At 66.7% G+C, this 55617-nt stretch carries 57 protein-coding genes (2 of these 57 cut by a window edge); 30 read left to right on the top strand and 27 right to left on the bottom strand.

The genetic code is table 11. The annotated features are described in order from the left end of the window. Positions 1-6: the end of an outer membrane protein assembly factor BamE gene (locus FHT98_RS21485; RefSeq protein ID WP_170843276.1), read on the top strand. It extends 489 nt beyond the left edge of the window; only the last 6 of its 495 coding nucleotides appear in the window; the start codon falls outside the window, past its left edge; it ends in the stop codon at positions 4-6. A gap of 84 nt (positions 7-90) precedes the next feature. Here FHT98_RS21485 and FHT98_RS21480 read toward each other — a convergent pair whose 3' ends face one another. The 12 genes from FHT98_RS21480 to FHT98_RS21425 all read right to left on the bottom strand — a co-directional run bounded on the left by FHT98_RS21480 (position 91) and on the right by FHT98_RS21425 (position 11941). Beyond that, a complete protein-coding gene (locus tag FHT98_RS21480) occupies positions 91-1017 on the bottom strand; it encodes a DMT family transporter (protein WP_142115246.1) in 927 nt (308 codons plus the stop codon). Between the two features lie 226 nt (positions 1018-1243). After that, complete coding sequence (locus FHT98_RS21475) at positions 1244-3400, bottom strand: sodium-translocating pyrophosphatase (protein WP_113585602.1); 2157 nt, start codon at positions 3398-3400, stop codon at positions 1244-1246. 214 nt (positions 3401-3614) lie between these two features. After that, positions 3615-4415 (bottom strand): (S)-ureidoglycine aminohydrolase, encoded by an 801-nt coding sequence (gene allE / locus FHT98_RS21470; RefSeq protein ID WP_142115245.1) that lies wholly within the window; start codon positions 4413-4415, stop codon positions 3615-3617. Positions 4416-4448: 33 nt separating this feature from the next. Further along, on the bottom strand, positions 4449-5651 hold the full coding sequence (locus FHT98_RS21465; protein WP_113585600.1) for an MFS transporter: 1203 nt from the start codon (positions 5649-5651) through the stop codon (positions 4449-4451). 36 nt (positions 5652-5687) lie between these two features. Continuing rightward, positions 5688-6683 carry a thiamine-phosphate kinase gene (gene thiL, locus FHT98_RS21460; protein WP_142115244.1) on the bottom strand — a complete coding sequence of 332 codons (996 nt, stop codon included), beginning with the start codon at positions 6681-6683 and terminating at the stop codon, positions 5688-5690. Next, positions 6683-7150: a transcription antitermination factor NusB gene (nusB, locus tag FHT98_RS21455; protein WP_061964031.1), complete on the bottom strand. Its 468-nt coding sequence runs from the start codon at positions 7148-7150 to the stop codon at positions 6683-6685. The genes thiL and nusB overlap by 1 nt, the downstream gene beginning before the upstream one ends. Then, on the bottom strand, positions 7147-7656 hold the full coding sequence (gene ribH / locus FHT98_RS21450) for a 6,7-dimethyl-8-ribityllumazine synthase (RefSeq protein ID WP_061964033.1): 510 nt from the start codon (positions 7654-7656) through the stop codon (positions 7147-7149). The genes nusB and ribH overlap by 4 nt, the downstream gene beginning before the upstream one ends. 34 nt (positions 7657-7690) lie before the next feature. Beyond that, positions 7691-8338 (bottom strand): riboflavin synthase, encoded by a 648-nt coding sequence (locus tag FHT98_RS21445; RefSeq protein ID WP_142115243.1) that lies wholly within the window; start codon positions 8336-8338, stop codon positions 7691-7693. After that, on the bottom strand, positions 8338-9435 hold the full coding sequence (gene ribD, locus FHT98_RS21440; protein WP_185745238.1) for a bifunctional diaminohydroxyphosphoribosylaminopyrimidine deaminase/5-amino-6-(5-phosphoribosylamino)uracil reductase RibD: 1098 nt from the start codon (positions 9433-9435) through the stop codon (positions 8338-8340). The genes FHT98_RS21445 and ribD overlap by 1 nt, the downstream gene beginning before the upstream one ends. A gap of 85 nt (positions 9436-9520) precedes the next feature. Next, complete coding sequence (gene nrdR, locus FHT98_RS21435; protein WP_061964039.1) at positions 9521-10015, bottom strand: transcriptional regulator NrdR; 495 nt, start codon at positions 10013-10015, stop codon at positions 9521-9523. Positions 10016-10056: 41 nt separating this feature from the next. Beyond that, positions 10057-11355, bottom strand: coding sequence for a serine hydroxymethyltransferase (gene glyA, locus FHT98_RS21430; RefSeq protein WP_142115241.1), 1299 nt, complete (start codon positions 11353-11355; stop codon positions 10057-10059). A 121-nt stretch (positions 11356-11476) separates the two neighbouring features. Beyond that, positions 11477-11941, bottom strand: a complete 465-nt coding sequence (locus tag FHT98_RS21425) for a helix-turn-helix domain-containing protein (RefSeq protein ID WP_142115240.1) — start codon at positions 11939-11941, stop codon at positions 11477-11479. 68 nt (positions 11942-12009) lie between these two features. Here FHT98_RS21425 and FHT98_RS21420 point away from each other — a divergent pair, with 68 nt between their 5' ends. The 3 genes from FHT98_RS21420 to FHT98_RS21410 all read left to right on the top strand — a co-directional run bounded on the left by FHT98_RS21420 (position 12010) and on the right by FHT98_RS21410 (position 14397). Further along, a complete protein-coding gene (locus FHT98_RS21420; protein ID WP_142115239.1) occupies positions 12010-13221 on the top strand; it encodes an MFS transporter in 1212 nt (403 codons plus the stop codon). 246 nt (positions 13222-13467) lie between these two features. After that, a complete protein-coding gene (locus FHT98_RS21415; protein WP_091855547.1) occupies positions 13468-13740 on the top strand; it encodes a hypothetical protein in 273 nt (90 codons plus the stop codon). Between the two features lie 273 nt (positions 13741-14013). Continuing rightward, positions 14014-14397: an Ig-like domain-containing protein gene (locus tag FHT98_RS21410; protein ID WP_142115238.1), complete on the top strand. Its 384-nt coding sequence runs from the start codon at positions 14014-14016 to the stop codon at positions 14395-14397. 76 nt (positions 14398-14473) lie between these two features. Here FHT98_RS21410 and FHT98_RS21405 read toward each other — a convergent pair whose 3' ends face one another. The 4 genes from FHT98_RS21405 to FHT98_RS21390 form a co-directional block, all read right to left on the bottom strand. Next, the gene (locus FHT98_RS21405; protein WP_142115237.1) at positions 14474-15718 is read right to left on the bottom strand and encodes a L,D-transpeptidase family protein; all 1245 of its coding nucleotides are present in this window, start codon (positions 15716-15718) and stop codon (positions 14474-14476) included. A gap of 304 nt (positions 15719-16022) precedes the next feature. Further along, positions 16023-16535 carry a transcriptional regulator LdtR gene (gene ldtR / locus FHT98_RS21400; RefSeq protein ID WP_061964053.1) on the bottom strand — a complete coding sequence of 171 codons (513 nt, stop codon included), beginning with the start codon at positions 16533-16535 and terminating at the stop codon, positions 16023-16025. A gap of 230 nt (positions 16536-16765) precedes the next feature. Next, positions 16766-17206: a DUF6163 family protein gene (locus tag FHT98_RS21395; protein ID WP_061964055.1), complete on the bottom strand. Its 441-nt coding sequence runs from the start codon at positions 17204-17206 to the stop codon at positions 16766-16768. Between the two features lie 2 nt (positions 17207-17208). Then, positions 17209-18264, bottom strand: a complete 1056-nt coding sequence (locus tag FHT98_RS21390; RefSeq protein WP_142115236.1) for an enoyl-CoA hydratase/isomerase family protein — start codon at positions 18262-18264, stop codon at positions 17209-17211. Positions 18265-18488: 224 nt separating this feature from the next. On the opposite strand from FHT98_RS21390, the gene hemB reads away from it, so the two are divergent. From hemB to FHT98_RS21325, 13 genes are all read left to right on the top strand, one after another. Beyond that, positions 18489-19538, top strand: coding sequence for a porphobilinogen synthase (gene hemB / locus FHT98_RS21385; RefSeq protein ID WP_142115235.1), 1050 nt, complete (start codon positions 18489-18491; stop codon positions 19536-19538). A gap of 193 nt (positions 19539-19731) precedes the next feature. Continuing rightward, positions 19732-20070, top strand: coding sequence for a GatB/YqeY domain-containing protein (locus FHT98_RS21380; protein WP_185745237.1), 339 nt, complete (start codon positions 19732-19734; stop codon positions 20068-20070). A 171-nt stretch (positions 20071-20241) separates the two neighbouring features. Next, positions 20242-21582 carry a branched-chain amino acid ABC transporter permease gene (locus FHT98_RS21375; protein WP_185745236.1) on the top strand — a complete coding sequence of 447 codons (1341 nt, stop codon included), beginning with the start codon at positions 20242-20244 and terminating at the stop codon, positions 21580-21582. A 44-nt stretch (positions 21583-21626) separates the two neighbouring features. Continuing rightward, on the top strand, positions 21627-22871 hold the full coding sequence (locus FHT98_RS21370; protein WP_061964063.1) for a threonine ammonia-lyase: 1245 nt from the start codon (positions 21627-21629) through the stop codon (positions 22869-22871). A 58-nt stretch (positions 22872-22929) separates the two neighbouring features. Beyond that, complete coding sequence (locus FHT98_RS21365) at positions 22930-23403, top strand: RDD family protein (RefSeq protein WP_185745235.1); 474 nt, start codon at positions 22930-22932, stop codon at positions 23401-23403. A 114-nt stretch (positions 23404-23517) separates the two neighbouring features. Further along, positions 23518-24282, top strand: coding sequence for an arginyltransferase (locus tag FHT98_RS21360; RefSeq protein WP_091855553.1), 765 nt, complete (start codon positions 23518-23520; stop codon positions 24280-24282). Between the two features lie 112 nt (positions 24283-24394). After that, positions 24395-25042, top strand: coding sequence for an RraA family protein (locus tag FHT98_RS21355; RefSeq protein WP_061965481.1), 648 nt, complete (start codon positions 24395-24397; stop codon positions 25040-25042). Between the two features lie 30 nt (positions 25043-25072). Next, positions 25073-25387: a UxaA family hydrolase gene (locus tag FHT98_RS21350; protein WP_142115231.1), complete on the top strand. Its 315-nt coding sequence runs from the start codon at positions 25073-25075 to the stop codon at positions 25385-25387. Then, on the top strand, positions 25384-26580 hold the full coding sequence (locus FHT98_RS21345; protein WP_248309270.1) for a UxaA family hydrolase: 1197 nt from the start codon (positions 25384-25386) through the stop codon (positions 26578-26580). Before FHT98_RS21350 ends, FHT98_RS21345 begins: the two co-directional genes overlap by 4 nt. A 60-nt stretch (positions 26581-26640) precedes the next feature. Continuing rightward, the gene (locus tag FHT98_RS21340) at positions 26641-27030 is read left to right on the top strand and encodes a hypothetical protein (protein WP_142115230.1); all 390 of its coding nucleotides are present in this window, start codon (positions 26641-26643) and stop codon (positions 27028-27030) included. A 35-nt stretch (positions 27031-27065) separates the two neighbouring features. Next, positions 27066-28427, top strand: coding sequence for a PepSY-associated TM helix domain-containing protein (locus tag FHT98_RS21335; RefSeq protein ID WP_142115229.1), 1362 nt, complete (start codon positions 27066-27068; stop codon positions 28425-28427). Positions 28428-28581: 154 nt separating this feature from the next. Beyond that, entirely contained in the window at positions 28582-29604 is a 1023-nt protein-coding gene (locus FHT98_RS21330) for a DUF2336 domain-containing protein (RefSeq protein WP_142115228.1), read from the top strand. Positions 29605-29695: 91 nt separating this feature from the next. After that, on the top strand, positions 29696-30295 hold the full coding sequence (locus FHT98_RS21325; RefSeq protein ID WP_061964086.1) for an outer membrane protein: 600 nt from the start codon (positions 29696-29698) through the stop codon (positions 30293-30295). Between the two features lie 158 nt (positions 30296-30453). Here the strand turns inward: FHT98_RS21325 and parC are convergent, their stop codons facing one another. The 3 genes from parC to FHT98_RS21310 form a co-directional block, all read right to left on the bottom strand. Continuing rightward, a complete protein-coding gene (gene parC / locus FHT98_RS21320; protein WP_061964088.1) occupies positions 30454-32700 on the bottom strand; it encodes a DNA topoisomerase IV subunit A in 2247 nt (748 codons plus the stop codon). Positions 32701-32821: 121 nt separating this feature from the next. Next, positions 32822-33583 carry a DNA repair protein RecO gene (gene recO, locus FHT98_RS21315; protein WP_142115227.1) on the bottom strand — a complete coding sequence of 254 codons (762 nt, stop codon included), beginning with the start codon at positions 33581-33583 and terminating at the stop codon, positions 32822-32824. 54 nt (positions 33584-33637) lie between these two features. Beyond that, positions 33638-34021: a tautomerase family protein gene (locus FHT98_RS21310; protein WP_091855561.1), complete on the bottom strand. Its 384-nt coding sequence runs from the start codon at positions 34019-34021 to the stop codon at positions 33638-33640. Between the two features lie 112 nt (positions 34022-34133). Here FHT98_RS21310 and FHT98_RS21305 point away from each other — a divergent pair, with 112 nt between their 5' ends. Then, complete coding sequence (locus FHT98_RS21305) at positions 34134-34973, top strand: LysR family transcriptional regulator (protein ID WP_142115226.1); 840 nt, start codon at positions 34134-34136, stop codon at positions 34971-34973. 110 nt (positions 34974-35083) lie between these two features. On the opposite strand, the gene FHT98_RS21300 is transcribed toward FHT98_RS21305, so the two are convergent. The 3 genes from FHT98_RS21300 to FHT98_RS21290 all read right to left on the bottom strand — a co-directional run bounded on the left by FHT98_RS21300 (position 35084) and on the right by FHT98_RS21290 (position 39784). Beyond that, positions 35084-37294, bottom strand: coding sequence for a RelA/SpoT family protein (locus FHT98_RS21300; protein WP_091856134.1), 2211 nt, complete (start codon positions 37292-37294; stop codon positions 35084-35086). Positions 37295-37582: 288 nt separating this feature from the next. Then, entirely contained in the window at positions 37583-37972 is a 390-nt protein-coding gene (rpoZ, locus tag FHT98_RS21295; RefSeq protein ID WP_061964096.1) for a DNA-directed RNA polymerase subunit omega, read from the bottom strand. 102 nt (positions 37973-38074) lie between these two features. After that, positions 38075-39784 (bottom strand): ATP-binding protein, encoded by a 1710-nt coding sequence (locus FHT98_RS21290; protein WP_142115225.1) that lies wholly within the window; start codon positions 39782-39784, stop codon positions 38075-38077. 212 nt (positions 39785-39996) lie between these two features. On the opposite strand from FHT98_RS21290, the gene FHT98_RS21285 reads away from it, so the two are divergent. Together FHT98_RS21285 and acpS are read left to right on the top strand one after the other, a co-directional pair. Next, positions 39997-40746, top strand: a complete 750-nt coding sequence (locus FHT98_RS21285; RefSeq protein ID WP_091855564.1) for a pyridoxine 5'-phosphate synthase — start codon at positions 39997-39999, stop codon at positions 40744-40746. A gap of 70 nt (positions 40747-40816) precedes the next feature. Next, the gene (gene acpS, locus FHT98_RS21280; protein ID WP_061964102.1) at positions 40817-41218 is read left to right on the top strand and encodes a holo-ACP synthase; all 402 of its coding nucleotides are present in this window, start codon (positions 40817-40819) and stop codon (positions 41216-41218) included. Between the two features lie 107 nt (positions 41219-41325). Here the strand turns inward: acpS and aqpZ are convergent, their stop codons facing one another. Continuing rightward, positions 41326-42039: an aquaporin Z gene (gene aqpZ / locus FHT98_RS21275; RefSeq protein WP_142115224.1), complete on the bottom strand. Its 714-nt coding sequence runs from the start codon at positions 42037-42039 to the stop codon at positions 41326-41328. Positions 42040-42257: 218 nt separating this feature from the next. Here aqpZ and lepB point away from each other — a divergent pair, with 218 nt between their 5' ends. The 5 genes from lepB to FHT98_RS21250 all read left to right on the top strand — a co-directional run bounded on the left by lepB (position 42258) and on the right by FHT98_RS21250 (position 45998). After that, positions 42258-43025, top strand: a complete 768-nt coding sequence (lepB, locus tag FHT98_RS21270; RefSeq protein WP_061964106.1) for a signal peptidase I — start codon at positions 42258-42260, stop codon at positions 43023-43025. A 5-nt stretch (positions 43026-43030) separates the two neighbouring features. Then, positions 43031-43753 carry a ribonuclease III gene (gene rnc / locus FHT98_RS21265; RefSeq protein WP_061965485.1) on the top strand — a complete coding sequence of 241 codons (723 nt, stop codon included), beginning with the start codon at positions 43031-43033 and terminating at the stop codon, positions 43751-43753. After that, positions 43746-44663, top strand: a complete 918-nt coding sequence (era, locus tag FHT98_RS21260) for a GTPase Era (RefSeq protein ID WP_061964108.1) — start codon at positions 43746-43748, stop codon at positions 44661-44663. Before rnc ends, era begins: the two co-directional genes overlap by 8 nt. A gap of 17 nt (positions 44664-44680) precedes the next feature. Further along, complete coding sequence (locus tag FHT98_RS21255; protein ID WP_142115222.1) at positions 44681-45226, top strand: sugar O-acetyltransferase; 546 nt, start codon at positions 44681-44683, stop codon at positions 45224-45226. Positions 45227-45365: 139 nt separating this feature from the next. Beyond that, positions 45366-45998, top strand: a complete 633-nt coding sequence (locus FHT98_RS21250) for a LabA-like NYN domain-containing protein (RefSeq protein WP_061964112.1) — start codon at positions 45366-45368, stop codon at positions 45996-45998. Positions 45999-46010: 12 nt separating this feature from the next. On the opposite strand, the gene smpB is transcribed toward FHT98_RS21250, so the two are convergent. Both smpB and dapA read right to left on the bottom strand, forming a co-directional pair. Then, a complete protein-coding gene (gene smpB / locus FHT98_RS21245) occupies positions 46011-46484 on the bottom strand; it encodes an SsrA-binding protein SmpB (protein WP_061964114.1) in 474 nt (157 codons plus the stop codon). Positions 46485-46646: 162 nt separating this feature from the next. Next, positions 46647-47540, bottom strand: a complete 894-nt coding sequence (dapA, locus tag FHT98_RS21240) for a 4-hydroxy-tetrahydrodipicolinate synthase (RefSeq protein WP_061964116.1) — start codon at positions 47538-47540, stop codon at positions 46647-46649. Positions 47541-47707: 167 nt separating this feature from the next. Here dapA and FHT98_RS21235 point away from each other — a divergent pair, with 167 nt between their 5' ends. From FHT98_RS21235 to FHT98_RS21215, 5 genes are all read left to right on the top strand, one after another. Further along, complete coding sequence (locus FHT98_RS21235; protein WP_142115221.1) at positions 47708-49786, top strand: lytic transglycosylase domain-containing protein; 2079 nt, start codon at positions 47708-47710, stop codon at positions 49784-49786. Positions 49787-50014: 228 nt separating this feature from the next. Then, positions 50015-51169 carry an amidohydrolase gene (locus FHT98_RS21230; RefSeq protein ID WP_142115220.1) on the top strand — a complete coding sequence of 385 codons (1155 nt, stop codon included), beginning with the start codon at positions 50015-50017 and terminating at the stop codon, positions 51167-51169. After that, on the top strand, positions 51166-52461 hold the full coding sequence (locus tag FHT98_RS21225; RefSeq protein WP_142115219.1) for an MFS transporter: 1296 nt from the start codon (positions 51166-51168) through the stop codon (positions 52459-52461). The genes FHT98_RS21230 and FHT98_RS21225 overlap by 4 nt, the downstream gene beginning before the upstream one ends. A 13-nt stretch (positions 52462-52474) precedes the next feature. Continuing rightward, positions 52475-52900 (top strand): MarR family winged helix-turn-helix transcriptional regulator, encoded by a 426-nt coding sequence (locus tag FHT98_RS21220; RefSeq protein ID WP_142115218.1) that lies wholly within the window; start codon positions 52475-52477, stop codon positions 52898-52900. Positions 52901-52971: 71 nt separating this feature from the next. Continuing rightward, on the top strand, positions 52972-53862 hold the full coding sequence (locus tag FHT98_RS21215) for an alpha/beta fold hydrolase (RefSeq protein WP_142115217.1): 891 nt from the start codon (positions 52972-52974) through the stop codon (positions 53860-53862). 6 nt (positions 53863-53868) lie between these two features. Here the strand turns inward: FHT98_RS21215 and FHT98_RS26815 are convergent, their stop codons facing one another. Continuing rightward, positions 53869-54612, bottom strand: a complete 744-nt coding sequence (locus FHT98_RS26815; RefSeq protein WP_142115216.1) for a hypothetical protein — start codon at positions 54610-54612, stop codon at positions 53869-53871. Positions 54613-54621: 9 nt separating this feature from the next. After that, positions 54622-55617, bottom strand: partial view of an OmpA family protein gene (locus tag FHT98_RS21205; protein ID WP_142115215.1) — the 3' portion only. 1365 nt of this gene lie beyond the right edge of the window; 996 of the gene's 2361 nt are visible here — the last part of the coding sequence; the start codon falls outside the window, past its right edge; the stop codon is at positions 54622-54624.

The following is a 55617-nucleotide window of genomic DNA, read 5'->3' as shown; positions in this document are numbered from 1 at the left end:
TCGTAAGCGGGCGCCTTCAGGTCACCGGACATCAAAAGCCCGCGGTGCGAACCGCGGGCTTTTTTGCGCCTTCGCAGCACTGAGGGTCGATCAGGCTGCCGGCGAGCGACTGCGCAGCGGCAACGTCATCGCCAACACGCCGGCGATGACGAGGACGAGCCCGGCCCAGGCGGTCGGCACCAGCGCCTCGCCGAGGAAGACCATGCCGATCAGCACGCCAGTGGGCACCCGCAGATAGGCGACCGATGTCGTCGCGACCGAGCCCAGCCGCGCGATCAGCCGGAAATAGATCACGAAGGCCAGAGCGGTCGAGACCAGCGACAGCGCGACCAGCGCCTGGATCGATTGCACCGAGGGCGACAGCGTCCAGGGTCGGTCCAGCACCAGGCTGAGCGGCAGCAGGACGAACGCGCCGCAGAGCAGCGAGCCCGCAGCCGGCATGATCGGATCGAGCCCCTTGAAGCTGCGTCCGAACAAGGCCGCCCCGCCATAGCAGATGCTGGCGGCGACCAGGGCGAGCTGGGCCCAGAGCTGCTCGCCGAAACCCGACATCGCCTGCCTGCCGACGATCAGGACGGTGCCGGCGAGACCGGCCGCGATTCCGGCCAGGCGCAGGCGCGGCAGGCGTTCCGCCGAAGCCGACAGACAGGAGAGCAGGACAACGAAGATCGGGCTGGTCGAGCTCAGGATCGTCGCCAGCCCGGCATCGACGCTGCGCTCTGCCCAGGCGATCAGGGTGAAGGGGACGACGCTGTTGAGGCAGGCCTGGACGATGAATAGTCGCCACGTCGCGAGGTCGCGCGGCAAACGCAGGCCGCGCCAGCGGATGACCATGAGCAGAACGAGGCCAGCGATGAGGGTCCGGGCCGCGATCAGGGTCAGCGGCGGGATCGTCTCCACGCCGAGTTTGATGAAGGTGTAGGAGCCGCCCCAGAGCACGGCCAGCACCAGCAGGAGGGCAAGCTCCACAGCGCGGTTGGGGGCAGCGGCGGGGCGGTCGAGCGTTTGCGTGGACATGGGTCCTCCTGGGGTTGGCGGGACCATGCCAGCGGGGCGATGCCGGCGCATGCGGGAACGCTACGGACCCGGCCGTAGCTTCGGAGCTTGATTCAAGAGGTTGTCGAACCGATTCAAGTCAGGTCCGCAAGCTATTGCCTTCAAACATTTTCCGCTCTCCGGCGAGCCCAAAGAAAAACCCGCGGCTTTCGCCGCGGGTTCGCGATCGTCTCGATGCTGCCTGCGATCAGGAATGCGCCAGGATCGCCAGCAGCAGGAGCGCGATGATGTTGGTGATCTTGATCGCGGGGTTCACGGCGGGGCCCGCCGTGTCCTTGTAGGGGTCGCCGACGGTGTCGCCGGTCACCGAAGCCTTATGCGCCTCGGAGCCCTTGAGATGGCGCACGCCATCCTTGTCGACGAAGCCGTCCTCGAAGCTCTTCTTGGCGTTGTCCCAGGCGCCGCCGCCCGAGGTCATCGAGATCGCGACGAAGATGCCGGTGACGATCACGCCCATCAGCATGGCGCCGACGGCTGCGAAGGCGTTGTTCTTGCCGGCGATCCAGTAGATCACGAAATAGGTCACGATCGGCGCCAGCACCGGCAGGAGCGAGGGCACCACCATTTCCTTGATCGCGGCGCGCGTCAGCATGTCGACGGCGCGGCCGTAATCGGGCCGGTCCGTGCCTTGCATGATGCCGGGCTTCTCCTTGAACTGCCGGCGGACCTCCTCGACGACGGAGCCCGCAGCGCGTCCGACCGCCGTCATGCCCATGCCGGCGAAGAGGAAGGGGATCAGGCCGCCGAGCAGCAGGCCGACGACGACATAAGGGTTCGACAGGGTGAAATCGACCGTGACGCCCTTGAAGTACTGGAAGGTCGTCGATCCCGCCTTGTTGGCTTCCCCGATGAAGAAGTTCAGGTCCGAGGTATAGGCCGCGAAGAGCACCAATGCGCCGAGGCCGGCCGAGCCGATGGCATAGCCCTTGGTGATCGCCTTGGTGGTGTTGCCGACCGCGTCGAGCGCGTCGGTGGAGTGGCGGACCTCCTTGGGCAGGCCCGCCATCTCGGCGATGCCGCCGGCATTGTCCGTGACCGGGCCGAAGGCGTCGAGCGCCACGACGACACCGGCCAGCGCCAGCATGGCCGTCGTCGCGATGGCGATGCCGAACAGGCCGGCGAAGCTGTAGGAGACGATGATGCCGGCGATGATGACGATCGTCGGCAGGGCGGTCGATTCCAGCGAGACCGCGAGGCCCTGGATGACGTTGGTGCCGTGGCCGGTCACCGAGGCCTGGGCGATCGAGACCACCGGGCGCTTGCCAGTGCCGGTGTAGTATTCGGTGATGACGACGATGAGCAGCGTCACCGCGAGGCCGACCAGCGCGCAGGCGAAGAGACTGCCCGAGGTAAAGGTGACGTTCTGCGTCGTGGTGAAGGAGGCCGAGAAGCCGCCGAACATGGCATAGTTCACCGCCGCGATCGCACCGACCGAAAGCACGCCGGCGGCGATGAAGCCCTTGTAGAGCGCGCCCATGATCGACTGGTTGGCGCCGAGCTTCACGAAGAAGGTGCCGATGATCGAGGTGACGATGCAGGCCGCGCCGATCGCCATCGGGTAGAGCATCATCGTGCCGAGAGCAGGCTGGCCGGCGAAGAAGATCGCGGCGAGAACCATGGTCGCGACCAGCGTCACCGCATAGGTCTCGAACAGGTCGGCGGCCATGCCGGCGCAGTCGCCGACATTGTCGCCGACGTTGTCGGCGATGGTCGCGGGGTTGCGCGGATCGTCTTCGGGGATGCCAGCCTCGACCTTGCCGACGAGGTCGGCGCCGACGTCAGCACCCTTGGTGAAGATACCGCCGCCGAGACGGGCGAAGATCGAGATCAGCGACGCACCGAAGCCCAGTGCCACCAGTGAATCGATCACCGTGCGGCTGGAAGGCTCAAAGCCGAGATAGGAGGTCAGGACGCCGTAGTAGACCGCGACGCCAAGGAGCGCGAGGCCGGCGACAAGCATGCCGGTCACGGCGCCCGCCTTGAAGGCGACGTCGAGGCCCTCGCCCAGCGACTGCATCGCGGCCTGGGCGGTGCGGACATTGGCGCGCACCGAGACGTTCATGCCGATGAAGCCGGCGACGCCCGAGAGCACCGCGCCGATCAGGAAGCCGATCGCCACCCATTTGCCGAGCAGCCAGGCGAGCGCGATGAAGAGCACGACGCCGACCATGGAAATCGTGAGATACTGGCGCTTGAGATAGGCCTGCGCGCCTTCGGCGACCGCACCGGAAATCTCCTGCATGCGCTGGTTGCCGGCATCGCGCTTCATCACATCGCCATAGGCCCAGACGCCGTAGGCTATGGAAAGCGCACTCAATATGATGATGAGAAGCAGAGCTGACATTCGATTTCCTGACCCTAGAGCTTGCAGTCGGCGGGAGCGCTGTCGCTCCTCATTTTTTGCAGCATTGGACGTCAGGCAGCGAAAAAACGGGCCCTCAAGACTCAGGGCCCGCTCCGCGTCGCCAGTGTCAGGCGAATTTGTGGCAAGTTTCGGCGAAGAGCGCAAACGCCTCGACTGACAAATCCGCTCGAATGTCAGGCGGATCGGTGGATCGTCACAGGGCGAGGTCGCGATTGACGTTCTTGTAGAGCAGGTAGCAGGCGTCGCCGTAGCCGGTCGGGTAGAATTGCTGCGGGCAAAAGCCGCCCATCCAGATGAAATCCCGCTCCCAGATCTCGTGCCAGTCGGCGCCGAGCAGGTAGAGTCCCTGCCCTTCCAGCATGTAGAGGCCGTGCTCCATCACATGCGTCTCGACCGCCGGGAAGCAGACGCCCGGCTTGAACCACATCAGGTTCATCTCGAAATCGAAGCGCATGTCGCCATAGGGCAGCAGGAACTGGAAGCCGCGCCCTTCCATGCCGGTGTGATTCGCCATCGGCACGGCGTCCTGATACGAGACGATCGGCTCCGGCACGGCGAGCCCCGGCACCGGCTCGTAGCGCTTGCGCAGGGCGAGCACGCGGACGCCTTCCGTCGATTCGTTGCGCAGGGTGAACGCGGTCGCCGGCGGCAGATAGGCGAACCCGCCCGCCGTGAGCGCCTGCGTCGCACCGCCCGCGACGGCGATCCGGACTTCGCCGGAGAGAACATAGAAGAAGTGCTGGATGCCGTCTTCGCTGAAGGCGGCCGGCGTACCGCCGCCAGGCGCGATCTCGAGGACGTATTGAGCGAAGGCCGCGCCCATGACCGGCCCGGTGAGGACGCGCACGATCGTGTCGCGATATTGCGGCAGGCGGCTGACCAGCACGCCCTCCGGCGGCATGAAGGCGTAGTTGGATTTGATGACACCGCGATTATGCCCGATGGCGCCGGGCGGAACCTGGCCGGTCGCGGGCGGGAAGGCGCGGTTGTTCATCAGTCTGCTCCAATCGAGGTTAGCGGGCCTGGCTCAGGCCGTGGCGGGCCGCTGGAAGCGCTGCCATGCCACCAGCAGGAGAGCAACCATCACCGGCGGGAAGACCAGCCAGTTCACCGCGTTCCAGCCGCCATGGCTGAGCAGGCCGCCCGACGAGAAGGAGGCGATGGCGACCGAACCGAAGACGAGGAAATCGTTGGCTGCCTGGACCTTCACCCGCTCCTCCGGCCGGTAGCAATCCGTCACCAGGGCCGTCGCGCCGATGAAGCCGAAGTTCCAGCCGACGCCGAGCAGGATCAGCGCCAGCCAGAAATGGCCGACGCTCAAGCCGGTGAGGCCGACGACGGCGGCGAGTGCGGTCAGGCCGAGGCCAACCGCCGTTACCGTGCCCTTGCCGAAGCGGGCGATCAGGCGACCGGTGAAGAAGCTCGGCCCGAACATCGCCAGCACATGCCACTGGATGCCGAGCGTGGCGTCGCCGACCGAATGGCCGCAGGCGACCATCGCCATCGGCGCCGCCGTCATCACGAAGCTCATCAGCCCGTAGGCGACGAGCGAGGCCGTGACCGAGGCGATAAATTTCGGCTGGCGCATGATCTCGCCGAGCGGACGCCCGCCGCCTGAACGGACTGCGGCCATCGGCGGCGCACGCAGGCGCGAGACGATCAGGATCGCGACCAGCGCGAGCATGCCCTGGGCGATGAAGCTGGCGGCGAAGGGCGCGGCCGGCGTGAGGTCGCGCGTCCAGTAGACCGATTGCGGGCCGATGACGCCTGCGGCAAGGCCGCCGATCATGACCCAGGAAATCGCGCGGGGCCTGAAATGATCGGTCGCGGTATCGGCCGCCGCGAAGCGGTAGCTCTGGACGAAGGAGCCATAGAGCCCGCAAACGAAGGTGCCGAGGCAGAACAGCCAGAACAGGCGCAGCGAGACACCGCCGGCCGCAATGCTCGCACCCGCCGCGCCCACGAGCGCTCCGATCAGGTAGCCGCTGCGCCGGCCCAGCCGGCGCATGATCATCGCAGCCGGGATGACGCCCGCAGCGATACCGAGTTGAAGCAGGCTGACCGGCACGGTCGCAAAGGCCTGGTCGGCCACGAGCTGCGCCCCGACAATGCCGCCGAGCGAGACGATGATGGCCGGATTGGCGCCGCCGAGCGCCTGGGCACCAGCGAGGACCAGCGCATTGCGCTTTGCGAGCCCGTCGCCATCGAGAGCCGGAACATGCTGATTCATCACAACGCGCCTCGCGGTCGCCGTGATGCGCCGCCGTCAGAAATGAGAGAAGGAGCCCTGCGCGAAGCTGTGCGCCCCACCCTTCCCGCGATAAGTCACCACGCCGGCCTCGTCCGAGATCCGCCCGATCGGCGTCAGCAGAAGCATTGATCCTTCCGCCGCCGCAATCAGAGTAGGATATTCCCTTTCCGAGGCCGTGCAGAGAATTTCGTAGTCGTCTCCGCCGGTCCAGGCCAGTTCCGCCAGTGCGGGAGCGGCCATGAGCGCGGCGCGGGCCGGGCCCGAGAGCGGGATCGCGTCGAGATCGATCTCGGCGCCTGCACTCGAGGCTTTCAACAGCTTGGCGAGATCGCCGACGAGTCCGTCTGAGATGTCCATCGCCGCCGAAGCATGGCGCTGCAAGGCGTCCGCGAGAGCATGGCGCGGCTGCGGATGCAGATAGCGATCGGCGAGGAAGGCGCGATCCTCGGCGCCGAGCGTAGCGACCCAGTCCGGCTTGTCGGGGCCATGGACCTTGAGGCCAAGCGCGCCGTCGCCGATGCTGCCGGAGACGAGCACGACATCGCCCGGCTTCGCGCCGGAGCGTTTCACCATCCGCCCGGCCGGAACCGTGCCGAATGCGGTGATCGAGAGGGTAAGGGGCCCGCTGGTCGAAACGGTATCGCCGCCGATGAGCGGGCAGCCCGCCGCCTCGGCCATGCGGGCGAGCCCCGCTGCGAAATCGGCAAGCCAGCCTCCGGTCCAACCGCCCGGCAGGGCAAGCGTCAGGACGAAGCCTTCCGGCTTCGCTCCCTTGGCAGCGAGATCGGAGAGATTGACGGCGAGCGCCTTCCAGCCGATCGCGTCCGCCGGATCGTCCGGGAAGAAATGGACGCCGGCGACGAGAGCGTCGGCTGTGACCACGACCTCATAGCCGCGGCCGGGCCGCAGCAGCCCGGCATCGTCGAGGAGGCCAAGCCCGCCCGGCCCGGCGATCGGCGCGAAATAGCGGGCGATCAGCTCGAATTCGCCGGGGCGGGACGGTTCGGTCATCAGGCGCTGGCTGGGTCGAACTCTTCGGCGCGGAAGTCGCGGGCCATACGGTCGAGCACGGCGTTGATCATGCCGATCTCGTCGCCCTCGTAGAAGGCGCGCGCGACCGCGACATATTCGGAAATCACGGCGCGGGCCGGCACGTCCTTGCGGAAGGCGAGCTCATAGGCGCCGGCGCGCAGGATCGCACGCACGACGGCCTCGACGCGCTTCAACGGCCAGTCCTTGGCCAGCAATTCGTCGACCGTGCGGTCCACCAGGCGCTGCTCGCGGACGACGCCGCCGAGGATGTCGCGGAAGAAGGCGATCTCGGCTTGCGGCAGTTCGATCTCCTCGACCTCCTTGCCGATCCAGAAATGCTCGAACTCGGCCATCGCCTCGACGACGCCGCGGCCGCCGATTTCCATCTCGTAGAGCGCCTGCACGACCGAGAGCCGCGCCCCGCGCCGCTTCTCGGCGCGGCTCATTGGGACGGCTCCGCCAGGGAGCGCTTGTAGCGCAGCACGGCGAGCGCCGCTTCGGCGGCCCCGCCGCCCTTGTTCATGTCCGAGCGGTTGGCGCGAGCCCAGGCCTGCGCCTCGTTCTCGACGGTGAGGATGCCGTTGCCGAGCGGGAGCGCAAAAGCGACCGAGAGGTCCATCAGCGCACGCGAGCTTTCGCCGGCGACGATGTCGTAATGGCCGGTCTCGCCGCGGATGACGGTGCCGAGCGCGACGACCGCCTCATAGGGATCGACTGACTCGTCGGCGGCACGCAGGCCGATGACGATCGCCGAGGGGATTTCAAGCGCGCCGGGGACGGTGACGACGTCGACGCGGCAGCCTGCCTCTTCCAGCACGGCGGTCGCGCCGGCCAGCAGTTCATCGGCAAGCTTGTCGTAGAAGCGTGCCTCGACGACGAGGACGCGGGCGCCGTCGATCTCGACGGCAGGAGTTGCGGCCTTGTCGGCCGAGGTCTGCCGGGGTCCGGCCATTTCTTCTGTCCTTCTTGGAACGTGATCGGGCTCGTTACCCTTGCGGGCGCGCCTCCGCAAGCCGCGCGGCATACCGTGCCATCAGATCGACCTCGACATGAACGGAGTCACCCTCCTTGCGCTCCCCCCAGGTGGTGACCGCGAAGGAGTGCGGGATCAGCAGCACGGTGAAGACATCGTCCTCGACCGTGTTGATGGTGAGCGAGGTGCCGTCGAGGCAGATCGAGCCCTTGGTCGCGATGAAACGCTCCAGCCCCTGCGGGGCGCGGATATGAAAGCGTGCCGTCGCACCCCAGGGCTCGTCGGGATCGGGCTCGATCGCATCGATCTTCAGGATGCGGCCGGGGCCGTCGACATGGCCGACGACAAGATGGCCGCCGAGTTCGTCGCCAACCTTGAGCGAGCGTTCGAGATTGATGCGCGTGCCCGGCTCCCAGGTGCCGACGACCGTCTTCGCCAGCGTCTCGGCTGCAGCCTCGACCTGGAAGATGCAGCCGGGCTCGCCATCCGTGCGAGCGCGCAATGCGGTGACGGTGAGGCAGACGCCCGCGCAGGCGATCGAGGCGCCGATGGCGATGCCTTCTGCCTCATAGGGGCAGGCGATGGCGAGGCGCTTGAGGCTCGGCCCCTTGCGATCGGCCTCCACGACCTCGCCGATGGCGGTGACGATGCCGGTGAACATCAGCCTCTCCTCGTGAAATGCTCGAAACGGTCGTGACCGATCTGACCGGCCTCGACAAGGGCGTATAGATCGGGGTCGGCCAGCGCAGCGGCAAGCCCCGGACGCACGGCAAGGATGCCGGGCTGCCCCAGCGTTTTCGGAGAGGTCGAGACGATGACCTCATCCGCGAGACCCGCGAGCGCCAGCTTCTCACCGATGCGCGGGCCGCCTTCCGAAAAGACGCGGTTGATGCCGCGTGTCCCGAGCAAGGTCAGCGCCTCACCAAGGTCGAGATGGCCGTCGGGGGCCATCGAGACCCGCATAACCTCGACGCCGGCGGCGACCAGCGCCTGTTCCGGCTCGATCGGCGCGGTCTCGGCCGCGATCACCCAGACGGGAACCTCATGGGCCGTGCGGACGAGCTTCGAGGTCAGGGGCAGGCGCAGATGGGTGTCGAGGATGACGCGGATCGGCGAACGGTCAGCCATGCCAGGCAGGCGCACCGTGAGCTGCGGATCGTCCGCCAGCACGGAGCCGATGCCGAGCATGATGACATCGTGATGCGCGCGCTGGAGATGGACCCAGCCGCCGGCAACCGGGCTCGACACGGCGAGCGGAACGCCCCCTGCTCCGCCGGCATAGCCATCGGCGGTGCGGGCGATCTTGAAGGTCACCATCGGGCGGCCTTGCGTGATGCGCGTGAGATAGCCGCGATGCGCCTGCCGCGCCTCCTCCTCCAGCACGCCGACCGTGACCTCGATGCCGGCTGTGCGCAGCAGGGCATGGCCGAGCCCGGCGATGAAGGGATTCGGATCGGACATCGCGGAGACGACGCGCTTCACGCCCGAGAGGATGGTGTGCTCGACGCAAGGGATGCCGCCGCGCACCGAGCGATGCGAGCAGGGTTCGAGCGTGACATAGAGCGTGCCGCCCATCGAGGCAGCGCCGGCTCGCGAGAAGGCATGCGCCTCGCCATGCGGGCGGCCGCCGGGCTGGGTGTGGCCACGCGCGACCACCACGGGACCGTCCGGCGTATCGCGGGTAATGATGGCGCCGACAGACGGGTTCGTCGAAGTCGTGCCGAGACCCCGCGCGCCATAGGCGAGCGCCTGACGCATGAAGGCGCGGTCGATCGCAGATTTCTGTTCTGGCGCATTTTCCCGATGCGAAGCGGTGCCCGCTTCGCGCGAAAATGCTCTGGGATCAGTCATCGGCGCGCGGCGGCGGGGCGGAGATGCCCTCCTCGTCGATGGTGCCGAGCTGGCCGAGCAGTTCCTCGAAATCCTTCGCCTCGCGGAAGTTCTTGTAGACCGAGGCGAAGCGGACATAGGCGACGTCGTCGAGGCCTTTCAGCCCCTCCATCACCAGTTCGCCGACGGTCGAGCTCTGGATCTCCGCCTCGCCCGAGCTTTCGAGCTGGCGCACGATGCCGTTGACCATGCGCTCGATCCGCTCCGGCGTGACCGGGCGCTTGCGCAGGGCATGCGCGATCGAGATCTCCAGCTTGTCGCGGTCGAAGGGCGTCCGCCGGCCCGAGCGCTTCACGACAGTGAGCTCCCGCAACTGCACGCGCTCGAAGGTGGTGAAGCGGCCGCCGCAATCGGGGCAGACCCGGCGGCGGCGGATCGAGGCGTGATCGTCGGTTGGACGGGAGTCCTTCACCTGCGTGTCGAGGGAGCTGCAATAGGGACAGCGCATTCCGGTTCGCCAGCCTTTCTCAGAGCCCCTTCAACGAAGCCTCAATAGATCGGGAAGCGCGCGGTGAGCGCCTTGACCTTGGCGGTCACAGCCTGCTCGACGGCGGCATTGCCTTCCTCACCATTCTGGCTGAGGCCGTCCAGCACCTCGGCGATCAACTCGCCGACCTGCTTGAACTCGGCGATGCCGAAGCCGCGCGAGGTCGCCGCCGGGGTGCCCAGGCGGATGCCGGAGGTCGTCATCGGCTTCTCGGGGTCGAAGGGGATGCCGTTCTTGTTGCAGGTGATGTGGGCGCGGCCGAGCGCGGCTTCCGCCGCCTTGCCGGTCAGTTTCTTCGAGCGCAGGTCGACCAGCATCAGGTGGTTGTCGGTGCCGCCGGTGACGAGGTCGAAGCCCTTCGACCTCAGCGTCTCGGCCAGCGCCTTGGCATTGGCGACGACGGCATGGGCATAGGTCTTGAATTCCGGCTGCAGCGCTTCGTGGAAGGAGACCGCCTTGGCGGCGATGACATGCATCAGCGGGCCGCCCTGGATGCCCGGGAAGATCGCCGAATTGACCTTCTTGGCGATCGCCTCGTCATTGGTCAGGATCATGCCGCCGCGCGGGCCGCGCAGGGTCTTGTGCGTCGTGGTGGTGACGACATGGGCATGCGGGAACGGCGAGGGATGCGCGCCACCGGCGACGAGCCCGGCGAAATGCGCGATGTCGACCATGAAATAGGCGCCGACTTTGTCGGCGATCTCGCGGAAGCGGGCGAAATCCCAGTGACGGGCATAGGCCGAGCCGCCGGCGACGATGACCTTCGGCTTGTGCTCGACGGCGAGGCGCTCCATCGCGTCGTAGTCGATCATCTGGTCGACCACGCAGACGCCGTAGGAGACGACGTTGAACCACTTGCCGGACTGGTTGACCGGCGCGCCATGGGTCAGGTGCCCGCCAGCGGCGAGATCGAGGCCCATGAAGGTGTCGCCGGGCTGCATCAGCGCCATGAAGACGCCCTGGTTGGCCTGCGAGCCGGAGTTCGGCTGAACGTTGGCGTAAGTGCAGCCGAAGAGCCGGGTGGCGCGCTCGATCGCGAGCTTCTCGGCGATGTCGACGAACTGGCAACCGCCGTAATAGCGGCGGCCCGGATAACCCTCGGCGTATTTATTGGTCATCACCGAGCCCTGCGCCTCGAGCACGGCGCGGGAGACGATGTTCTCGGAGGCGATCAATTCGATCTCATCGCGCTGGCGACCGAGCTCCAGGTCGATCGCGCGCGCGATCTCGGGATCGGCATCATGCAGCGAAGCGCCGAAGAAGGAGTTCGAGAGGTGCTTGTTCAGCGCGGCGTCGGTCATGTCCGGCTCCTGAAGTTCAACGGCCGGTGGGCGCCCGGCTTCGTCGCGGCTCCCCTATCATGCGGCGGAGGGCTGTCCAAGCGATAGATCGCGCGCGGGAAAAGCTGCATCGCCGCAGCGGTCAATTGCCCGGAGCGCGCCGCTTCGACAGCATTTTCTTCTCCTTCTCCGACCGGGACGGCGTGTAGGCGAGCTGGCGGCGCGAAGCCGTGCGCAGCAGCGCCCGGAAGGTCGGGCATTCCAGGTGAGTCGGCGCACGGCAATCCGCGACATGGCGCAGAGCATCGCGCAGGGTCCTCAGCCCGACCATCTGCCGCTGGAGCTCGTCGGCCCGGGCCCGCAACTGCTCGCGCGGGATGTTCGGCTTCCCGTCCGCGCCGAACATCGCGGCGATCTCCTCCAGCGAGAAGCCCGCGGTCTTGCCCAGCCCGATCAGCGACAGTCTGAGCAGGACATCGGGGTCGAACTGCCGCCGCAGGCCGCGACGCGCCTCCGAGCGAATGAGCCCGACCTCCTCGTAATAGCGCAGGGTCGAGGCCGGCACGCCCGAGCGCTCCGCGACCTTTCCAATATCCAGCAACAGCATGCTTGACCTCAAGTCGACTTGAATTCGTAGGCTCTGCCGAACGCATGAATTCGGCAAGAGGAAAAATCATGGAAAGCATTGTCACAACACGAGAAAGCCCGATCTGGGCGGACTCGCGCGCCATCGCCCTGCTGATGGCCGCATCGCTCACCACCATGGCGAACGCGACGATCAGCCCCGCGCTTCCGGGCATCGAGCGCCTGTTCGCCGACGACCCCAACGCGGCGCTGCTGACGCGGCTTCTGGTGCCGGCGCCCTCGCTCAGCGTCGCTCTGTTTGCACCGCTCGCGGGTTTCGCTGCCGACCGGATCGGCCGGCGTGCGATGCTTCTCGTCGGCGTCGTGCTGTTCGTGATCGCGGGCAGCGCCGGGCTTGTCCTGCCCGACCTGCCGTCGATCTTCGCGAGCCGCCTCGTGCTCGGCGTCGCCGTCGCGCTGATCATGACGGCGCAGACCGCGCTGATCGGCGATTATTTCACCGGCGACGACCGCAACGCCCTGACCGGCCTGCAGATCTCGGCGCGGAATTTCGGCGGGCTGGTCTTCATTTCGCTGGCCGGCTGGGCGGCGACGCTGTCGCCTCGCCTGCCCTTCGCGATCTACGGGCTGGCCGCAATCTTCCTGCCGCTGATGTGGCTGGTCATCGTCGAGCCGCCGCGCGTCGCTGCCGCGACGGGCGCCATGCCCGCCAGCGACCATGACGGACACCCGTCCTGGTGCAGCCTGCTCGCTGCGCTCTTCCTGCTGCAGGGCGTGACGAACATGATCTTCTTCCTGATGCCGACGCAGATCTCGTTCTTCCTGGAGAGCCGGGGCTATGAGAGCGCGGTGATGACCGGGACGGTCCTCGGCCTGCTGATGATCTCCGGCGGCTGCACCGCCCTGCTCTATCGGCATGTCCGGCGGGCGAGCGGTGCGGCGGGCGTTTTCGCAATCGGCTACGCGGCGATGGCGCTGGGCTTCCTGCTCCTGTCGCGCACGGCATCGATGCCGGGTCTGTTTGCGGCGGCGCTCCTGATCGGGGCCGGCTACGCGCTGGTTTCGCCGAGCTTCGTCGCCATGGCGCTCGATCTCGCGCCCCGGCGCTCAAGGGGCATGGCGGGAGGTATCCTGACCGCATCGATCTTCATCGGCCAGTTCTGCTCGCCTCTGGTCAGCACGCCCCTGATCGCCGCCCATGGATATGGCGAACTGTTCCGCGGAACCGCCTGGCTTCTGACGATCATGGCGCTTGCCGCCCTGCTGGCGAGATTCGGGGCGATCGTCCGCTCGAAGCGTTGATCGTCCGCCTCGCGAAGTGCGGGGCGGTCGGCCGGCTTCCCTCCTGCCCGCATCGAAGGAGCCGGAACCGGACGCGTCGCAAAGACATCGGGCCGCCATCATGGTTAACGATTTATGGCTTGCAGCTTGCTGCGCATGACCTAGCGCAACACTGGATGCCTCTCGATGACACAGAACGCCCCAAAACAGAACGCGAGCCGTGTTCCGGCTTCGACTCTACCGATCTCCAAGCAAATCAGGAAGGTATTGCTCGGCAGCGCGAGCGTCTTCGTCCTGTCGATGCCGCTGATCAGCCAGGATGCCGCAGCCGAAGGCTGGCAGGTGACCACGCAATACTACCCGGGCGGCTCGACCAGCGTCCATCGCTGGTTCGACGGCGACGGCGACGGCAGCATCACACGCCTCGGCAACCCCGCGCCCCGAAACAACTGCCCCGTCCCGGCCTTCGAGGTCATGAATCCAGGGCCTGGAGAAGCGCGCTGCGTCGGTTACGTCATGCCGTCCTGGCTGACGCGCTGAAGCTTGCCGGCGCCGGCCTCGGAAGCAACCGGCACAGCTCAATCGCAGTGGAATATCTCATTGAGCCGCCTCTGGCCTGTCCTGTCGTAGAGTGAGGCAGTCAAGATCTCCGCCTTGCCAGCATCCTTGGCGACGAACCTGCTATTGAGCGGGCGATAATCCCTTCGTTGCCAGCCCTGCATTTCCGTCGAGGCCCCTCAACCTCACGAAACGCTTGCCGCTGCTCCCCTCCTGCCCGAAAGTAGTCTCCGTATAGATTCAGGGAGGAAAGATATGCGCGTTCTCATCACCATGATCACCTTCGTCGCCGCCGGATATGCCGCGCTTTCGTCTGCCCAAGCCGCCTGCACCGGAACCAACGGAAGGGGCTGGGGCACCGGTAACGGGGCCGGCCAATTCGAGATGAGCATGGCGGACAAGACGTGCCGCATAAGCTTCCCGGGCGTGATCAACGAAACCGCCAAGACGAGAATCCCGGCAACCCAGGTCACCGTCACCAGAGCACCCGGCTCGGGCAAGGTCGCTGTGACAAGGAGCGGACTGACCTACACACCCAACAAGGGTTTCCAGGGCAGCGACACGTTCTGCACCAGCAACACCACGCCGAAGGTACCGGGCGTCACCCTTTCGGGATGCATCACAGTCACCGTGCGCTAAGCCCCGCGAAGCCGCTCTCAAAGAAAAACCCGCCGGATCACCGGCGGGTTCGAAAAGCACAGCCGAAACCGGAGCGTCAGATGTCCTGATCGCCCTGCAGCGCCGCGACCGGCGCCGGCCCGAGGCCGTCCTTGTTGTAGATGTCGTCGCGGAACTGCACGCCGCCATCGGGCGTGGCCCAGGCAGTGATATAGACCCAGTAGCACGCGACCGGATCGGCGATGCGGGCGTTGACGCGCTGGCCGGACTGGATCGTCTCGTCGATCTTGGCGCGATCCCAGCCAGGCGTGTTCTTCAGGAGCCAGGCGACGTAGTCGCGCACGTTCTGGACACGCATGCAGCCCGAGGAGACGAAGCGATAGTCGTCGCCGAAGATGCCCTTCGACGGCGTGTCGTGCATGTAGACACCGTGCGGGCTCGGAATGTTGATGCGCACGAAGCCGAGCGAGTTGAACTCGCCGCCCGGGTCCTGCCGGAAGGTGTAGCGCGTCGCCTCGTCGGAATTCCAGTTCACGCTGGCCGGCGAAATCTCGCTGCCGCTGGACGAGATGATGCGGATCTTGTTCTCGGTGAGATAGCCCGGCTCCTTGCGCATCTTCGGGATCAGATCCTTGCGGATGATCGAGGCGGGAACCGTCCAGGTCGGATTGAAATTGACTTCGGGGATCCGGGTCTGGAGCAAGGGCGACTGGCGGTCGATCTTGCCGACGCCGGCTGCATGGCGCGTCGCGACATGGCCGTTCTCGACGGTCTCGACCATAGCAGCCGGAATATTGGCGACGACATAGCGGCCGCCGAGATTGCCGGACCAGCTACGCAGCCGGACGACATTGGTCTCGAGCTGGCGGATACGGCGGTCGATCGGCACGTTGAGGGCAGCGACGGTCGCACGATTGATCGCGCCCGTCGTCGACAGGCCGACGCGAGACTGGAAGCGGCGCACGCCCGCCTCGACATAGGAATCATAGATGTTGCTGTCGCCGGCCGCGGCATCGAGATCGCCGGTGATGATCAGGCGGCGACGCAGGGTCACGACACCCTGCCCCTTGGCGCCCACGCCCATGCGATCGGGCAACTGGACCTGCGGCCAGCCGCCGCGCGCGGCGAGGTCACGATAGGCCACGATCGCCTGCTCGGTCGCCTGCAGGGCCTCGGCCGACAGCATCGGCGTCGAGGATCGCGCCACGGCATTGCGCGCGCCGGCATCGTAGCTCTGGCGCCACTCGGCCTGCTGGGCGAGCGCCGGTGCAGCGGCGACCGTGGCGGCGCTCGAAAGCAGGGCCAGCACCGTTTCGCGGCGGGTCAGGCTCAATTGCGACATCTCTTCCCTCTTCAAGGCTTCACGCTTGCAACGCAGGCCACAAGAAAACGCCGCCTGATGGGGCGACGCTGGCGACGCAATGGTGCGACGGCGACCTCTCGGCGATCGACGGTGTCCTAGCACAGTTAACGAGGCGTGATGACAGAGGCGATTTTAGGGCATGGCCACGTTTTGCCGCATGCATGGCAGCAAAACCACAGTCGAGGCTCAGCACCGACCGAAAACAGGCCGGCGCGACCGGGACGTCGTCCCAGCCGCGCTCAGGCAGGCGGATATGATGCGGTCGCAGGAAAACCGCTTTATCTCAGAGCTTGTAGCGGATCTGGTCGGTCCAGAAGCGCTCCAGGCGCAGCAAGGCGTTGTTCATCCGCTCGAAATCGTCGGCCGCGATGCCGCCGATCTGTTCGACCGTGCGGACATGCTTGTCGTACACGCCCTTCACGATATCGTGCACGCTCGCGCCCTTCTCGGTCAGGCTGATGCGGACCGAGCGGCGGTCGATGCGCGACCGGGCGTGGTGGAGATAGCCGAGCTCGACCAGCTTCTTGACGTTGTAGGAGACGTTCGAGCCGAGATAGTAGCCGCGGGTCCGCAGCTCGCTGGCCGAGAGCTCGGCATCGCCGATATTGTAGAGCAGCAGCGCCTGCACGCTGTTGACGTCGTCACGGCCGCGGCGCTCGAACTCATCCTTGATGACGTCGAGCAGGCGGCGATGCAGACGCTCCACCAGCGTGAGGGACTCAAGATAAAGAGGCTTCACGTTGAGATCTGCATCACCAGTCTTGGCAACCTCAGAAGTCTTGACGCTCGCTTTCATGGTATATCCCGCCTGTTGTGTGTCGGCCAGGATTTGCCTCCCGGTCCGCTTCTGAAACACACCATAAGCTGGACCGGATGAAAACGAGTTTAAATATCAGGATGAATCAGGGATTTACCCCTTTGGGTGAATCGTAAGTGAAGCCAGAAACGCTTAAGCTAAAGTGATTCTTACCATGACTCGGCGCAATCGACCGGCCGCGCGTGGTGGCCGGGCTGTCGCGGCACCCGCTATTCCGCCTCGTTCTCGGCCGCCCAGGTCGCCAGGAAATAGACGGCGATCAGCCCGATATAGAGGCCGACGAGCCAGGCCGTCATCGGCACGAAGCGCGGGAAGAGGAAGCCGAGCAGCATCTGGCTGATCGCGGCCAGCAGCCAGAGCACGCCACCCCAGGTCGAGGTCAGCCAGAGGCCGACGGCGGCAACGAGGTCGATCACCGCGAAATAGACGATGATCGCCTGATAGCTCAGCAGGCGGTTCTCGAAGGGCGGTTGCGGGTTTCCGGGCAGGCCGAAGATCACGGCCCAGGCCGTCAGTCCCTTGGCGAGCCAGAAGGCCGAGAGCAGGCGCAGGAACCAGACGAGGACAAGCCGCCACCGGTTCGCCTGCCTGCCTTCGGCCTCGCCCGTCCCGGTGCCGCGCAGGGCCTCGCCGTTCCCACCCAAACCCAAGCTCAGCCCTCCAGCTTCAGTTCACCGGTGCCGAGCGGCGCAAAATAGGCAGCGATAGCGGCCGGATCGACCGCATCGAGCGTCGATGGCTGCCAGCGTGGTGCCTGATCCTTGTCGATCACCACGGCGCGCACGCCCTCATAGAAATCATGGCCGCGCGCGATGCGCGAGACGATGCGGTATTCGGTGCGCATCGCTTCCGCGAAATCGAGGCCGCCGCCGCGGCGCATCTGCTCGAAGGCGATGGCGACGCTTGTCGGCGATTTGACCGCGATGGTCTGGAGCAGCTTGCCGGCAAAGCCACTTCCGCTTTCGGCAGCCTGGCGCAGGCGCTGGATCACCTCCGGCAAGGTCGCCGCCGTGAAGGCCTCGGCCATCATCGCCCGCTCGCCGTGCAGGGGGCCGGGCCCGCGCTGCAAGGTGAAGCCGGCGAGAATATCGTCGATCGCGCCCGGCCGGGTCAGCGCATCCGCGAGTTCCGCCATCCGCTCGCTGGGCACGCCATGGGTCGCCAGCCCGGACGAAATCGCATCGGCCGCGCCGACGCGCTCGCCGGTCAGGGCCAGGAAATTGCCGAAGCCGCCGTCGAGACGCGGCAGGGCATAGGTCGCGCCGACATCCGGGAAGAAGCCGATGCCGACCTCCGGCATGGCGAAGAGATAGCGGTCGCCGGCGATGCGGTGGCTGCCATGCAAGGAGATGCCGACGCCGCCGCCCATGACGATGCCGTCGATCAGCGCGACATAGGGCTTGGGATAGGTCTTGATGCGGTGGTTGAGGATGTATTCCTCGCCCCAGAAGGCGAGCATCTCGTCATGCCGCCCGGCCTTGCCGCAATCATGCAGCCAGCGGATATCGCCTCCGGCCGAGAAGGCCTTCTCGCTGGTGCTGATGACGACGACACGCGCGACCTGCGGATCGTGCTCCCAGGCGTCGAGCGCACGGGCGAGTTCGCGGACCATACCGAGGCTCAGCGCGTTCAGCGCCTTCGGCCGGTTGAGCACCACGACGCCGGCGGCACCGCGAATCTCGCAGATGATCTCGCGATCCTGAATCATGGTCCGATCCCGCTTCGATGGGCTGCGGTTCTGGAAGGCGGGGCAAGGCTTGTCAACGCGACGGATCGGCGGGCGGCAGGCGGCCATGACTGAGGTGACGCCGGCAAACTTGCGACCATGCGCCCTGTTTTGGAATCGTTCCGATGTGTTATGGAAAGCGTCGGTCGGTTTCGCCCGCATGACGAAAGCCGCGCCTGTACCGATTATCGCTTGAGGCAATTGCCATGGAATCCCGGGTCGTGCGGCCTTTCCCCACCCCCCTGTCCCGCCAGGACGAGGCGCCTTCGCTCGGCCTGACGCGCCGCATGCGGCGCAACCGCAAGGCGGATTGGTCGCGCCGGCTGGTGCGGGAATCGGCGCTGACGACCGACGACCTGATCTGGCCGATCTTCCTGATGGATTCGCGCGAGGCCCGCTCGCCGGTCGAATGGATGCCCGGCGTCGACCGGCTCAATATCGACGAGGCCGTGCGCCAGGCAGCCGAGGCGGCCGCCCTTGGCATCCCCGCCATCGCGCCCTTCCCCTTCGTGGACAAGGCCCTGCGCGACCCCACCGGCTCGGAGGCGCTCAATACCGGCAACCTGATGTGCCGCGCCGTGCGCGCGATCAAGCGCGAGGTGCCCGGGATCGGCATCATCTGCGACGCCGCGCTCGACCCTTACACCTCGCATGGCCATGACGGCGTCATGGAGGGCGAGCGCGTCCTCAACGACGCCAGCGTCCAGATCCTCGTCGGACAGGCGCTCGCGCTCGCCGATGCGGGGGCCGACGTGATTGCCCCCTCCGACATGATGGACGGGCGCATCGGTGCGATCCGGGCCGCGCTCGACGGCGATGGCCATGAGGACGTGCAGATCATGGCCTATGCGGCGAAATATGCTTCGGCCTTCTACGGCCCGTTCCGCGACGCGATCGGCACCAATGCCACGCTCGTCGGCGACAAGCGCACCTACCAGATGGATCCGGCCAATTCCGACGAGGCGATCGCGGAAGTGATGCTCGATCTCGAAGAGGGCGCCGACATGGTCATGATCAAGCCCGGCCTGCCCTATCTCGACGTGGTGGCGCGGGTGAAGGACCATTTCCGCGTGCCGACCTTCGCCTACCAGGTCTCCGGCGAGTACGCGATGATCATGGCCGCCGCGAACAATGGCTGGCTCGACGGCGACAAGGCGATGCTGGAGAGCCTGCTCGCCTTCAAGCGCGCCGGGGCCGACGGTGTGCTCACCTATTTCGCGCCGCGCGTGGCGAAGAAGCTGAAGGCCGGCGCGTAAGCAAAAAGCGCAGCAGCAGACAGAGCATCGCCTCAGAGGGTGTCATCCCGCACGCGCTGCGGCACGACAGTGCTGCTGCGCAGATGCGGGATCGCCTGCAGGAAAGGCGCCTTCTTGTCACGGGATGACAGCGCGGCCCAGGAACATCTACGGTTTCGACATGACGACGGATGAAAGCCAGAGCTTCCTGACCGTGCTGAAGGCCGACTTGCGGACGGCTATGCGGGAGCGGAACGCCGCCGAGGTAACAACCCTGCGCGGCTTGATCTCCGCGATCGACAATGCGCAGGCCGTTCCCGTCGGGGACAAGCACGACACCTATGTCTTCCATGCCTTCGGCGACAGCGCTGTTGAGGTGCCGCGCCGAGGACTGAGCCAGGATGATATTCGCCAGTTGGTCGAAGCCGAAATTCGGGCCCGGAACGACGCGGAAGCGGATTATCGGCGCCTCGGCCGGGATGACAAGGCGCAGGAACTGACGGACGAGGTTCAGATCCTGAGCCGCTATCTCGGCTCGCACGCTTCGAGCTAGCGCGTCTTCCCGCACGCGCTGCGGCGTGCAATGCCGCTGCGCAGATGCGGGACCGTCCCCAGGAAAAGGCGCCTCTTTCTGCCGACGGTCCCGTGTCTGCGGAGCACCGCTTCGCGCTGCACCGCGCACGGGATGACACCCCCGCCCCGCAAGCGCTACCGTGGTGCCAGCATGCGCCCGCTCCTCCTGTCGATTCTGGCCGTCGTCACGCTCGCCCTCGCGGGCTGCGGCAGCGATTTCGACACCGACCAGATGCGACTCTGCCGGCAGGCGATCCCGCCGCTCAATCCGCCGAACGCCCGTATCGAGATCGAACGGACCACCAACGGTCCGGTGCCGCGGGCGCTGCGGCTGTTCTACCGGGTCCAGCTCGGCGACGGCCTTTCGCGCCACCGGAGCATCGACTGCCTGTTCGCCGGCGAGGGCAGCGGGCCGAGCCGCGGTGCGCTTGTCGGCATCGCTTCCGATGGGCGGCCGATGGCCGATGCGAGCTTCTACCTGCTGCGACGCTTCTATCTGGAGGATCGGGCCTCGCCGCCGCCGGACCCGGCCGAACCCGCTGCCGAGACGCTGCCGGCGATCCCGGCCGGCCTCGCCTACGGCCTGCAGCAGGGCCTGAGCGCCCTGCCCTCGGCCGCGATCTACGGCATGCTCGCGGCGGCCTATGCGCTTGTCTACGGCCTGACCGGGCGGATCATCCTGAGCTTCGGCGAATTCGCGGCGCTAGGCGCGCTCGCCTCCGTCGTCGGGGTCGCGCTATTGCTCTCGCTTGCGATCTCGACGCCGCTCTCCGGCCTCGCCGTCGCCTTCACCGTGGCGATCGCCGTCTGCGCCCTGCATGGCTTCGCCATGGGCCGCTTCGTGCTGCGCCATCTCGAACGCGCCACCGGTCAGCAGATGCTGATCGCCACGATCGGGCTCGCCATCGCGATGTCGGAATATCTCCGGCTGGCGCAGGGGCCTGAACTGCGCTGGCTGCCGCCGGTGTTCAACACGCCGATCGCGCTGGCGCATGCCGGCGATTTCGTGGTCACGCTGAATCCGCTCGCGCTGGCACTCGCCGCCATCGGCCTCGGTGCGACGCTCGGCGTCGTCCTGCTGATCCGGCGTACGGCCTATGGCCGGGCCTGGCGGGCGGTATCGGACGATGCGAAGACCGCCGCGCTGTTCGGCGTCGATGCCCGCGCCGTCCATGACGTCGCCGTCATCATCGCCTGCGCGGCCTGCGGCATCGCCGGTGTCATCGTCACCGCGATCTATGGCGGCATGGGCTTCGCGGGCGGCTTCTCGCTCGGGCTGAAGGCGCTCGTCGCGGCAATCCTCGGTGGCATCGGCTCGGTCAGCGGGGCGGCGCTCGGCGGCCTCTGCATCGCCGCCTTCGAGGCGGTCTGGTCGGCGACGCTGCCGATCGAGCAGCGCGACCTTGCCGTCTATTGCCTGCTCGCCATCGTGCTGATCTGGCGCCCCGGCGGCTTTTTCGGCGATGGCGAATTGACGCCGCGACGGGTGTGAGGCCCAGTCCTTTCAAGGCCGCCGACTGGAAACGAGACCCGAGCATGAGCGAGAGCTTCGCGATCACCCCTGAGGATATCGACGCAGCCGCCGGCCGGATCGCGGGGCATGTGCTGCGCACGCCGCTGGTGCCGGCGCCGCGCCTGTCGGAGCTGACCGGCGCGACCGTACTGGTGAAGCACGAGAACATGCAGGCGACCGCCTCCTTCAAGGAGCGCGGCGCGGTCAACAAGCTGCTCTCGCTGAGCGAGGCCGAGCGGGCGCGCGGCGTCATCGCGATGTCGGCCGGCAACCATGCCCAGGCCGTCGCCTACCACGCCAGGCGCTTCGGCACGCCTGCGACGATCGTGATGCCGGAGACGACGCCGCTGGTGAAAGTCGAGAACACCCGCGCCCATGGTGCCCGCGTCGTGCTGCATGGCGAGACCCTCTACGAATGCGCCGACAAGGCTCACGAGCTCGCAGGCAGCGAGCAGCTCACCTTCGTCCACCCTTATGACGACGCGGCGGTGATGGCGGGGCAAGGGACGATCGCGCGCGAGATGCTGGCCGACGAGCCCGATCTCGACGTGCTGGTCATCCCGCTCGGCGGCGGCGGGCTGATGGCCGGCAACGCGATCGCGGCCAAGGCGATCAAGCCGGGCATCGAACTGATCGGCGTCGAAGCCGCGCTCTACCCGTCCTTCTTCAACGCCGTACAGGCGCAGGACAAGCCGATCGGCGGGCCGACGCTGGCCGAAGGCATCGCAGTCAAGACCGTCGGCCAGCTCGCCCTGCCGGTGATATCGAGCCTCGTCGGCGACATCGTCCTCGTCGGCGAGGACCTGATCGAGCGCGCCGTCAACGCCTATGCGAGCCTTCAGCACAGCCTGGCCGAGGGGGCGGGCGCAGCGGGCCTTGCCGCGATGCTCAAGGAACCGGAGCGCTATGCCGGCCGCAAGGTCGGACTCGTGCTCACCGGCGGCAATATCGACACGCGCCTGCTCGCAGCGATCATGGTGCGCGAGCTGGAGCGCGAGGACCGCATCGTCGCCTTCCGCCTGACCACCAGCGACCGGCCGGGCCTGCTCGGCCGGATCGCGAGCCTGCTCGGCGAGGAAGGCGCCAATATCCTCGAGGTCAGCCATGGCCGCCTCTTCCTCGACGTGCCCGCCAAGGGCGTCTCACTCGACGTCACGGTGGAGACGCGCGGGGCAGCGCATTCGCGCGCGATCGAGGATGCGCTCGCCAAAAACGGCTTCGCACCACGGCGGATTCTGCCGCGCGGTCTTGCGGAACCGGCCCGCTGATCAAACATTATCTCCCGGGCGCCAATTTCCCGCGCGCCGATGGAGGATCGAAATCCCGATGAGCGATACCCGTTATGGCCAGCCGCCGATCACGGCGCTGGAGCCGCGTCCCTACCAGAACGTCAGCGGCGTTCTTGGCTCGCGACTGTTCGCCTGGCTCGTCGACATCGTCGCGTTGTTCTTTCTGGGCTGGCTGGTCTTCTTCCTGCTGTTCGCGCTCGGCATCGTCACCTTCGGCGCGACCTGGCTGCTGATTCCGATCGCCACGGTCGCGACCGCGCTCGGCTATGCCGCGCTGACGATCGGCGGGCGCAAGCAATCGACCTGGGGCATGCGCATCGCGGGCTTGCGGGTCGAGACCGCTTCCGGCGGACGCCCCGACGGGCTCGCCGCTGCCGTGCATGCGCTGCTGTTCTATGTTGCGGCCGGCACCTTCCTGCTCTGGCTCGTCGACGTCGCCTGCGGCTTCGCCCGCGCGGACCGGCGCATGGGCCACGACCTGCTGACCGGACTGGTCGTCGTGCGCGCCTGACCGGTTGAGCCAGATCAAAAAGCCGAGAACCGCTTCCCGATCGGCCGCGCCGCGCTTGTTGCCGGTGCGGCCGATGCTACATTGAAGGTGGAAGCTTCCGGGGAGCCAGCCGACGTGACGCGCCCATTGCGGGATGCCCCGCAATTCTACCTGACCTCGCCGACCGCGTGCCCCTATCTGCCGGGGCGCGAGGAGCGGAAGGTGTTCACGCACCTCGTCGGCTCGCAGGCGCGCGAGCTCAACGACGTGCTCTCGCAAGGCGGCTTCCGGCGCTCGCAGAGCATTGCCTACCGGCCGGCCTGCGAAATCTGCCGAGCTTGCGTCTCGGTCAGGGTCTGCGTCGACGATTTCCGCCTGTCGCGTAGTTTCCGCCGCGTGCTTGCCCGCAACAGCGACCTGATCGGCGAGGCCCTGCCGCCGCGGCCGCGCTCCGAGCACTATTCCCTGTTCCGCTCCTATCTCGACGAGCGCCATCCCGATGGCGGCATGGCGACGATGTCGGCGCTCGATTTTGCGATGATGGTCGAGGACAGCCATGTCGAGACCAGCCTGATCGAATATCGCCGCCGCGGCCCCGATTCCGGCTTCACCGGACGCGGCGAAGGCGATCTCTTCGCGATGGCCCTGACCGATACGCTCAGCGACGGGCTCTCGATGGTTTATTCGGTCTATGACCCCGGTCTGGAGCTGCGCTCGCTCGGCACCTTCATGGTGCTCGACCATATCGCCCGGGCGCGCCGGCTCGGCCTGCCTTACGTCTATCTCGGCTACTGGGTCGAGGGCTCGCCCAAGATGGCCTACAAATCGCGCTTCCTGCCGCAGGAGCGCCTGATGCCGCAGGGCTGGGAGCGCGTCGACCACAACGATTCAACCGATTGAAACGCATTCGCGACGCGCGGAAAACGCGCTTGCCGCGCCTCGCTCCTCCCGACACTCTATCGCTAGCGGCCCGGCAGCAGATCCGCGCGACAGGGGCCGAACCGGAGGAATGATGAGCCAGGAACTGACCGACAGGCTGGAGCGCTGCTATACCGGCATCATCCACGACACGATGCGGGCGATGGGCCTGAAGGACTTCGTCCTGCCGCCGGAACTGCGCCCGCTCCTGCCCGGCCAGAAGCTCGCTGGCCCCGCCTTCACCGTCGAGGGCAAGACCGGCGAATTCGACGCGCATGAGACGCTGCTGGGCTGGACCGGCCTGCTCTCCGCCGCCAAGCCCGGCCATGTCTGGGTCTGCCAGCCGAACACCAACGAGATCGCGCTGATGGGCGAGCTCTCGGCCGAGACGCTGAAGAACAAGGGCGTGCGCGGCTGCGTCATCGACGGGCTCTCGCGCGATACCGAGTTCATGGTCGAGATGGGCTTCCAGGCCTATTTCAAGGCCTATACGCCACGCGACATCGTCGGCGCATGGCTGCCCAAGGCCGTGGACGAGCCGATCAAGATCGGCGAGGTCTGGATTCGGCCGGGCGACTACATCCTCGCCGACCGCGACGGCGTCGTCCGCATTCCCGTCGAGATCATCGAGGAGGTGCTGGACAAGTCGGAGACGGCGATCTCGGCCGAGAACAAGGTCCGCACCGCGATCCTCGCTGGCACCGATCCGCAGAAGGCCTATCTGCAATACGGCAAGTTCTGACGCGATCCCTCCTTCGAAGGGCGGCTCACCATGACCCACGATCCGCGCCTCATCCTGCTCGACCCGCGCGACAATGTCCTCGTCGCGCGGGTTCGGCTGAAAGCCGGCGAGAGCGTCGAGACCGGCGCCGGCCCGGCCGCGCTCGACCGCGACATCGCGCTCGCCCACAAGGTCGCGCGGCGCGCCATCGCGGCCGGCGAGAAGATCCTGAAATACGGTGCGCCGATCGGCGTCGCGACCGAGGCGATCGCGCCGGCCGCCCATGTCCACGTCCACAACATGCGCAGCGACTACACGCCGACCTATCACCTCGAAGACGAACGCAAGGCGGGAGCCTCGGCATGAGCACGATGCGCGGCTATCTCCGGTCCGACGGGCGCAAGGGCATCCGCAACACCGTCGCGGTCGCCTATCTCGTCGAATGCGCCCACCATGTCGCCCGCGAGATCGCCCTGCCCTGGCGCGAGGAAGGCGTCCACGCCATCGGCTTTCCCGGCTGTTACCCCAACCCCTATGCCGAGCGGATGATGGAGCAGCTCTGCACCCATCCGAATGTCGGCGCCGTGCTGCTCGTCTCGCTCGGCTGCGAGAGCTTCAACAAATACGCGCTGGAGCGGGCCGTGCGCGCCAGCGGGCGGCCGGTGAAGACCATCATCATCCAGGGCACCGGCGGCACCCGCGCCTCGATCCGCGAGGGCCGGGCCTGGGTCGAGGAACAACGCAGCCTGCTCGACGCGCAGGAGACGGTCCCGATGGCGGTCTCCGAGCTCGTGGTCGGCACGGTCTGCGGCGGCTCGGACGGCACCTCCGGCATCACCGGGAACCCCGCGGCAGGACGCGCCTTCGACCAGCTCATCGCGGAAGGCGCCGCCTGTATCTTCGAGGAGACCGGCGAGCTGATCGGCTGCGAGCACATCATGGCGGCACGCGCGATCACGCCCGAACTCGGCGCCGAGCTGGAGAAATCCGTGGCCAAGGCGGCGCGCTACTACGCGACGCTGGGATACGGCTCCTTCGCCGCCGGCAATGCCGAGGGCGGGCTCTCGACCATCGAGGAGAAATCGATGGGCGCCTATGCCAAGTCGGGCGCTTCGCCGATCTCCGGCCTGATCAAGCCCGGCGACGTGCCGCCGCATGGCGGGCTCTATCTGCTCGATGTCGTGCCGGATGGCGAGGTCCGCTTCGGCTTCCCCAATATCAATGACAATGCCGAGATCGCCGAACTGATCGCCTGCGGCGCGCATTGCGTGCTGTTCGTGACCGGGCGCGGCTCGGTCGTCGGCTCGGCGATCTCGCCGGTGGTAAAAATCTGCGCCAATCCCGAGACCTATCGCCGGATGTCCGAAGACATGGACGTCGATGCCGGGCGCATCCTCGAAGGCCGCGCCGGGCTCGACGAGGTCGGCACGGAAATCCGCGATCTCGTCGTCTCGCTCGGCCAGGGTGGCCGGACCAAATCGGAAGAACTGGGCCATCAGGAATTCATCCTGACCTACAAGAGCTTCGAGCCGCTCGGCCCAGCTTGTTTGCCGGCATAAGCAAGGGCGCGTCACGAAGCCCGCTTCCGCTGGTCGAGCGGATTGGCTAAGCCTCGTCCCATGACGAGAACGGCGGGACGGATAAGCTGGCGGAGGAGCGCGGTCGCGCTCGTCGCCGTCTATGTCCTCGTGCTGCAGACGACGCTGGTCGCGCTTGCGGCCGGCTTGTCGGCGCAGCCTTCGCCCGGCCTCCTGCATCCGCTCTGCGCGCCCGGCCAGACGGCCCCGTTCGACCCCGCTCCGGATAGCGGCGGAGCGAAGCTGCCGGATTGCTGCGCGACGCTGTGCCTGTCGGCGGCAATCGCCTTGCCGCCGCCATCTCCGGCCGCTGCCTTCGTGGCGCGCCGGCCCGCCGTCGCATTCGCCCGCCATCTGCCATCCGAGCAAGTCTCGGCGCCGCCTGCGCCGGGCTATCCGCTCGGCGCACGCGCTCCCCCTCTCCCGGTCTGAAGCCCTCCCCCTTCAGCTCAGACCAGGATTTATCCATGACAATCGTCTCAACGGCGACGGCCGCGCCCGAACGCGCGGGCCGACCAGCCGCATCCGTCTATCGCGCCGTCTGGCGCTGGCATTTCTATGCCGGCCTGATCACCCTGCCCTTCCTCATCCTGCTGGCCGTGACCGGCGGGCTCTATCTGTTCAAGGCCGAGATCGACGGCCTGATCCATCGCGACGTCAAACAGGTCGAGGCCCGCATGACGGGCGAGCGGCCGCCCAGCGAAATCGTGGCGCAAGCGGTGAAGGCCTTCCCCGGCCAAGCCGTGAAATATACCCCGCCGGAAAGCGCGACCGCCTCCGCCGAAGTCACCATCCGCGATACGGCGGGGGCGCGGATGGTCGTCTATGTCGACCCCTATGATGCCAGCGTGCTTGGCCAGATTCCGGACAAGGGCACGGTGATGTGGGTGATCCGGCAGATCCACAGCCTCGCCTATTTCGGGCCGGTCGCGAACGGCGCGATCGAGATCGCCGGCGGCTGGGCGATCCTGCTGGTGCTGACCGGCCTCTATCTGTGGTGGCCGCGCAAGCAAAGCGGTGGCGTGGTCACGGTCAGGGGCAAGCCGCGCCAGCGCGTGTTCTGGCGCGATCTCCATGCCGTGACCGGGCTCGTCGCCGGCGGCTTCATCCTGTTCCTGGCGATCACCGGCATGCCCTGGTCGGTGCTGTGGGGCAACAAGGTCAACCAATGGGCCAACGGCCATAATTTCGGCTATCCGGCCGGTGTCCGCGTTGCCCTGCCGATGTCGGACGAGCATCTCGGCCATATCGCACCGACCACATGGTCGCTGGAGCAGGCCAAACTACCGGTATCGCAGGTTGCAGGGGGCGAACCGATCGGCCTCGACGCCGCCGTCGCGACCTTCGACCGCCTGGGCCTGACCCGCGGCTATGCCGTCAATCTCCCGGGCGGTCCGGGCGGCGTCTATACCGGCTCGGTCTACCCGAAGGACATGGCGCTCCAGCGCGTCATCCATCTCGACCAGTATAGCGGCAAGCCCCTGATCGACATGAGCTATGCTGATTACGGCCCGCTCGGCAAGGCGCTGGAATGGGGCATCAATGTCCATATGGGCCAGGAATTCGGGCTGGTGAACCAGCTCGTGCTGCTGGCTGCCTGCCTGGCTATCGTCCTGCTCTGCGTCTCCGCGCTGGTGATGTGGTGGAAGCGGCGCCCGCAAGGGTCGCTCGGCGTGCCGCCGCTGCCTGCGGAGAAGGCGACGCTGCGGGGGGTCGTCGCACTGCTCGCCATCGGCGGGCTCGTCTTTCCGCTGGTGGGGCTGTCGCTCATCGTCATGGTCGCGGTCGACAGTGTTCTGGTAAGAAAAATGCAACCTATAAGTGTATAAATGAAAGAGCCTGCCTCCCCGAGCGGCAGGCCTCCACGGACTGGACAACGGGGCCTCATCGCCCCGTTGTCCAGATAAAGAGCGTTGTCGCCTTAAGAGTAAATCAAGCCGGACCTGCGCAGAGTGCTGCCACTGCTTTGCCGTGGGAGCCATCATGCTGCGTAACCTGACCCGGATGCCGGCGGACATGTCGTCGGATTCGCGCCGGCAGCTTCTCCATGCCGTCACGGACCTGTTCCTGCTCGACCACGACCCCAACGAGGCCGCGAAGGAGCATTATGGGGAGATCGCGACAGGCTCGCTCGGCCATCTCGGCGACGAGGATCGCAAGGGCTATGCCGACCGCGTCGCCACCATGCCGACCCTGCCGCACAACGTCGCCGTCACGCTCGGCGGCGACAGCAATGCCGAGGTCGCGCGGCTGGTGCTGTCGCTTTCCCCGGTCCTGACCGATACCGACCTCGCCGCCATCGCCGTCAGCCAGTCGCAGCAGCACCTCGTCGCCATCGCCGAGCGTGCGCGCCTGTCCGAGGGCGTCACCGACATCCTGGTCGAGCGTGGCGACCAGAAGGTGCTGCATACCGTCAGCGCCAACGAAGGCGCGGCCTTCTCCGATCGCGGCTTCGACCGGCTGCTCGAACGCGGCGAGGGCGACGCCGCCATCACCGACGCGCTCGCCCGCCGCTCCGATCTCGCGCCGAACCGGGCCCAGCGCGTGCTGCGGATCGTCGAGCAATTCTCTGACGGCGGTGGCTCGACGCCTGCCTCGGACGCGAATGTCTCGCTCGCCCGGCAGGCCCGCCAGCAACGCCTCGAGGTCAAGCTCCTGCTCTCCGACCTCGCCGCCAAGGTGCGCGAAGTCGACGACGTGCTCACCATGCTGGCGGACGAGGATCGCGCCTATCACCTCTCGCAGGTGCTCGCGGAAATCGGCGGCATCTCGATCGAACAGGCGCTGCGCGTGCTGATGCAGCGGGATTCCAGCGGCATCGCCGTCGCCTGCCGCTCGCTCGGCATCGGCGCCACCGCCTTCCGCGCCATCCTGCAATTGCGGGCACGGCGGCTCTATTTCTCGTCCCGCGACGTCGACGACGATGTCGACGCCTATGACAAGCTCGATCTCGCGACAGCGGAACGCACCCTGCGCTTCCTCAAGCTCAGGACCAAGATCGGCTGAGCCGCAGCCGGGCCCGGCCACAAAACCGCGACATTCGCCCCGCTCCATGCTAGCTTCCAACGGGGCACGCTGTCGCGAGGACGCTTTCGACGTGAGATTTCCGCTTCTTTCCGCCGCGACGCTCGCCGCCTTGCTGGGAGCGGGCGCATCGGCTGAGGCGCAGGCGCTCCTGCCTCTCTCCGGCTTCGCGCCGCTGCCCTCCTTCGCCTGGGACCAGCCCAGCCTCTCGCCGAAATGGGAGGGGTCCTATGCCCGAATCTCCTCGGGCTTCCAGGTCACCAGCGGCAAGCACATGCGCACCAGCGCCGGGCCGACGATCGGGCTTGAAGCCGGGACGATGCGGCGGGAAGGCAATTTCGTCTATGGCATCGCCGGCGCGATCGACTACATGCCGGCTATGGGCGGCTACGGCTATCCGAGCTTCGGCAATGCCGCCTATACGCGCGACCTCGCTGGCGCCTTCAAGGTCAAGGCCGGCGTCCTGGTGACGCCTGACGTCATGCTCTACACCACGGTCGGCATGAGCGCGGCCAACGAGACCTGGCGCTTCGGCCCCACCAATTTCTCCTCGCCTTTCAGCCGCAGCAGCATCGCCGTGCGGCCCGAGGCGCGCGCCGGCGTGCTCTGGGCCGTCACCGACAAGATCACGATGGGTCTCGAAGTCGGCGTCGTCGGCGAGGCGATCCGCTGAGGATTTGATTCAGGCGGTTACGGGATTGATTCCGCTTTCCCGCATAAGCTTTTGATCTGGCGTCGTTCTCGGGCTTGACCCGAGAATCTCGTGCCGGGAGTGCGCTGGTTTCCGAGATGCTCGGGTCAAGCCCGAGCATGACGCGGGGTGCCTTCCCCTCATCCCCCGAACGTATTGCTCTTCGGGAAGCCCTTGGGCGGCAGGCGGCCGGCTTCGGCGCGGTGGCCAAGCCATTCCAGCAGATCGGCCTGCGTCACCGTCCAGGTCCGGCCGGAGGTGTCGAGCCAGGTCAGCCCCTCGGCAAGGTTGAAGGTCTTCGCGTCGGAGAGGCCGCCATCCTTGTAGCGCTGCAGGCGCACGCCCTTGCCGCGGCCCATCTCCGCGACTTCCGAGATCGGGAAGCAGAGCAGTTTGCGGTTCTCGCCGATGATCGCGACATGGTCGCCATCGGCCGGCACCGCCAGCACCGCGACCGTCTTGCCATCGACATTGAGCACCTGCCGCCCTTTACGGGTATTGGCGACGACATCGTCGGCCGGCGCGACAAAGCCCCTGCCCTCGCTCGTGACCATCAGCAGCTTCGAGCCCGGCTTGTACGGGAAGGCAGAGACGATCTCGGCCGTCTCCTCCAGTTCGATCATCAGGCGGATCGGATCGCCGAAGCCGCGCCCGCCCGGCAGCTTGGAAGCATCCAGCGTGAAGACCTTGCCGTTCGAGGCCAGCACCAGCACCTTCGCCGTGGTCTCGGTGAAGAAGGCGGTCTGGAGCGCGTCGTCTCCCTTGAAGGAGAAGCTGGAGCGGTCCTGGACATGGCCTTTCAGCGCCCTGATCCAGCCCTTCTTCGAGATGACCACGGTGATCGGCTCGCGCTCGACCATGGCCTGGGTCAGGTCGATATCGGTGGTGTCCGGCATGTCCGCGAAATCGGTGCGGCGCTTGCCGATCGCCGTTTCCGGGCCGAAAGTCTTCTTCACCTGCCGGATATCCCACGCGATCGTCTTCCACTGCGTCGCCTCGGAAGCGAGCAGGCCTTCGACCTGCTCCTTCTCCTTGGTCAATTCGTCGAGCTCGGTCTTGAGCTGCATCTCCTCGAGCTTGCGCAAGGCACGCAGCCGCGTGTCGAGGATCGCGTTGGCCTGCACTTCCGTGAGCTCGAAATACCGCATCAGCTCGATCTTCGGCTCGTCCTCCTCGCGGATGATTTTGATCACCCGGTCGAGGTCGAGATAGACGATCAGCAGGCCGCGCAGGATTTCGAGGCGCTTGTCGATCTGGCCGAGCCGGAAGCGCGAGCGCCGCTGCAGCACCTCGCGGCGATGGTCGAGCCAGGCACGCAGCGCCTCGGCAAGGCCGAGCACGCGCGGCACCAGCCCACCGGTCAGAACGTTCATGTTCATCGAAATGCGCGCTTCGAGCTCGGAGAGCCGGAAGAGCGATTCCATCATCAGGTTGGGATCGACATTGCGGGCGCGCGGCTCGATGACGATGCGGATGTCTTCGGCGGACTCGTCGCGCAGGTCGGCGACCAGCGGCAGCTTCTTGTCGTTGAGCAGTTCGGCGATCTTCTCGATCAGCCGGCCCTTCGAGACCATGTAGGGGATCTCGGTGACGACGACCTGCCAGGCACCACGGTCGAGATCCTCCTTCACCCAGCGGGCGCGGGTGCGGAAGGCGCCGCGCCCGGTGCGGTAGGTCTCCGCCATCGAGGCGCGGGTCTCGACGATGATGCCGCCGGTCGGGAAATCCGGGCCGGGCACGAAGGTCATGAGCTGTTCGGAAGAGGTTTCCGGATGCTGGATCAGGTAGAGCGCGGCGTCGCAGAGCTCGGCCGCGTTGTGCGGCGGGATCGACGTCGCCATGCCGACCGCGATGCCCTGCGAGCCGTTGGCGAGCAGATTCGGGAAGGCAGCCGGGAGCACGACCGGCTCCTCGTCCTCGCCATTATAGGTCTCGCGGAAATCGACCGCGTCCTCGTCGATGCCCTCGAGGAGGAGCCGCGCGACCTCGGTCATGCGCGCTTCGGTGTAACGATAGGCGGCGGCGTTATCGCCGTCGATATTGCCGAAATTGCCCTGCCCGTCGACGAGCGGATAGCGCTGGGCGAAATCCTGGGCGAGGCGCACCAGCGCGTCATAGACCGACTGGTCGCCATGCGGGTGGAACTTGCCGATGACGTCGCCGACGATGCGGGCGCATTTCTTGTGGACCTGGCCGGGGTCGAGCCGGAGCAGCCGCATCGCGTGCAGGATGCGACGGTGGACCGGCTTCAGCCCGTCGCGCGCATCCGGCAGGGCGCGGTGCATGATGGTGGAGAGCGCATAGGCGAGATAGCGCTCTTCGAGCGCCGATTTCAGATCGATGCGCTCGGCTTCATCTTCCGGCGGCGGATCGACCGGTTTGCCCATGCTGCGTCAGCCCTCGTCTCGTCGTATTTCGCGCGGTCTCTATGGCACAGCGCGAGTCGCCCCGCCAGAACAATGCAGGTACGAAGCGGCCCGCGCAAACGCGGAAGCCGCTATTTCGCGCTTAGTCGGTGGATGATTCGGCCGAGGGCGAATTCGCCGCAGCGCGCGTCGCCAATTCGACCAGTCGCGCCCGCTCCGGAGGCTCGCGCAGGCCGCGCGGCTCCAGGATGTGGCGGCGCAGGAAGAAGCCGGTCAAGGCGAAGCCCGCGAGGATATCGGCCGGCGAAGGGCGGCGCCCGCCCTGCCCCTCGACGAGGAACGATGGCAGCTTCAACAGGCGATCGAGATAGGGTTGCGCTGCCCGCCGGCTGACGGCCTTGCCAGATTTCGGCGAGACATGGCTGAGATCGTCAGGCGAGCCGGTGACGGCGCAGCGCGCCAGATCGAGCCCGAAGCCGAGTTCGGTGAGCATCGCCAGTTCGAAGCGGATGACCAGGGCCGGCGCCATCTCCGCCTCGTCGAGATGAGCGACGAGAACGGAGAGCCCTTCATGGAGGCCAGGATGCGGATCGCGCTCCGGCAGGAGGCGCAGCAGCCCGGCGATGGTGCCGAGCCCGTAGAGCGCGACCGGCGCGGCGATCAGGCGCGCGGCATGCGACGTCAGCAGCTCGACCTTGTATTCGCCGAGATGCTCGTCGAGCCGGGCGCGCCAGGTCAGCGAGACATGGTTGCCTGGCTGGAGCGAGGCTTGCGCCTTGGCCGAGCGCCCGCCCCTGACCAGGCCGAGATGGCGGCCGTGCCCGCGCGTCATCGCCTCCAGGATCACGGCGCTCTCGCCATGAGCCTTGAGGCCGATGATCGTGCCCTCGTCGGTCCATTCCATGAGGACAGGATTTAGGGCAGGAGCGCTTCGGAGGGAACCGCGGGCGCAGCGCCTTCAGGCTACGTATTGCGCGATGCCGCCGCCGAAGGACCAGTCCTCGCGCTTGACCTCGACGAGGTTGATGAAGACGTCGTCGGGCCTGAGGCCTGGTTCGCGGGCGAGGTTCGCGGCGATAGCCGCATAGAGCTTCTTCTTCTGCGTCACGCCGCGGGTATTGGCGACGGTGAGCTGAATGATCACCAGGCTCTCGCTGCGGTTGAAGCCGAAATAGTTGGCGTCGAAGACGAATTCGTCGGCATCGTGCTGGTGGACGATGGCGAAGAGGTCCTTCTCGGGAACCTCGAAGGTCTCGCGCAGCGCCTTGTAGACGCCGTCGACGATGGCGGCGGGCTCGGAGGCCGGGCGGCCACGGCGCATGGAAATCCGGATCAGGGGCATGGCTCGTTTCCTTGTCGAGGCGCGACAGCGCCTTTCGAAGGCAACCCTAGGCCAGCTCCAATGATCTGAAAACTACATCTACCTGTATATCAATGATATGATATCATGATGTATGACTTCACTGGATATCGACGCCGTCGCCTCCTTCCTGCGCGCGGCCGAGCTGAAAAGCTTCACCCGCGCCGCCGAGGCGCTCGGCACCACGCAGTCGCTGATCAGCACGCGCGTGAAACGGCTGGAAGACGGGCTCGGCCGTTTGCTGCTGCAGCGTCATCCCCGGCTCGTCCGCCTGACGGCCGAGGGCGAGCGTTTCCTGCCTGCCGCGCGCGACTTGCTGGCGGCGCATGGCAAGGCGCTCTCGGCCTTCACGGTGGCGCCGGAGCATATTGCGGTCGGCATCAGCGAACAGGCTGTTGGTGCCGAGGTTCCGGCGGTGCTGGCGCGCCTGGCCGCCCACGATCCCGGCATCGTCATCAATCTCAGGATCGAGCCGTCACGGGCTCTGGAGGAGGCATTCGAGCGGGGCGAACTCGATGTCGTGGTCGTCCGCCGGCTTGGGCCGGGCCGCACCGGAGAGGTCCTGCGCGATGATGCCGTCGGTTGGTTCGCGGCACCCGATCTCGTAAGGCAAGCCGACGCGCCGGTGCCGCTCGTCAGTCTCGTCGCCGAATGCCGCCTGCGCCGGCACAGCATGGATACGCTCGATCGCGCCGGTATCGCCTGGCGCGAGGCCTTCGTCGGCGGCGGCATGGCGGCGGTCGCGGCCGCCGTTCAGGTCGGGCTCGGCGTCTCGCCGCTGGCCGCGCGGATCGCACCGGCGGGCAGCGTGGATGTCGGGCCCGCATGGGGCCTGCCCTCGCTCGGCGGATCGCAGGTCGTGCTCAGAAGCAATGTCGCGACGCCACGCGCGGGCGCCTTCGTGCGCGAGTTGGCGGCGGCGTTCCGGGGATAAACCCGTCATTCTCGGGCGACGCGCAGCTTCGACCCGAGAATCTCATAACGAGACGGGCTGGTTTCCGAGATGCTTGGGTCAAGCCCGAGCATGACGGCGTTGGCAGCGCCCTACCCGACCACGCGCTCGACGCGGCTGATCACACGCTTCTCGCGCAACTCGCTGATGATCGCCGAGAGGTGCTTCAGGTCCCAGACCGTGAGGTCGATGGTGACGTCGGTGAAGTCCGGGTTCGGCCGGTTCATCGAAACGGAGTCGATGTTGCCGTCATGCTCCGCGATCGTCGTGGTGATCTGGGCGAGCGAGCCGGGCTCGTTGATCGACTTCAGGGCGATGCGGGCCGGAAAGCGCTGCGGCGCCTTGTCGTCCAGATCCCAGCGGACATCGAGCCAGCGGTCGGGCTCGTTGTCGAAGGCGGCGAGCGCCGGCGACTGAATCGGATAGATCGTCACCCCCTCGCCCGGCGTCAGGATGCCGACGATGCGGTCTCCCGGCACGGCCCCGCCCTGCGGCGCGAAGCGCACCGGCAGGTCGCCGCCAAGGCCCCGAATCGGGATGGCGGTATCCGGCTCCTCGCCCGGCAGTTTGAACTTGAGGTTCTCGCCCTTGCGCAGTTCGAACCAGCCCTTGCCATCGGCAGCGGCGCCCGGCTTGCCCTCAGTCGAGACACGCTTCTCCGGTTCGAGATCCGGGTAGACCGCTTTGACCACGTCGCCCGAATACATCTCGCCGCGCCCGACTGCTGCCAGCACGTCGTCCACGGTGTTGCGGGCGAGGCGCTTCAGCGCCGCCTTGAGCTTGTCGTCCGAGAAGGCGCGCTCGGCGCGCGAGAAGGCGCGTTCGAGAATCTGGCGGCCGAGGCCGGCATATTGGCGGCGGACCGCGGTGCGGGTGGCACGGCGGATGGCGGCACGGGCCTTGCCGGTGACGACGAGCGATTCCCAGGCGGCCGGAGGGGCCTGCCCGTCGGCGCGGGTGATCTCGACCTCGTCGCCGTTCTGCAACTCGGTCAGCAGCGGGGCGATGCGGCCATTGATCTTGGCGCCGACGGCGCCGTTGCCGACATCGGTATGGACGGCATAGGCGAAGTCGATCGGCGTCGCGCCGCGCGGCAGGGCGATGAGCCGCCCCTTCGGTGTGAAGCAGAAGACCTGGTCGTGGAAGAGCTCGAGCTTGGTGTGTTCGAGGAACTCTTCCGGGCTGTCGCCCTCGGCCAGCAGGTCGACGGTGCGGCGCAGCCATTGATAGGCGCGGCTCTCGTCAGCCAGGCTGATCGGCTCGCCGGCCCGGCCATCCTTGTAATGAGCATGGGCGGCGATGCCGTATTCGGCGATGCGGTCCATGTTGTCGGTGCGGATCTGCAATTCGACGCGGCTATGGCCGGGGCCGACGACGGTCGTATGGATCGAGCGGTAGTCGTTCTGCTTGGGCGTCGAGATGTAGTCCTTGTAGCGGCCCGGCACCATCGGCCAGGTCATGTGGACGATGCCGAGCACGCGGTAGCAATCCTCCGGCTTCGCGACGATGACGCGGAAGCCGAAGATGTCGGAGAGCTGCTCGAAGGAGACGGATTTCCGCTCCATCTTCTTCCAGATCGAATAGGGCCGCTTGCGGCGCCCGAAGACCTCGGCCCGGATGCCACTGGCGGCGAGCTTGCCCTTCAGGTCCTCCTCGATCTCGCCGATGACCTTGCCCTCCCGCACGGTCACCTCCTCCAGCCGCTTGGTCACGGTGGCATGGGCCTCGGGCTTGATGTGACGGAAGGAGAGTTCCTCCAGCTCCTCGCGCAGTTCCTGCATGCCCATCCGCCCGGCGAGCGGGGCGTAGATCTCGATCGTCTCCTCGGCGATGCGCAGGCGCTTCTCGGGCGGGACGAAATGCAGGGTGCGCATGTTGTGCAGCCGGTCGGCGAGCTTGACCAGCAGGACGCGGATATCCTCGGCGATGGCGAGGAGCAGCTTGCGGAAATTCTCGCCCTGCGCCGCCTTCTTCGAGACGAGGTCGAGCTTCTTGATCTTGGTGAGACCATCGACCAGCCGGCGGATATCCGGCCCGAACATGCTCTCGATCTCTTCGAGCGTCGCGGTCGTGTCCTCGACCGTGTCGTGCAGGACGGCGGCGACGATGGTGGCGTCATCGAGCTTGAGATCGGTCAGGATCGCCGCGACTTCGAGGGGATGCGCGAAGAACGGATCGCCGGAGGCGCGCTTCTGCGTGCCATGCGCGCGCATGGCATAGACATAGGCCCGGTTGAGCAGGTCCTCGTCGGTATTCGGATTGTAGCTCCTGACCCGGTCAACGAGCTCGTATTGCCGCATCATGCCCATGCGGGCCCCAGCCTCATCCTGCGATCATTGCAACACATTATTATTTGCACAGGCATTGGCGGCAGCAAGGCGTTTTCCGGAAGGGGGCCATGAAAAAAGCCCGGCACTGCCGGGCTTTAGCGGGAAACGGTGAACAATCGATTCACATTCGATCAGCGCACCGGATTTCCCTTCCAGAGTATCGGACTGAATATCGTATTCAGTCCGATACTCTGGTTCTTTGGTCTTGCATCGGCTTTGTCCGAAAACCGCGTGCCACTTTTCGGGCCGATGCTCTGAGGATCAGTCCTCGTCGTCGGCGCTCTCGGTCGGCGGCACGAGGCCGTCGAGGCCGCGCAGAAGGTCTTCTTCGCTCATCCGGTCGAACTGGACTTCGCTGTCGGGCGTCGCAGCGCTGGTCGGGCTGGCGAGCAGCGGAACGGTCTCCAGCTCCGGCTCATCGACCTCGACATGCTTCTGCAGCGAGTGGATCAGGTCTTCCTTCAGATCCTCGGGCTTGAGCTTCTCGTCGGCGATCTCGCGCAGTGCGACGACGGGGTTCTTGTCGTTGTCGCGGGTGACGAGGATCGACGAGCCCGACTGGATCATCCGCGCGCGGTGGCTGGCGAGCAGCACCAGCTCGAAGCGGTTCTCGACCTTGTCGATGCAGTCTTCAACGGTAACGCGAGCCATGGCCGGCTTCTTCCGATCTCAGCGATGCAGGGAATGGATTGAGCACGGCCTTACAGGCAAAGCCACAGCGATGCAAGAATTTCACTCGCCGCCGGCACCGTGTCAGGAGCCCATGCGGCGCACCATGTCGTCCAGCGTCGGTTCGAACCGGCTCGTGCCCTCGCCGCCGCGCGCGCCCATCGCCGGCAGCTCGTGCGGCTTGAGCTCGGCGAAGCGCATCCGCATCGTGGTGGCGACGCCCTCGCCGAAGGCGATCGCCTCGCGATTGCCGATCGAGGACAGGAAATTGATCGTGCTGGCGGAGGCGTCGGAGATCGCTGAGCGGATGATCTGCTGGTCGCGCTCGTTGGCCAGCCGCATCGCGAAGATGGTCGAGCATTGCGACAGGATGGTCGGGTCGAGCTCGCCGGGGCGCTGCGTCACGATACCGAGATAGGCGCCGTATTTGCGGCCTTCCTTGGCGATGCGGGCAAGGGCCTGGCGCGTCGGGGAGAAGCCGAGCGAAGGGTCCGAGGGGACATAGCGATGCGCCTCCTCGCACAGCACCAGGATCTCGCAGGCGCCCTGACTGGCGGTGGCGAGATCGAAGGCCAGGCGCGACAGCACCGAGGCCACCGCATTGACGACCTCGCCCGGCAAACCGCCGAGCTGGAACGCCGTGATCGGCCGGCCATGCATCGGGATGCGGAAGATCTGGGCCAGGATCGGCGCGACGGTCTCGTACATGTTCGCCCGCCCGAACATGAAGCGGTAGCGCGGATCGGCATGCAGCGATTCCAGCCGCACCTTGAGCGAACGCAGGGCCGCGCGGGGCCAGCGCTGCTCGTGCAGGCCGATCAGCTCGTCGATGACCGTGAAGACGTCCTTCAGCCGATAGGGGGTGACCGCATCGACAGGCCCGACCTGCGGTGTATCGGCCGACTGGCGCGCGATGCCGAGATCCAGCGGACGCTTCAACAGGCTCGAGCCGAGATCGCGCGCCCTATCCTGCGCATTGGGCATGCGGTAACGCGCCCGCGCGGCCGAGACGACCTCGCGCAAGATGTCCGGCTCGTCGTCGAGGGCGGCGCGCGCCCGAAACACGACATCGGCCAGCTCATCCTGCTTGAACATCCAGAATGGCAGATCGAGGCTTTCGCCGTCGATGGTCAGGGCGAGGTCGGGAAAGGCGCTGGAATATTCGTTGTGCGGATCGAGGATCAGCACGCGCAGGCGCGGCCGGACGGAGACGGCGCGGCGCAGCAGCAGCGCAACCGCGCTCGACTTGCCGACGCCGGTGGTCCCGACCAGGGCGAAATGGCGCGAGAGCATGTCCTGGACGCTGACGGTCGCAGGGATGCTCGCGTCCTGCGTGACATGGCCGATCTCGACGCCGGCGCGGTCGCCGAGGTCGTGCACGAGCGCGAGATCGCCGGAGCGGATGCGATGGGCGATCGCGCCGATCGGCGGAAAGTTGCTGATGCCGCTCTGGAAACGCAGCCGGCCCTCAGCGCTTTCCAAGACCTCGCCAAGAAACTCCACCTCGACCCGGATCGGGTTCTCCTCCGCCTCGTTCCAGGCGTCGTCGACGGCCTGCAGCTTGTAGACCAGCGCGACGATGCGGCTCGAACCCAGGTTGATCGACACCATACGGCCGATGGCCCAGGCATCGGTCGCCAGCCAGTTGCCGGTCGAGACCGCGCTGAGGATCGTGGCACGCGAGCCGTCGCAAGCGATGACGCGGCCGAGCGCCCGATCCGGCGGCTGATGGCCATCGCGCCTGTCCGGCTGAACATCCGTGTGGAAAGTCGCGTTCTTCAGTGGGAGTTGCATCGGCCCGATTGAATTCTGCAATGTCGGATGTCGACGTTACGGAGTTCCGGTTACGATTACCTTCACGCGGAGCGTTTATTCCGCTTCATCGAATGGTAATGGTTCGGCACGCTTTCGGACCGATCACAATTCGTGAGCCCGGCATCACAATCCCTGCATTGAGCCGGTGCGCTGCTTTCGTCTAAGCAGGACGCAAGAACACAGGGGGCATCATGGCCGATCGGCTGCGTCTTGGCATCAATATCGACCACGTCGCCACGGTGCGAAACGCGCGCGGAGGCGCCCTGCCCGACCCGCTCCGGGCGGCGCATCTCGCGATTGCCGCCGGCGCGGACGGCATCACCGCCCATTTGCGCGAGGACCGGCGCCATATCCGCGACGCCGACATGGAGCGCCTCGCCACCGAACTGACCAGGCCGCTCAATTTCGAGATGGGCGCCACCCCCGAAATGATCGCGCTGGCGGAGCGGCTGAAGCCGCATGCGGCCTGCCTCGTGCCGGAGAAGCGCGAGGAGCGCACCACGGAGGGCGGGCTCGATGTCGTCGGGCAGGAGAGCCACCTGACGCCGGCGATCGCCCGGCTGAAGGCGGCCGGCTGTCGCGTCTCGCTGTTCATCGAGCCGGACGAAGCGCCGATCGCAATGGCCGCCAAGCTCGGCGCGCCGGTCATCGAACTGCATACCGGGAGCTGGTGCCATGCCGTCCTGGATGGCGAGGCAGCGAAGGCGAAGGTCGAGTTCCAGCGCCTGGCGGACGGTGCCGCCCTGGGTGCGAAGCTCGGCCTCGAGGTCCATGCCGGGCACGGGCTCGACTACGACACGGCCCGCTCGCTCGCCCGGGTACCGGCCTTCGTCGAGTTCAATATCGGCCACTTCCTGATCGGCGAGGCCATCTTCATCGGCCTCGAAGCGGCGATCCGTCGGATGCGGCAGGCGATGGACGAGGGGCGCGCCGGGGGCTGAACGACCGCTCCCCGCCTTTTCAGCTCCGGAAGCGGTTCCTGTCGGGCGAAAAGCGCGCTACATCGCGAGCATGATCCTCGGCATCGGCTCCGACCTCTGCGACATCCGCCGGATCGAGCGCTCGCTCGAACGCTTCGGCGATCGTTTCACCGAACGCGTCTTCACCGAAGGCGAGCGCACGAAATCTGATCGTCGCGCGACCCGTGCCGCCTCCTACGCCCGCCGCTTCGCCGCCAAGGAGGCCTGCTCGAAAGCGCTGGGCACCGGCTTGCGCGCCGGTGTCTTCTGGCGCGACATGGAGGTGGTCAACCTGCCGGGCGGACGCCCGACGCTGCGCCTGACCGGAGGCGCCGCCGAGCGGCTGAAGGCCATGACCCCACCGGGCCATGAAGCCTTCGTCCATGTCTCGCTGACAGACGATCCGCCTTTGGCGCAAGCCTTCGTGGTGATCGAGGCCCGGCCGGTCGCCTGAGGCACCCTCGCTTCGTGCGAAAGCCGCCGCCATTCCGGGGCACCGCATCGCGATGCGCCCGGGACGACGGCGGCTTTCCTTGAGGCTCTACCTGCCTGCCCGGCCGCTCAGCGGCCGGTGATTTCGCCTTCAGGCTCGTTGCTCAGCCAGCGATAGATCACGCCGCCGAGCACGCCGCCGATCAGAGGCGCCAGCCAGAACAGCCAGAGCTGCTGCAGCGCCCAGCCACCGACGAAGAGCGCCGGGCCGGTGCTGCGGGCCGGGTTCACCGAGGTGTTGGTCACCGGGATGCTGACGAGATGGATCAGGCAGAGACCGAGGCCGATCGCCAGCGGGGCGAAGCCGGCCGGCGCCTTGCCATGGGTCGAGCCCATGATGATGAAGAGGAACATCATGGTCATCACGACTTCCATGAGGAAGGCCGAGACGAGGTTGTACTTGCCGGGCGAATGCTCGGCATAGCCGTTCGAGGCGAAACCGCCGGCAAGATCGAAGCCCGGCGCGCCGCTGGCGATCTGATACAGAACGGCCGCCGCCACGACGGCGCCGACCACCTGCGCAATGATATAAGGAATGACCTGCCCCGTCGGGAAGCGCCCGCCGGCCGCGAGGCCGACCGTCACCGCCGGGTTGAGATGGCAGCCGGAGATATGGCCGATCGCATAGGCCATCGTCACGACCGTGAGGCCGAACGCCAGCGAAACGCCGAGCAACCCGATACCGACATTCGGAAATCCCGCGGCGATGACCGCACTGCCGCAACCCGCAAAGGTCAGCCAGAACGTGCCGATGGCTTCGGCGGCTAATTTCTTCGTGCTCATGAATGATTCCCCCATTAACGCGCAATCGTGATGCTGTTGGCGAAAATCCGGGCCGTCAATCTGCGTCCGAGGCAAAAGCCGCCCTGATATCGCCACTCTCCCATTCTCGATTCGCATGCGCCATCCGCCGATGCCCTCCTCCTCCCGCTCTTGCGCGTTGTCGCAGGCGCGATAGTCGGCTAGACCGCGCGCAGGATCGCAGCCTCAGGAGCGCCCGCGTGGCCAACGACGTCGACAGCAAAAGCAAGGCGGCCAAGGAAGAGGGCGGTGTCCTCGAGACGATCAAGGTCGTCGTCCAGGCGCTGCTCATCGCGCTCGTCATCCGCACGCTGCTGTTCCAGCCGTTCAACATCCCGTCCGGCTCGCTGATTCCGACGCTACTGATCGGCGACTATCTGTTCGTGTCGAAATACACCTACGGCTATTCCAAGCACTCGATCCCGTTCAGCCCGCCGCTGTTCTCAGGGAGGGTCTGGGCGGCCGAGCCGAAGCGCGGCGACATCGCCGTGTTCAAGCTGCCGAGCGACAATTCGACCGATTACATCAAGCGCGTCATCGGCCTGCCCGGCGACCGCATCCAGATGATCGACGGCATCCTGCACATCAACAACACGCCCGTGAAGCGCGAGCGCATCGCCGATTTCGTCACGACCGACAATTGGGGCCGCAGCGCTCCGGTGATCCAGTATCGCGAGACCCTGCCCAACGGCGTCAGCCACCAGATCATCGAGCGCGAGGGCGATACCGGCACCTTCGACAACACGCAGGTCTTCATCGTGCCGCCCGGCCATTTCTTCATGATGGGCGACAACCGCGACAATTCGCTCGACTCGCGTGATCGCAGCGTCGGTTTCGTGCCGTTCGAGAATTTCGTCGGGCGAGCCGAGATCATCTTCTTCTCGATCGACGACGGTGCCTCGGCCTGGAAGATCTGGGAATGGCCCTCCACGGTTCGCTGGAGCCGCCTGTTCAGCTCCATCAAGTGAGCAAGGTGGGCGACGGCGGGCGCAAGGCCCCGGATACGGCGCGGCTCGAGGCCGTGCTCGGGCATCGTTTCGCGGACCAGAGCCTTCTCGCGACGGCGCTGACCCATATGAGCGCCGAGGACTCGCGGCTGGCGAGCTACCAGCGCCTTGAATTCCTCGGCGATCGCGTGCTCGGCCTTTCGGTCGCCGAATTGCTGTTTCGGCAGTTTCCGCAGTCTGAAGAAGGCAATCTCTCGCGCCGGCTCGCCGATCTCGTGCGCAAGGAGACCTGCGCGGAGGTGGCCGAAGGCTGGAATCTCGGCCAGTTCATGCGGCTCGGCGAAGGCGAGATTCTCGGCGGCGCCCGCAAGAACAAGGCGATCCTGGCCGATGCCTGCGAGGCGATCATCGGCGCGGTCTTCATCGATGGCGGTTACGAGGCGGCGCGCGCGCTGATCGAGCGCGCCTTCGGCGAACGCATGCTGAAGCCGGTCCGACCCTTACGCGACGCCAAGACCGCGCTGCAGGAATGGGCGCAAGGCAAGGGCTATCCGACGCCGACCTATAGCGAGCGCGGCCGCTCCGGCCCCGACCATGCGCCGGTCTTCGTCGTGGCCGCCAAGATCACGGGGCTTGCCGACGCCGAGGCGCGCGGCCCTTCCAAGCGACTGGCCGAGCAGGCCGCGGCCGAAGCCTTTCTCAGGCGAGAGGGCCTGTGGAACGACAACCCGGAAGGCGACAATGTCTGAATCCGACCAAGCCACGCACTGCGGCTTCGTCGCGCTGATCGGCGCGCCCAATGCCGGCAAGTCGACCCTGCTCAACCAGCTCGTCGGCGCCAAGATCTCGATCGTCTCGCGCAAGGTGCAGACGACGCGCACGCAGGTGCGCGGCATCGCCCTTTCCGGCACGGCGCAGGTCATCTTCGTCGATACGCCCGGCATCTTCGCGCCCAAGCGCCGGCTCGACCGCGCGATGGTGACGAGCGCCTGGGGCGGCGCCACCGATGCCGACCTGATCGGCGTCCTCGTCGATGTCGCGCGCTTCGACCATGAGGAAAACACGGCGCTGTTCGAGAAGCTCGCCGAGCTGAAACAGCCGAAATTCCTGATCCTCAACAAGATCGACACGGTGCCGAAGGAGAAGCTGCTCGAAATCACCGCCAAGGTGAACGAGCTCGGCAGCTTCGAGACGACCTTCATGGTCGCGGCGCTGACCGGCTACGGCGTCAAGGACATCCTGGCCTGGCTGGAGAAGCGGCTGCCGCTCGGCCCCTGGCTCTATCCGGAAGACCAGATCTCGGACGCGCCCCTGCGCTTCCTCGCCGCCGAGATCACCCGCGAGAAGATGTTCGAGCGGCTGCACGACGAACTGCCCTATCGCTCCACCGTCGAGACCGAGAGCTGGCAGCAGAAGTCCGACGGCTCCGTCCGCATCGAGCAGACGATCTATGTCGAGCGCGAAGGCCAGCGGAAGATCGTGCTCGGCGAAGGCGGCCAGACGATCAAGGCGATCGGCCAGAAGGCCCGGGTCGAGATCGCGGAAGCCGCCGAGGCCAAGGTGCATCTCTTCCTGTTCGTGAAGGTGCGCGAAAACTGGAGCGACGACCCGGAACGCTATCGCGAGATGGGGCTGGAATTTCCGAAGGGCAAAGGCTGAGCGGCACGGAAGGCGCGATGCGCAGCGAGAAGGACAAGATGCTGGCCGGCGAGCTCTATCGCGCCGACAGCCCCGAACTCGTCGCTGACAATCTCCGTACCACCGCCTGGATGGAGCGCTTCAACGCGCCCGGTACGGCGCCAGAACAGCGGCTGCCGTTGCTCCGCGAGGCGCTCGGTCACGTCGGGCAAGGCGTCGTCATCCGCCCGCCCTTCCATTGCGATTACGGCTACAATATCAGCCTCGGCGACGGCGTTTTTCTCAACTTCAACTGCATCATCCTCGACGTTGTCGCGGTCACCATCGGCGATGGCACGCAGATCGGGCCCGGTGTCCAGATCCTGACCGCCGATCATCCGCGCGATCCCGGCCGGCGCCGGCAGATGCTGGAATTCGGGCGCCCCGTCAGCATCGGCAGCAATGTCTGGATCGGCGGCGGCGCGATCATCCTGCCCGGCGTCACGATCGGGGACGATGCCATCATCGGCGCGGGCAGCGTCGTCACGCGCGACGTGCCGGCCGGCGGCACCGCGGTCGGCAATCCGGCGCGCCTGCGACCCTGACGTAACGGAAAACCGGACTGCGTCAGTGTGCCACGGCCGCTCCTTGTAACTTGTCAAATTTCAGTCGCAAAACGACATTGTTAGAACGCGTTTGGTGCCCATTTTCATACCTAAAGATATTTTAGCAGGAGTGATTGCCATGAGCGCCGCACCGCGCATCGCGCTGTTCATCGACGGCGCCAATCTCTACGCGACTTCGAAGCAGCTCGGCTTCGACATGGACTATCGGCGCCTGTTGCGGGAGTTCCAGGGCCGCGGCAACCTGATCCGCGCGTTCTATTTCACCACATTGGTGGAAAGCGAAGAGTATTCCTCGATCAGGCCGCTGGTCGACTGGCTCGACTACAACGGCTACCGGGTCATCACCAAAGCCGCGAAGGAGTTCACCGACGCCACTGGCCGGCGCCGCGTCAAGGGCAACATGGATATCGAGCTGGCGATCGAGATGCTCGAACTCGCGCCGCATCTCGACCAGATCTACCTGTTCTCCGGCGACGGCGATTTCCGGCCGCTGGTCGAGGCCGTGCAGCGCAAGGGCGTCAAGGTCTCGGTGGTCTCGACGATCTCGACCAACCCGCCGATGGTCTCGGACGAGCTGCGCCGGCAATGCGACGAATTCGTCGACCTCGCCCAGCTCATGCAGAAGATCGGCCGCGACCCGGCCGAGCGCGCCAGCCGCACCGGGGCCGGCGCCGCACCGGGCACTCCCGGAAACCCGTCACTGGAGCGGCGCTACGGCATTCGCCAAGGCGACGAGCCGGTCGAGGGGTGAGGCCAGCGGCCTTTACCCGCCCGTCTTCAGCAGGCGCTGCTTGTCGCGGTTCCAGTCGCGCTCTTTCTCGGTCTCGCGCTTGTCGTGGAGCTTCTTGCCCTTGCCGAGGCCGAGCTCAACCTTCGCCCTGCCCCTGTCGTTGAAGTAGACCTTGAGCGGGATCAGGGCCATGCCCTCGCGCTGGACCGCGCCCATCAGCTTGTTGATCTCCCGCCGGTGAAGCAGGAGCTTCCGCGGCCGGCGGACCTCGTGATTGAAGCGGTTCGCCTCGAGATATTCCGGAATATGGGCGTTGAACAGAAAGAGCTCCGTCCCCATCGGGCCGGCATAGCTCTCTCCGATCGTCGCCTTGCCGCCGCGCAGTGACTTGATCTCGGTCCCCTGCAAGGCGATGCCCGCCTCCACGGTTTCCTTGATCTCGTAGTTGAAGCGCGCCTTGCGGTTGTCCGCTGCTAGGCGATAGCGCTCCGGATCAGGTTTCTTCATGCCGTTCCGCTAAATCCATGCTGCTCGACCGGCGCTGCCAGAACCTGAGATCCGATTCGGGATCGGCACCCAAGCGCCTGGAAACGCCGACCTTGTCGTTCTACCGCCCGCCGCGATCGGCCAGCGAATAACCGCGCCAGGCGGCGCGGCCACCTATCTCACTTAAGCATTCAACAGCCCGGCGAAAACCATGGCCTCGCGAATGACCTTGCCCGTCGCCGGGGTCACCGGCATCAGCGGCAGGCGGACCTCCTCCTCAATGCGGCCGAGCAGCGCGAGGCCATGCTTGGCCCCGGCGAGGCCGGGCTCCTTGAAGATCGCGTCATGCAGCGGCACCAGCCGGTCCTGCACCTTCAGCGCCCCCGCATAGTCGCCCTTCTGGACGGCCTCCATCAGGTCGGCGCAAAGGCGCGGCGCGACATTGGCGACGACCGAGATGCAGCCATGGCCGCCGGCCGCCATATAGGACAGCGCGGTCATGTCCTCGCCCGAGAGCTGGATGAAATCCGCGCCTAAGGCGTGGCGCTGCTGCGAGACGCGGGCGAGATTGGCGGTCGCGTCCTTCACGCCGGCGATGTTCTTGAGCTCGTAGAGCCGCGCCATCGTCTCGACCGACATGTCCACCACCGAGCGCGGCGGGATGTTGTAGATGATGATCGGAATCCCGATCGCATCGTTCACCGCCTTGAAGTGCTGGTACATGCCCTCCTGGGTCGGCTTGTTGTAATAGGGCGTGACCACGAGCACGGCATCGGCGCCGGCCTTCTCGGCATGAACGGCGAGGTCGATCGCCTCGATCGTGTTGTTCGAGCCGGCGCCGGCGATGACCGGGACGCGGCCCTTGTTCTGGTCGATGACGATCTCGACGACGCGCTTGTGCTCGTCATGGGAGAGCGTCGGGCTCTCGCCGGTGGTGCCGACGGGCACGAGCCCGGTCGAGCCGTTGCCGATCTGCCAATCGACCAGCGCGCGCAGCGCCGCCTCGTCGACCTTGCCGGCTTTGAACGGCGTGACCAGAGCGGGCATCGAGCCGGTGAAGGCAATGTGCTTGGTCATGGGACGATCCTGGGACGAAAACGCGGGTTGCGGGGCCGCCACACATAAACCGTCATCCCGCCAAGGCAAAGCCGGCAAGCCATGAAAATGCGTGGCCTCATAGTTAAGCGTTCATCAACCCGCTTCCCCGACCATCACAGATATCCGTTCGAGCCTGGAGTTCCGCCATGGCCTCGCCTGCCGCCGCGAGGAGACTGATCGGCCTGCTGCTGCCTGCCCTGCTCTCCGCCTCGACGACGCAGGCGGGCGACGACGGCATGCTCGCCAGCCAGCGCAAGCTCGCCATGCTCGGCGATGTCGAGACGACGAGCGCGCTGCCGCCCTATCCCGCCGACGCCTTGCGTGGCGAAAGCCCGATCAATGCGGAGGCCGTCAAGGCGGCTGTCGCCGCCTATCGTCGCAATGCGCTTGCCGAGGGCGACGATCTCGCTGCGCGCATCGCCGACCGCACCGCGCGTTCGCTGCTCGAATGGGTGGCGATCCATGCCAATGCCGGCGCCGTTCCCTTCACGCGGATCGACGCCTTCCTGCGCGAGCATCCGAACTATCCGGCCACGACCCGTTTTCGACGCCGCGCCGAAGAGGCGCTGATCGCCGAGAAGAAGAGCCCGGCGATCGTGCGCGCCTTCTTCCATGGCCAGCAGCCCGTCTCGGCGGCCGGGCGGATCGCGCTGGCGCTCGCGCTCAAGGAGGAAGGCAAGGCCGAAGAAGCCGCCGACATCATCCGCCAGAGCTGGCGCAAGGATTCGTTTGGGCAGGCGCTCGAAAAGATCGTGCTCAAGGATTTCGAGGCGGCGCTGACCAAGGACGATCACCGCCTGCGCACCGAGCGCTTCCTGTTCCGGGAGAGCGGTCAGGCGGCTCTGCGCAATGCCGCCCGGGTCTCGCCCGATTATATCGTGCTGGCCAAGGCGCGGCTGGCGAGCGCCAAAGCGCGTCGGCCGATCTCCGAGAAACTGATTTCAGCGGTGCCAGCCTCACTGCGCGGCGATCTCTCCTTCGCTTTCCTGCAGGCCCAGCAGGCGCGGCGGGGCGACAAGCTCGACGATGCCGTGAAGGCGCTGACCGCGATCCCGCGCGACCCGGCCCTGCTGGGCGACGGCGATGGCTGGTGGGAGGAGCGGCGCATCATCGCGCGCAAGCTCCTCGATGCCGGCCAGCCGCAGAAGGCCTATGAGGTTTCGTCCGGTCACGGCGCCGAGGATGCGGCCGAGCGGATCGAAGCCGAATGGAGTGCCGGCTTCGTCGCGCTGCGCTTTCTCAAGAAGCCGGATGTGGCGCTGAAGCATTTCGACGCGGCAGCGGGCATTGCCGAGACGCCGATCTCGGTCGCACGCGCCACCTATTGGCAGGGCCGCGCCTATGAGGAACTGGGCAAGGCGGACGAGGCCAGGGCCGCCTATGGCAAGGCCGCGGAGCAGCCGGTCGCCTATTACGGGCAGCTGGCCCGGGCGAAGCTCGGGCTACCCGGCCTGCCGCTGCGGCGCACGGTCGCCGCCGGGCTCGAGACCCTGCCAGGGCACCGGGCCGTGCGCCTGCTCTATCGTATCGGCGAGCGCGACCTCGCCACGCTGATGCTGAAGGACCTGGCGCAGCGCCTGCATACCACCGAGGCGCTGGAGGCGATCGCCGCCATTGCCCGGCGCGAGACCGATGCGCGTGCGCTGGTCGGCATCGGCAAGGCGGCGCTGCAACGCGGCTTCCCGCTCGACATGGCGGCCTATCCGGTCGACGGCATCCCGGAATTCGACGTGCTCGGCGATCCGATGGAACGCGCCATCGTCCATGCGATCGCAAGGCAGGAGAGCGCCTTCGACCCGACCGCGATGTCGCATGCCGGCGCGCGCGGGCTGATGCAGATGATGCCGGCGACCGCGCGCGAGACGGCGCGCCGCGCCGGCCTGCCCTTCGACTGGCAGAAACTGGGCCAGGACCCGCTCTATGCGGCGCGGATGGGCGCGGCCCATCTCAACGACCTGCTCAAGGAGTGGCGCGGCTCCTATATCCTGACCTTCGCCGCCTATAATGCCGGCTCGCCCAATGTGAAGAAATGGATCGCGGCCTATGGCGACCCGCGCGATCCCGAGGTCGACGCCGTCGATTGGGTCGAGCGCATCCCCTTCTCCGAGACGCGCAACTACGTCCAGCGCGTGATGGAGAACCTGCAGGTCTATCGCGAGCGGTTGAACCAGCGCACGGCCTACCTGATCGACTACGACCTGAAGCGCGGCGGCAAGCGGGACTAGCAGCGCTTCTTCCCAATCGCACGGTCATCCCGGACAAGCGGCGTCAGCCGCGCCGATCCGGGATCCATTCCGGAGCCTTTCCAATACTCGCTCCGGAATGGATCCCGGCTCTCCGCTTCGCTGCGCCCGGGATGACAACCGTCGTTGTCCAGCCCGGCAACGATCTTCCCTGAAGATTGCAATATTTGAAACTTTCAACTACCTCTGCGGGGCAGCGGAGGAATTTCGATGCTGCAAGACATTGCCGATTTCGCGCCCACGCTTGAGGCCTGGCGCCGCGACCTTCACGCCCATCCGGAAATCGCCTTCCAGGAATTCCGAACCTCGGATTTCGTCGCGAAGACGCTCGCCTCCTTCGGCATCGAAGTGCATCGCGGACTCGGCGGCACCGGGCTCGTCGGCGTCATCAGGGGCGCAGCGGAGGGGCCGGCCATCGGATTGCGCGCCGACATGGATGCGCTGCCGATGGAGGAGGATACCGGGCTCGACTACCGCTCGACCACCAAGAACCAGTTCCATGGCTGCGGCCATGACGGCCATACTGTGATGCTGCTCGCCGCGGCCCGCCATCTCGCCGCCAATCCACCGAAGCGCGGCAAGGTCCATCTGATCTTCCAGCCGGCCGAGGAGATTGGCCAGGGCGCCGAGCGCATGATCGCGGACGGCCTGTTCGAACGCTTCCCCTGCTCCGAGGTCTACGCGCTCCACACCATCCCGCTCTACGAGGAAGGTACCGCCGCGGTGCGCCCTGGCCCGACGCTGAGCGGCACGACCGTGTTCGAGATCACGATCAAGGGCAAGGGCGGCCACGGCGCGGCGCCCCATACGACCGATGACCCGCTGCAGGTCGCGGCGCGGCTCGCGACCGAAATCGCCTCGATCGTCGGCCGCCATGTCGACCCAATGCAGCCGGCCGTGATCAGCCTCGGCAAGCTCGTCGCCGGCACGGCCTCGAACATCATCCCCGACTCGGCCGAGCTCAGCGGCACGATCCGCACCTACAATCACGAGACGGAGGCGCGCATCGTCGACAAGCTCGACGCGGCCTGCCGGGGCTTTGCGATGATGTCGAACTGCACGATCACCTGCGTGAAGAAGGCGAGCTGCCCGCCTTGCCTCAACGACCCCCGTGCCGCCGCGGCTGCGGCCGCCGCGGCGGGACAGGTGCTCGGCGAGGCCAATGTGCAGACCGACCTGACGCCCCTGCCCTTCTCCGACGATTTCGCGCTGATGCTGCGGCAATGGCCCGGCGCCTATATCTTCCTCGGCCAGCCCGGCGCGATGTGCCACCATCCGACCTTCGATTTCGACGACCGGCTGCTGCCGGTGGGCGCCAGCATCCTGTGCCGCCTCGTCGAGCGCCAGACCGGAGCCAACGCATGACCGCCGCCGCAATCCAGGGCGCCGAGCCGCGCTCCCCAGCCATGGTTCGCCGCGCCGTGATCTCCTCGGTGATCGGCAACGGCCTCGAATGGTACGATTTCCTCGTCTACGGCTTCTTCGCCACGGTGATCGCGCAGGTCTTCTTCCCGACCTCGGACCCTCTGGTCTCGGCGCTGCTGACGGCGGCAACCTTCGCGATCTCCTTCCTCGTCCGCCCGGTCGGCGGCGTGCTGCTCTCGACCTATGCCGACCGCTTCGGCCGCAAGCCGATCCTGACCGTGATGATCCTGATCATGGGCTTCTCGACCGTGCTGATCGGGCTGACGCCGGGCTATGCGACGATCGGCATTCTCGCACCCATCCTCGTGATCCTCGCCCGCATCCTGCAAGGCATCTCGGTCGGAGCCGAGTTCGCCTCGGCCACCGCGATGCTGGTCGAATATGCGCCGCCCGGCCGCAAGATGATGTTCGGCAGCTTCCAGATGTGCTCGCAGGCGCTGGCGCTCGCGCTCGCGGCTTTCTCCGGCTATGCGCTGGCGACGCTGCTGACGCCAGAGGATCTGCAGAGCTGGGGCTGGCGCATCCCGTTCCTGCTGGGCTCCCTGATCACGCCGCTCGGCTTCTATATCCGCCGCTTCGTCGACGAATCCCCGGAATACGAGAAGGACACCAAGCAGAGCAGCGGCCAGACGCCGTTCCGCACCGTGCTCTCCGAGCATCGCAACGCGCTGCTGCGCTGCTTCGGCATCATGATCCCCGGCACGGCCTCGAACTATGTCTGGTTCATCTTCCTGCCGGGCTATGTGATCCGCCAGCTCAAGCTGCCCTTCACCAGCGCCATGCTGAGCTCTCTGATCGGCGGCATCCTGCTCTTCATCTTCGTCCCGATCATGGGCCATCTCGCCGATCGCTGGAGCGCCTTCCGCGTCTGGCTCCTGGGCATGCTGAGCTTCGCGCTGCTCTCCTATCCGCTACTCGCCTATGTCGTGGCGCAGCCGAGCTTCGAGCGGCTCCTCACGGCGCAAGCGATCTGCGCGCTCTCGATCGCCGCGATCTGGGCACCAACGCCGGGTCTCCTTGCCGGCATGTTCCCGACGCAGGTGCGCTCGACCGGCATGTCGATCGCCTACAATGTCGTGGTGCTGCTGTTCGGCGGGCTCGCGCCCTTCACCCTGACCTGGCTGGTGGCGAAGACCGGCTCCGACATGGTTCCGTCCTATTATCTCCTCGCTTGCACGGCAGTCTCCCTGCTTGCGCTGGGCTTGGCGAACCGGACGCGCACCCAAGGCTGAGCAAGGGGGCAAGATGGCCCGCGACTCGTTCCTGACCTTCCGGCTCGACCAATTGAGCCAGACCGCGATGGCGAAGGCCTCGCAGGTCTACAAGGAGCGGCTCGGCCTCAATATCCGTGAGCTCAGGGTGATGCGGGCCATCGGCGACCAGCCGGGGCTGTCGTCCCGGGCCTTGTCGGAAGCGACCTTCATCGAGCAGACGCTGATCTCGAAGCATCTACGCAAGCTGGTCGATGCGGGGGTGGTCCAACGCGCGCTGGAAAGCGCCGATGCGCGGCGCGTGGCGCTGCATCTCACCGCGCAAGGCGAAGTCATCCGCGAGGAAGCCGACCGGCTGGGCAAAGAGATGGAGCGCGATTTCCTCTCGATGCTGACACCGCAGGAGCTCGCCCAGTTCAACCATTGCCTCGCGAAGCTGCAACGCTGGGGCGCTTCCTGAACCGAAAGCCGGCTTCCGCAGGCGCCGGCGCCATGGTTAGGTGCGTCCCCCTGCATCCTTCGAGTCCCCTGATGCCCGAATCCGGTTTCACCTCCCGCTTCGTCAGCGCCAGCGACGGGCTCAAGCTGCATTTTCGCGATTACGGTCCGCTTGCCGAGACCGCGCTGCCGGTCGTCTGCCTGCCGGGCTTCGCCCGCACCGCGGCCGACTTCCACGAGCTGGCTCTCGCCTTGTCGCAGGACGAGGCCAAACCGCGCCGCGTGCTCGCGCTCGACTATCGCGGTCGCGGGCTCTCCGGATACGACAAGGACTGGAAGAACTACGACATCCGCATCGAGCTCGACGACCTCGTCCAGGTGCTGGTCGCAAGCGGGATCGAGCAGGCGATCTTCGTCGGCACCTCGCGTGGCGGCCTCCTGACCATGGCGCTGGCGGCGGCACGGCCGGCGATGATCCGCGGCGTCGTCTTCAACGATGTCGGCCCGGTGATCGACGCGCGCGGCCTGCTGCGCATCCGCGGCTATGTCGGCAAGCTGCCGGTTCCACGGAGTTTCCAGGAAGGCGCCGAGATCCTGAAACGGCTCTCCGACCAGCAGTTCCCGATCCTCGGCGAAGAGGAGTGGGAGATGATGGCGCGCCGCACCTGGACCGATCGCGACGGGGCTCTCAGGCCCGATTACGACGTCAGGCTGATGAAGGTGCTGGAAGAGCTTGATCTCGAAGCGCCACTGCCGGTGCTCTGGACCTATTTCGACGCGCTCAAGACCGTGCCGCTGCTGGCGATCCGCGGCGCCAATTCCGATCTCCTGGCGGAGAAGACGCTGGAGGAGATGGCGGAACGCCATCCCGATTGCGAGATCTACACCGCGCCTGGACAGGGCCATGCCCCGCTGCTCGGCACGAAGGACATGATCCGGCGGATCGGCAAGCTGGTCGCGCGTGCTGAGCGGCGCGCCGGCTGATCTGTTTCAGGGTTTCGAACGCCCATCCTCGGCGATGTCGGCGACATTGCTCTGCCCCGCCGTGCCGTCATCGCGCGAGCTTTCGACCTCGCCCGCCTTGGCCCGCCTGGCGAACTCGGTCTCCGTTCCCGCCGCCAGGAGCTTCGCCTGGCCAACCCAGTCTTCGCGCTCGATCCGGCCGGGAAAGGCGAGATAGCCGCCAACCCATTCGACGTTCTCGGAGGTCCAGCTGGCAATCTGCTCGAAATGCCAGATGCCGAGGCCATGCAGACGGCCCTCGTTCTGCCGGCCGATGCCCTTGATCAGCTTCAGGTCATCAGCCTTGCCGTCGTGGGCCGCGACGAATCCTGCCGGTCGCTGACCGGGCAGTTCAGCCTCGTTCTCGACAGGCGGCAGTTGGGCCTGTGGTCGCGCGGGCGATACTGCCGGCGAAGAAGCGGCCGCGACGGGCGCGACACCAGCCTGCGAAGCCCGCAGGGCGGCCGGCTTGCGAAGAAGGCTCGCGCAGACGCAGCCCACCCAGTAGGCCGCCGTGAACAGCAGCGCGGTCTCGACCCAGGTCGCCAGCATGCCGTTCAGAAGCTGCAGCCAGGTCAACGCGGCGCCGGCGATCCAGAATGCGGCGACCACGGTCCAGGCGCCGCTCCAGAAGCGGGTCTTGCCGCCATCATGGCTGATCCAGCCCATGGCGAAGCCGAGGCCGAAGGCTGCGACCAGGAACCAGAGGAACTGGCTGGCGAGATAGAGCATGTCGGACTCCTACTTCGCCACGGTGAACTGCACGCGGCGGTTCATCGCTCGTGCTTCCGGCGCTTCATGCGGCACAAGCGGCCGGGTGCTGCCATAGCCTTTGACGGCAAGCTGGCCTGTCTCGATACCGCGCCGCGCCAGCTCGTCGCGCACGCGCAAGGCCCGGCGCAACGACAGATCCATATTGTCGAAGCCGCGCCGCTCGCCATCGCGATTGGCGTGCCCCTCGATCACGACAGGGGAGCCCGGGCACTTCTTGAGAATGGTCGCGGCCTCGCCGATGACGCGCTCGGTCGTGGCATCGAGTTCCACCACCGAAGTCCCCTGGCCGAACAGAACGGTGTTGCTTTTGGTCAGCCCGTCGAGATCGTTCTGGCAGCTTGCCGGCGGATCGACCACGCAACCGGTCTGGCGCAGGCTCACCACCGCATCGGCCTTGTAACCCGCTGGCAGGCCGGTTGCGGCGCTGGTCTCGATCTCACTTCTGATCAGGTCACGGCAGGTCAATCCGCGCAGCGTCACGCGGTCATCAACGATGGAGGCCGAACCGAGATCGAGCCGCAGCAGATCAGAGAGGACGGCGCGGGCCGCCTCGGCGAAGCCGGCCGGAGCGCCCGGAATGAGGGTCGTCGCGTCCTCGAAGCGGTCCTTCAGCGGGGAATCCGCGACCAATGCCCGCAACGCAGCCTGCGCTGTCCGGTCAGGCAGATATCCGGAGAGCCGCAAACCGGTCCGGTCCGCCGATAGCGACAAGCCGTATGGTCGCACGACGACGCTCTCCGGCATGGCGGCCAATGCCAGGCCGGCGGGAGCATTGCGCGCGAACAGGTCGCGCAGCGCCGCAAGGCTCGCGGCATCCGCAGCCTCGCCGGCAATGGCAAAAGCCTTGTCGCGGATGCTGACGGAGCCGGTCCGGAGCTTCGACAGAGCCTCGAGCGCAAAGGCGGTCGAGGCCGGCAGGTCGAGATCGGAGCGCAACGCCGGCTCGACAGTCATGCGATCGTC

The organism is Allobosea sp. AK1, assembly GCF_006714945.1.
Lineage (GTDB): Bacteria > Pseudomonadota > Alphaproteobacteria > Rhizobiales > Beijerinckiaceae > Allobosea > Allobosea robiniae.
The sequence above is the reverse complement of the archived record's forward strand: the minus strand, read 5'-3'. Positions and strand labels throughout refer to the sequence as shown.

Excerpts from the sequence above, each read along its gene's own strand:
- FHT98_RS21420 (WP_142115239.1), top strand. The coding sequence starts at position 12,010 with ATGGAAAGCATTGTCACAACACGAGAAAGCCCGATCTGGGCGGACTCG.
- FHT98_RS21340 (WP_142115230.1), top strand. The coding sequence starts at position 26,641 with ATGACGAGAACGGCGGGACGGATAAGCTGGCGGAGGAGCGCGGTCGCG.
- FHT98_RS21255 (WP_142115222.1), top strand. The coding sequence starts at position 44,681 with ATGCGCAGCGAGAAGGACAAGATGCTGGCCGGCGAGCTCTATCGCGCC.
- dapA (WP_061964116.1), bottom strand. The coding sequence starts at position 47,540 with ATGACCAAGCACATTGCCTTCACCGGCTCGATGCCCGCTCTGGTCACG.
- glyA (WP_142115241.1), bottom strand. The coding sequence starts at position 11,355 with ATGACCGACGCCGCGCTGAACAAGCACCTCTCGAACTCCTTCTTCGGC.
- allE (WP_142115245.1), bottom strand. The coding sequence starts at position 4,415 with ATGAACAACCGCGCCTTCCCGCCCGCGACCGGCCAGGTTCCGCCCGGC.
- FHT98_RS21370 (WP_061964063.1), top strand. The coding sequence starts at position 21,627 with ATGAGCGAGAGCTTCGCGATCACCCCTGAGGATATCGACGCAGCCGCC.
- FHT98_RS21445 (WP_142115243.1), bottom strand. The coding sequence starts at position 8,338 with ATGTTCACCGGCATCGTCACCGCCATCGGCGAGGTCGTGGAGGCCGAT.
- FHT98_RS21405 (WP_142115237.1), bottom strand. The coding sequence starts at position 15,718 with ATGTCGCAATTGAGCCTGACCCGCCGCGAAACGGTGCTGGCCCTGCTT.
- hemB (WP_142115235.1), top strand. The coding sequence starts at position 18,489 with ATGGAATCCCGGGTCGTGCGGCCTTTCCCCACCCCCCTGTCCCGCCAG.
- FHT98_RS21365 (WP_185745235.1), top strand. The coding sequence starts at position 22,930 with ATGAGCGATACCCGTTATGGCCAGCCGCCGATCACGGCGCTGGAGCCG.
- acpS (WP_061964102.1), top strand. The coding sequence starts at position 40,817 with ATGATCCTCGGCATCGGCTCCGACCTCTGCGACATCCGCCGGATCGAG.
- FHT98_RS21220 (WP_142115218.1), top strand. The coding sequence starts at position 52,475 with ATGGCCCGCGACTCGTTCCTGACCTTCCGGCTCGACCAATTGAGCCAG.
- FHT98_RS26815 (WP_142115216.1), bottom strand. The coding sequence starts at position 54,612 with ATGCTCTATCTCGCCAGCCAGTTCCTCTGGTTCCTGGTCGCAGCCTTC.
- nrdR (WP_061964039.1), bottom strand. The coding sequence starts at position 10,015 with ATGCGCTGTCCCTATTGCAGCTCCCTCGACACGCAGGTGAAGGACTCC.
- FHT98_RS21230 (WP_142115220.1), top strand. The coding sequence starts at position 50,015 with ATGCTGCAAGACATTGCCGATTTCGCGCCCACGCTTGAGGCCTGGCGC.
- FHT98_RS21225 (WP_142115219.1), top strand. The coding sequence starts at position 51,166 with ATGACCGCCGCCGCAATCCAGGGCGCCGAGCCGCGCTCCCCAGCCATG.
- FHT98_RS21425 (WP_142115240.1), bottom strand. The coding sequence starts at position 11,941 with ATGCTGTTGCTGGATATTGGAAAGGTCGCGGAGCGCTCGGGCGTGCCG.
- aqpZ (WP_142115224.1), bottom strand. The coding sequence starts at position 42,039 with ATGAGCACGAAGAAATTAGCCGCCGAAGCCATCGGCACGTTCTGGCTG.
- ribD (WP_185745238.1), bottom strand. The coding sequence starts at position 9,435 with ATGCGTCAGGCGCTCGCCTATGGCGCGCGGGGTCTCGGCACGACTTCG.
- FHT98_RS21465 (WP_113585600.1), bottom strand. The coding sequence starts at position 5,651 with ATGAATCAGCATGTTCCGGCTCTCGATGGCGACGGGCTCGCAAAGCGC.
- FHT98_RS21410 (WP_142115238.1), top strand. The coding sequence starts at position 14,014 with ATGCGCGTTCTCATCACCATGATCACCTTCGTCGCCGCCGGATATGCC.
- recO (WP_142115227.1), bottom strand. The coding sequence starts at position 33,583 with ATGGAATGGACCGACGAGGGCACGATCATCGGCCTCAAGGCTCATGGC.
- FHT98_RS21300 (WP_091856134.1), bottom strand. The coding sequence starts at position 37,294 with ATGATGCGGCAATACGAGCTCGTTGACCGGGTCAGGAGCTACAATCCG.
- FHT98_RS21375 (WP_185745236.1), top strand. The coding sequence starts at position 20,242 with ATGCGCCCGCTCCTCCTGTCGATTCTGGCCGTCGTCACGCTCGCCCTC.
- FHT98_RS21345 (WP_248309270.1), top strand. The coding sequence starts at position 25,384 with ATGAGCACGATGCGCGGCTATCTCCGGTCCGACGGGCGCAAGGGCATC.
- rpoZ (WP_061964096.1), bottom strand. The coding sequence starts at position 37,972 with ATGGCTCGCGTTACCGTTGAAGACTGCATCGACAAGGTCGAGAACCGC.
- smpB (WP_061964114.1), bottom strand. The coding sequence starts at position 46,484 with ATGAAGAAACCTGATCCGGAGCGCTATCGCCTAGCAGCGGACAACCGC.
- ldtR (WP_061964053.1), bottom strand. The coding sequence starts at position 16,535 with ATGAAAGCGAGCGTCAAGACTTCTGAGGTTGCCAAGACTGGTGATGCA.
- FHT98_RS21250 (WP_061964112.1), top strand. The coding sequence starts at position 45,366 with ATGAGCGCCGCACCGCGCATCGCGCTGTTCATCGACGGCGCCAATCTC.
- thiL (WP_142115244.1), bottom strand. The coding sequence starts at position 6,683 with ATGACCGAACCGTCCCGCCCCGGCGAATTCGAGCTGATCGCCCGCTAT.
- ribH (WP_061964033.1), bottom strand. The coding sequence starts at position 7,656 with ATGGCCGGACCCCGGCAGACCTCGGCCGACAAGGCCGCAACTCCTGCC.
- nusB (WP_061964031.1), bottom strand. The coding sequence starts at position 7,150 with ATGAGCCGCGCCGAGAAGCGGCGCGGGGCGCGGCTCTCGGTCGTGCAG.
- FHT98_RS21235 (WP_142115221.1), top strand. The coding sequence starts at position 47,708 with ATGGCCTCGCCTGCCGCCGCGAGGAGACTGATCGGCCTGCTGCTGCCT.
- FHT98_RS21215 (WP_142115217.1), top strand. The coding sequence starts at position 52,972 with ATGCCCGAATCCGGTTTCACCTCCCGCTTCGTCAGCGCCAGCGACGGG.
- FHT98_RS21285 (WP_091855564.1), top strand. The coding sequence starts at position 39,997 with ATGGCCGATCGGCTGCGTCTTGGCATCAATATCGACCACGTCGCCACG.
- parC (WP_061964088.1), bottom strand. The coding sequence starts at position 32,700 with ATGGGCAAACCGGTCGATCCGCCGCCGGAAGATGAAGCCGAGCGCATC.
- FHT98_RS21390 (WP_142115236.1), bottom strand. The coding sequence starts at position 18,264 with ATGATTCAGGATCGCGAGATCATCTGCGAGATTCGCGGTGCCGCCGGC.
- FHT98_RS21350 (WP_142115231.1), top strand. The coding sequence starts at position 25,073 with ATGACCCACGATCCGCGCCTCATCCTGCTCGACCCGCGCGACAATGTC.
- FHT98_RS21310 (WP_091855561.1), bottom strand. The coding sequence starts at position 34,021 with ATGCCCCTGATCCGGATTTCCATGCGCCGTGGCCGCCCGGCCTCCGAG.
- FHT98_RS21290 (WP_142115225.1), bottom strand. The coding sequence starts at position 39,784 with ATGCAACTCCCACTGAAGAACGCGACTTTCCACACGGATGTTCAGCCG.
- FHT98_RS21305 (WP_142115226.1), top strand. The coding sequence starts at position 34,134 with ATGACTTCACTGGATATCGACGCCGTCGCCTCCTTCCTGCGCGCGGCC.
- FHT98_RS21480 (WP_142115246.1), bottom strand. The coding sequence starts at position 1,017 with ATGTCCACGCAAACGCTCGACCGCCCCGCCGCTGCCCCCAACCGCGCT.
- FHT98_RS21475 (WP_113585602.1), bottom strand. The coding sequence starts at position 3,400 with ATGTCAGCTCTGCTTCTCATCATCATATTGAGTGCGCTTTCCATAGCC.
- FHT98_RS21355 (WP_061965481.1), top strand. The coding sequence starts at position 24,395 with ATGAGCCAGGAACTGACCGACAGGCTGGAGCGCTGCTATACCGGCATC.
- FHT98_RS21330 (WP_142115228.1), top strand. The coding sequence starts at position 28,582 with ATGCTGCGTAACCTGACCCGGATGCCGGCGGACATGTCGTCGGATTCG.
- era (WP_061964108.1), top strand. The coding sequence starts at position 43,746 with ATGTCTGAATCCGACCAAGCCACGCACTGCGGCTTCGTCGCGCTGATC.
- FHT98_RS21335 (WP_142115229.1), top strand. The coding sequence starts at position 27,066 with ATGACAATCGTCTCAACGGCGACGGCCGCGCCCGAACGCGCGGGCCGA.